Genomic DNA, 55413 nt, shown 5'->3' with positions numbered 1-55413 from the left:
ATCTCACCCAACCACCGGAGGTCAACAGATGACCGTCGTCACCATCGTCGCCGCCGTGCTGTTGACAGCCGCGGCCGTGATCACCAGCTACCGCGTACTTGCCGGACCGAACACCCTGGACCGGGTGGTCGGCATCGACTCACTGATGGCGATCGCCGCGTCCGGACTCGCGGTCTGGGCGGCCTACAGCGACGACACCACCGTGCTCCCCGCGATCGTCGCGCTGGCGCTGGTCGGGTTCCTCGGCTCGGCGGCCGTCGCTCGATTCCGGGTCAGGGACGACCAATGACGCGCGGCGAGGACGACCGATGACACTGTGGCACTGGGTTTCCGCCGTCCTGATCCTGTCCGGGGCCGTGCTCGCACTGACCGCGGCGATCGCGATCGTGCGCTTCCCCGACACCCTCACGCGCATGCACGCCGCCACCAAACCGCAGGTGATCGGGCTGATCCTGGTGCTGGAGGGTGCGGCGATCCCACTGCGCGGCCAGGGCAACGTCTGGCTACTCGTCCTCGTCGGCTTGTTCACCCTGCTCACCGCACCGGTCATCGCCCACCTGATCGGCCGCACCGCGTATCGCGAACAGCGCCACCGCGACGGCTTGTTCCAGGTCAACGAGCTCGGCGACGATATCGACGCGCCCTGACTGCTCCGGGTACACCAGGACGCCTGCGCCTGCCGCATGGATGAGGTCGAGTGCCCCCGAGCACGTCGTAGCCGAGCTCTCCGGCGAGCGCTTACCGTGCCGCGCCCCGGCCACGCCGGGGAATCACGCGATGGACGGCGCGGTGAGCGCCTGATCCTTCGCCGCGACTCCGGGACGCCGGGCGAACCAGGTCGCGTGGAAGGCAGCGGCCATCGCCGCGAGCAGCGCAAGCACGACTGTGCCTGCCAATACCGGGTATTCGGCCATCGGGACCGCGAGGTAGCGGTAGGCGATCAGCAGCGTCGCCAGGATTGCCGCGCCGAAGGCGACCACCCGGATCCGGAACAGACCCCAGCCGCGTTCGGGTTCACGCAGCACCGACTCCACGGTCAGACAGAGCATCGCGCCCGCGACCAGGTCGACGCCGTAGTGGTAGCCGAAGCCGAGTGTCGCGGTCAGGGTGGCGAGCAGCCAGAACGTGCCGCCCCAGCGCAGCCAGAGCGGGGCGCGGTCGCCGTTGGTGTCGCGGCGGGTGTGCAGGAACACCGACAGCGCCCACGCCGTGTGCATGGACGGCATGCAATTGCGCGGGGTCGCGGCATCGAACGGCAGTGGCGCGGGACTGTGGTCGATCGGCGGCAGCATGCCCGGCCAGAAATTGCCGACCTGCAGCCCGTGACCGTCCGACCCGAACGCGAACATCGGGCCGACCACCGGGAAGATCACATAAATGACCGGACCGAGCAGGCCGAGCACCAGAAACGTCCGCACCAGATAGTGGCTCGGCCACTGACCGGTGGGGACCACCCGGCGCAGCTGCCACACCGCGACGACGATCGCCGCGACCGGCAGTTCGATGTACACCCAGTGGAGCACCGCGTAGACCTCGGGGCCGAGCGCGTCGACCACCCGGCCCATCACCCACGACGGGTCGCCGAGGGCATGGTCGGCGAGCATGACGTATTCGTCGAGCACCGTCGGCCGGGTGATCACCGTGACATGCAGCCACACATCGCCGACCTTGGTCGCCAGCATGAGCAAGGCGCCCAACGCCGCGGCATGCAGCGCATTGCGCCGCTCGATGCCGCGCCAGCGCAGCCACGCGAGCACGGCCAGCCCGGTGAGCACGATCACCGGCCCGTTGCCGACGGTCACCGGATCGCCCGCGAGCAGCCGCCCGCCCGCACCCACCAGGTCGATGGCGACGGCCGCGCCGAGCGCGATGATTCGACGCCGCATCGATATACCGACGAGGGCGAGCACCAGCCCGGCCCACGGCACGGACATGGACTTGGGCGTGCCGACATAGTCGTGCCACACGCTTTCCAGCGGACCCTCGAAGCCCTGCGCCATGGCCACGATCTGCAGGGCGATCAGCAGGATCGGCACGGCGGCGACACCGGCCGCCACCCACACCCGGGCCTGCGGCACGCGCACCCGCGCAGCCGCACTTCCCACTCTGGAACCCGGATCTTCGACAAGCACTCGACCATAGTAAACGGGGGATGAACGCCACCCCACTGGCCGACTGAACGTCAGTCGACCGAAACGGCGGGCATACCTACTTGTCCAGCTCCTTGACCAGCGAGTCGACCACCGCGATCAGATCGCCCTGGGCAGCGGCGGCGACTTTGCGCTGCCGCTGATATGACGCGCCGCGCTCCGGAATCTCGGCGACCAATCGCAGCTCGTCCGCACATCCGAGCCGCTTGGCGGTCGGCTCCAACCGGTTCAGCAGATCCATCAGATCATCGGTGACCAACCGCTCGTTGCTGGCGGCATCCACGATGACGATCGCGTCGAGGCCGTAGCGGGCGGCCCGCCACTTGTTCTCCTGCGCATGCCACGGCGGCAGCGTCGGCAGCTGTTCGCCGTTCTCGACCCGCTGATCGAGATCCACGATCAAGCAGTGGATGAACGCGGCCAGCGCCGATAGCTCCGCGCGCGTGGAGATGCCGTCGCACACGCGCACCTCGATCGTGCCCCACTTGGGCGCGGGCCTGATGTCCCAGTGCATGCCGCCGAGCTGCTCGAACACCCCGGTCTTCATCTGGTCGTACACGAAATGCTCGAACTCCGTCCAGTTTTCGAACTGGAACGGCAACCCGGCGGTGGGCAGCTGCTGGAACATCAGCGTCCGATTGCTCGCGTATCCGGTGTCCGAACCGGCCCACATCGGCGAGGACGCGGACAGCGCGAGCAGATGCGGATACGACAGCAGCATCGAGTTCAGGATCGGAAAGACCTTGTCGCGGTGGGAGACCCCGACGTGCACGTGCACGCCCCAGATCATCATCTGGCGGCCCCACCACTGGGTGCGCTCGATCAGCTCGTCGTAGTGCGCCGAACGGGTGAGCTGCTGCGCCGACCACTGGGCGAACGGATGGGTGCCCGCGCAGAACAGATCGACGCCGAGCGGGTCGGCGGCGCGGCGCACGGCTTCCATGGTGCCGCTCAGATCGTCGACGGCCTCACCGACGGTGTTGTGCACCCCGGTGACCAACTCGACGGTGTTGCGCAGCAACTCCTTGGTGACCTGTGGTGTGCCGTCGTGCGCACGCAGGTCGCCCACCGAATCGAACACTGCCGCAGCCGTATTCGACAGGTCCCGAGTGACCTTGTCGACCAGCGCGATCTCCCATTCGACGCCGATCGTCGGCCGGGGCGAACCTTGGAAGGGAACCCGCTCGATTCCTGCCCCGGCCATATATCAAACCTTGCTACTGGATGACACCGCAAGCGACACGGCCACCCGCGTCGCCGGTTGCCAGAGTGGTGTCGTCCGGGCCGGCAACGCCGTCGGCCCGAACATAACGGTTGGGGATGTTGCCGAAGTTGTCGGCGTCGGCGTGGATGATCAGGGCCTTGCCCTTGATCTCTTCCAGGGTCACCGCATCGGTGGTCGTGACCAGCTTCGCCATGCCGTCTTCGCGGACCTCGAGTGAGGTCAGGTCGCCGCTGGCCGGGTGCGCGTTGGCGCTGCCGACCTGCAGGTGGCCGCCCGCCGAGAGGAAGGCGCCCGCCGGGCCGCCGGTGGGCGCGACCGAGTTGGCCTCGCACTTGCCGACCTGGTGGATGTGCAGCCCGTGGAATCCCGGCTTCAGGCCGTGGCCCTCGACCGTGACCTGCAAGTGTTTGCCGTCCTTGACGATGTTCGCGGTGCCGACGGAGGCGCCCGCGGTGTCCTTCAGCTCGACCTTCACGCCGCTGTTGGCGTCGGCGTTGCCGTGCTCGGTACCGGATTCGGCGGCCGGGGCGGACGCACCGGTCCACACCGGAGGCGTCGTTCCCTTGACGTCACTCGACTCCTGACTGTTGGAACAGGCAGCGAGGCCGAAGACCGCGACCGCAAGCACCGGGGTCACAGTCCGCCAGGACGGGCGACGAGTTGTGGACGGGGCCATCGGGGAACTCCTTTACGAGTACCGAGTTTACGAGTAAAGCTGGGTGGACACGTTCGTTACCGGACAAGATGATGCCACGCCCGCCGTGTCGCGGGAGTGACCGGGCCGTGTCGCGGCGGGCCTCGGACCTCAGTTGCCGGTGACGACGACGGTCACGCCCGAACCCGAATCGCCGGCTCCGGTGCCGCGCGGCACGGCGGTGGCGCCGATCTGCGTGGCGATCGCCGCGGCCGCTTCTCGCTCGCCCGGCGTATTTCCGTAGAACACAGTCGTTTTCGCGACATTCTCACCGGGATAGTTGCCGACTTCGGCGACGTTCCAGCCACTGGCACTGAGTTCGCTCGCGGTGCGCGCGGCCAATCCGGGGATGAGGCTGTTGTTCAGAACCCGCACCGGCACCGCCCGGCTCTGGGCGGGTGTGGTGGTCGGTGGCGTCGTCGTGGTCGGCGTCACGGTGGTCGTGGCGGCCGCGGTGGTGGTCGCGGCCGCGGTGGTGGTCGCGGCCGCGGTGGTGGTCGCGGCCGCGGTGGTCGTGGCCGAGGTGCGAACGACGACCGACGTCGCCTGAACCTGTGACGCGGGCGATACGGCCTCCGACTCGCTTGCGCCCGAGGTGTCGGTGTCGGAACTCGACAGCGACATCGCACCGAGGCCTGCGAAAACAATGGCCAGCGCGATCAACACCATCGCCAGCGCGCGCAACGGCGGTCCCCCGGGGGTGGGATTCGGGTAGCTCACCTGCTCGACCCTAGTCTTAATTCACAGCAACGGGTCATACCTGGAAGCCGAGCCGCCGTGCGGCCCTGGCCTTCTGCCTGCTCGCCCGCAGCCTGCGCAGGCGCTTCACCAGCATCGGGTCGGCGGCGAGCGCCTCCTGACGGTCCACGACCGCGTTCAGAACCTGGTAGTACCTGGTCGGCGACATACCGAACAGTTCGCGGATGGCCTCTTCCTTGGCGCCCGCGTACTTCCACCACTTGCGTTCGAAGTCCAGAATGTCGCGCTCACGACGGCTCAAACCGTCGCTGTCACTATCATCGGCCTGTGTCGAGACCTCAACTGTGACATCGTCGCTCGCAGAAGGGCTGTCCTGGATCGCGGAAAGATTCCGCGCCGCTGCGCCGTCCATCTCGCTCCCTCGCCGAGTAACCACCAGACGAAAAATGATGCTTGTACGTCGCGGATCATTCAACCACGGGCCGATGGGAATGCCGCATCTTCGTCGCGGCGTGTTCGCTACTCCCCGGTAACGCGTGTCACCGGGGTGTTCCCACCCTCACGGCGCACCGCCGGGCCGCCCCCGCAATAATTGCCCCATGGCAATCCTCCCCATCGTGATCGTCGGCGACCCCGTTCTGCACAACCCGACCGAACGGGTCACCCAGACACCGGAGGAGCTCGCGGAGCTGATCGCGGACATGTACGAGACCCTGGACGCCGCCAACGGCGTCGGCTTGGCGGCCAACCAGGTGGGCGTGCCGCTGCGGCTGTTCATCTACGACTGCCCGGACATCGGCGCCGACGGCAAGGCGACCCGGCGCAAGGGCGCGGTGATCAACCCGGTGCTGGAGACCTCGGAGATTCCCGAGGTCATGCCCGACCCCGATGACGACGAAGAGGGCTGCCTCTCGGTGCCCGGTGAGCAGTTCCCCACCGGTCGGGCCGAGTGGGCCAGGGTCACCGGCATCGATGAGCACGGTGAACCCGTCGACATCGAGGGCAAAGGCTTCTTCGCCCGCATGCTGCAACACGAGGTCGGTCATCTCGACGGGTTCCTGTACGTCGATGTGCTGATCGGACGCAACGCCCGCGCGGCGAAGAAGGCGATCAAGCGAAACGGCTGGGGCGCGCCCGGGTTGAGCTGGATTCCCGGCACCGTGCCCGATCCGTTCGGACACGATGACTGACCCTGCGCTGCCCGATATTCCGCTCGGCAGACGTGTGGTGCTTCGCTATCAGCTGCCTGCCGGTTATCCACAATCGCTGACCGATGTGATCGGCGAGCTCGTCTCACTGGATCCGCCGACGGTGCGCGCCGCGGACGGACGGGTCGTCGCGGTGGCGCCGGACCGGGTCGTCGCACTGAAAGCGTTGGGGCCGCGACCTATTCGCACCAAGGAGATCCGGGCGCTGGAGGCTGCCGCGGCCAACGGGTGGCCAGGGATCGAGCACGCCTGGATCGATGGCTGGCTGGTGCGCGCCGGGCGCGGATACACCGGTCGCGCCAATTCGGCGGTGCCGCTGGGTAGTTCCGCGGGACCAGCGGAGCTGGGCGCGGAAACGCTGCACCGCATCGGCGAGTGGTTCACCGCGCACGGGCTGCCGTTGCTACTGCAACTGCCCGATCGCCTCGCTCCCGTGCCGCCGGGTTGGCGCACCTGGAGCGAGACCGTGGTGCTCGGCATCGATATCGACACTGTCGTACTGCCGCAGGGGCCTTCGATGGTCCGAGTGGCGCCCGCACCCGACCCGGCCTGGCTGGACGTGCACCGATTCAAGGGCGAAGACCCTGCGGCACAGGGTGTTTCGCGGCCGGTGCCGGAGCTCGACGTGCTGACCGCGGTGCAGGACGGCGAGGTCGGGTTCGCGTCACTTGGCCTGCCGCAACCGATCGCGATCGGCCGCGGCGCGCTCACCACCGCGCCGGACGGGCGGCGCTGGGTGGGGCTGACCTGTGTGGCGGTAGCCGCGCCGCATCGCAGGCACGGGCTCGGTTCGCTGGTGTGCGCCGAGCTCATCCGCTGGGGACACACTCGTGGCGCCACCCATGCCTACATACAGGTCGAAGCCGACAACGTCGGGGCCATGGCGTTGTACCACGATATGGGCTTCGTCGAGCACCACGCGTACCGATACGCCGCGCCGCAGGGCACTCGCTGAACCGAGCGGCCTGCGGTAGAACGGTCCTACAACCCACTGTGTAAGGAAGGCATCCGTGCGTCTCGCGACCTGGAACGTCAATTCGATCCGCTCCCGCCTCGATCGGGTCGCGGACTTCCTCGACCGCCAGGACATCGACGTGCTCGCGATGCAGGAAACCAAGTGCCGCGACGACCAGTTCCCGTTCGAGCGCTTCGACGAACTCGGCTACGAGGTGGCCCACCTCGGCGTGAACCAGTGGAACGGTGTCGCGATCGCCTCCCGGGTCGGCCTGGAGAACGTGGAACTCGCCTTCCCGGAGCAGCCCGGCTTCGACAAGGACGCGGGCGAATCGCTGATCAGCACCCCGGTGGTGGAATCGCGCGCGCTCGGCGCGACCTGCGGCGGCGTGCGCGTCTGGAGCCTGTACGTCCCCAACGGCCGCACCCTGACCGACCCGCACTACACCTACAAGCTGGAATGGCTCGCCGCCCTGCGTGAGAACGGCGCGAAGTGGCTCGCCGACGACCCCGAGGCCCAGATCGCCCTGGTCGGCGACTGGAATATCGCCCCGACCGACGATGACGTCTGGTCGGTCGACTACTTCGCCGGCAAGACCCACATCTCCCAGCCCGAACGCGACGCCTTCACCGCCATCGTCGACACCGGCTTCGCCGACGTCATGCGCCCCTTCGCCCCCGGCCCCGGCGTCTACACCTACTGGGACTACACCCAGCTGCGCTTCCCCCGCAAAGAGGGCATGCGCATCGATTTCATCCTCGCCTCCCCCACCCTGGCGGCCCGCACCAAGGATGCCGTAGTCGACCGCGAGGAACGAAAAGGCAAGGGCGCCAGCGACCACGCGCCCGTCATCGCCGAGTTCACCGACTAAGGACTCGATCACGTGGTGTGCTCGATCGCTGGACGCTGGATGCGGGCACGCCAGATCGGTGTGAGCCTGATGAGCCCGGTCAAGCTCTAGGCGCTGAATAACCGAGTAGGCGATACCTCACTCGTAGTGGGTGCGGCACGCGATGATGATGGCCGCGTCGCCCTCGATGACATATACGACTCTGTGTTCGGAAGTGATTCTGCGCGACCAGTAGCCGGAGAGGTTCTGCCGCAACGGTTCCGGCTTACCGATACCTTCGTAACCGTTGCGACAGATGTCGTCGATGAGTTTGTTGATCCGCCTCAGAGTGGCCCGATCCTGCGTCTGCCACCACGTATAATCGGCCCAAGCGCTCGGGGTGAAGGTGATCTTCACTTGCCGTCCTCGGCACCGATCAGTTTCCCGCTCCCGGGTTTCCGAGCCGCTTTCGCCTTTACCGCCTTCGGCGTCGCAGATTTTCGCGGCACAGGCTTCGCTGTTGCAGACTTCGGTGCCGCGAGGGACGGCTCATCGTCCTCGACGAGGTCATGCGGACTCGCCTGGCCGCTGCGATGCTCAGCAATCGAGCGCTCCAAGTGCCGTGCGTTGGCAGGGTTGCCGAGCAAGTATGCGGTCTCTTTCAGCGCCTCGTATTCGCGCAGCGAGATGACAACGGCGGCCTCATGTCCGGCCCGTGTGATGACGACTTCTTCTAGGTCTTCGGTTGCGGAATCGAGAACGGCGGCGAGGTTGGCACGTGCCTCGCTGATAGTCATGGGGCGCATACTGTCGATTGTACAAGATCACGTACAATATCGACAGAGCCGACTGCCCCGCAGCTGGCAGCGGCCGTGGACCCGACCATGCGGGCGTAGCGTTCGCGTGCTTCTCGCAGGGATACTGTCACGGGTTTCGCGGAGTACCCCCAAGCCGAATGCTCACCATAGAAACCTCCGGTCATCAGGCCCCAGGAATGAACATCCGCGACGATGGCAGTGCGGCCCGAACTCCTGACTACGGGTTCATTTCATAGACCCCAGCGTGTGCCCGAGCCTGGCCAAGTACCTGCTCGAACCGCGCCCGATCGGCGACGGGACGACGGACCAGGTCGAGCGCCCGTGTCTGCTGGGCCTTGGTCGCGGCCGGCTTGGTGTGCAGGGTCAGTGCGTTCTTGGAGAATTCGCGCACGAAACCGTCGAAGATCTGGTCCAGCACGTCGGCACCGGTGGCTTCGATCTCGGCCTGCTCCAGGATCAGTTGCGCGTAGGGCACCGCGGTGAACAGTTCGCCGAGCGCGAAGAGGAAGTCGACGTCGCGCTGCTGCGCGGCGGTCGGCGCGGCGGCGGCCAGCAGGGTCTGGAAGGCGAGGGCTTGCTCGAGGAAGACCGCGACATTCGGTATGTGCGTGAACTTTTCGAAGACCGGACGCCAGTCGCGGAACCGGATGCGGCCGAGGCCGCTGCTCGGCCCCTGCCGGAACAGGAACTGGTCGTCGGCCGCTTCCCGCCGCGTCGGCACCGTCGGGTAGCTCGCGCCTGCCAGCTCCGCGCGCAGCTTCGGCACCGCCGCACCCGCGTGCGGCGCGAGCCGCCGGCTCGACCAGCTCAACGCCGTGGAGACCGCGCGCACCGTGCCCTTGGGCGCCACACTCGCACCGGGCAGTAAGCGCAGCGCGGCGAGCCCGGCATCGGCGGGATGGAACATGTAGTTGGCCATGAACTTCAGCGACAACGCCATGTTCACGTGCACCGTACCCTCGAGACGCGGCAGCCCGAAGAGGCCGAGCATCGCCATCGGGAAGTACATGTCGTTCTCGAAACCGCGGGCGGCGATCACGTCCGCGAGGTCCTCGACGATCCGCTGGCCCTGGCGGGTGACGGTCATCTTCTCGATCGCGTTGAACAGCAGGTAGCGGCGGTCCTCCGGCGAGGCGCTGCGCAGGTAGTCGATGGCCCGCTCGCTGTAGAGCTTCATGCCGATCAGTCGCGCGTACGAGTCGGTCAGCAGCGACTGCACCTGCGGGAACTCGGTTACCCGGTGGCCGAACAGTATTCGGTTCTCCGCATGCGTAATCGCCTCGTAGTAGGCGTGTTCGCACGCACCGACCGCGCCGAAGCCGAGGTTGAACTTGCCGACGTTCACGGTGTTCATCGCGGCATGGAAGGCATCCTCACCGCGGTGCAGGATGTCCTGCTCGGCGACCGGATACTGCTCCAGATCGAAGGCGGCGACATACATCTGACTGTCGACGACATTGCGGCGCAGCTTGTAGTTCTTGTGCTTGCTGTCGGCGACGAAGAACAGGTACCCCTCGTAATCTTCCTGCGTCGGCTTGCTTTCCAGCGCCTTGGCGCTGTCGATGATCGGCTTGTCGGCGCGGCGGCCGAACACCGACACCATGGCCGCCAGATTGCCGTTGCCGATGTAATGCTTGCTGCCGGTGGCGGTGTACCCGCCGCCGGGTTCGGGCTCGAGCACCATGTCGGTGGAGTAGACGTCGGCGCCGTGATCCTTCTCGGAGAGGCCGAAAGCGAAGATCTCGCCGGAATCCAGCAGTGCGGCGGCCTTCTGCTTGGCGGCTTTGTTGTCGCTCTGCCAGATCGGGCCGAGCCCGAGGATGGTGACCTGCCAGACATACCAGTAGGACATGCCGTAGAAGCCGAGGATCTTGCTCAACATCGCGATCCGGCCGGTGTCCCAGCGCTTGTTCGGATCACCGTTCGCCTCGGCGGCGGGCGTGAGGAAGGTGGCGAACACCCGCTCGCGCTTCACGAAGTCGAGGAAGTCGGAGTACCAGATCCGGTCCCGATCATCGCTCTTGAGCACCGCCTTACCGCGGGATTCGAACCAATCGACCGTGGCGCGCAACAGCCTGCGGGTCTCCGCGTCGAACTCGGCGAACTCGCTGGTCTTCGGGTTGAACAGGGTTGTTGTCATCGATGACTCCTCGGCGTGGTCGGCGATTTCATTCGCGACTGTAGCATTATTGTTCGTCAACGTAGGAACCTGATTTTACGCGTAAGACCAGCCAGAACCGTGGCAATCGCACTGATATCGTTGCTCTTCATGGGTAGCGAGTCGGCCGTGCAGCCACGGCAGCGGGCACAGCATTTGGGCCCCGAGCGCCGCCGCCCCCAGGTGCTGGACACCGCACTGGCGATCGCCGTGGAGAACGGCATCGCGGCGGTCACCATGGCCGCCATCGCCGAGCGCATGCATGTGACCAGGCCCGTGGTCTACGCGTGCTTCGCCGATCGCGTCGAGCTGATCGAGGCCCTCATCCAGCGCGAGGAGAGCTATCTGGTCGGCGGACTGCTCGAGGTGCTGCCCGCGCGCGATGTCGACGCGGGCGAGACCGTGTTCATCGAGGGTTTCCGCGCGCTGCTGGAGCAGGCGGCCGATCGTCCCGATGCGTGGCGGCTGCTGTACGGCAATCCCGATCCCGCCGTTGCGGATTCGTTCGGGCGTGGCCGCAAGCTCGCGGTCGAGCGCTGCACCACCCTGTTGCGCCCCACCCTGCGCGCATGGGGCACCGAGGACGCCGATCGGAAGCTGCCCGCCCTGGTAGAGCTGTGGGTGTCGGCGGGCGAGGGCGCGGTGCGCACCTTGCTCGCGGGCGAGGGCGGCTGGGATCCGCAGAGCCTCGGCGCCTTCGTGGGCGCCGCGGTGTATCGCGCGCTGCGCGACGCCTGACCGCATCGCCGCCCGATCCCGGCAGCACACCCGGGCCCGCGCCGGCCATTGCGCAGCTCAACAATTGTTCAGCAGGTTAGCCGCATCGCTAGGCGAAATGCTCGGCAACGGCAATGGTGACCCGACAGAATGCGTACCCATCGGGCCGCTTTTGCCACCATTGGGCAACACCGCTCACTACCATGGGTAGCAAATATCCGACCAGCGGCCGGAGGTGCGGTCATGGCGTTTTATCGGCAGGTGGGATCGGTGCCGCCGAAGCGGCACACCCAGCACCGGGACGAGAGTGGGCGACTCTTCTACGAGGAGCTGATGGGCGAGGAGGGCTTCTCCGGCGACTCGTCACTGCTCTATCACCGCGGCCTGCCGCCCGCGATCGTCGACTCCACGGTGTGGGAACTGCCCGACCAGTCCACGACACCGAACCATCCACTGCGCCATCGACATCTACGTCTGCACGACCTGTTCCCCGGTGACACCCCCGCCGAGACCGATCCCGTCACCGGTCGGCGGCTGTTGCTCGGCAATGCCGATGTCCGGATCTCCTACGTGGTCGCCAAGGGCGGCTCGCCGCTGTACCGCAATGCCATCGGCGACGAGCTGGTGTACGTGGAATCCGGCGCCGCGGTGCTGGAGACGGTCTTCGGCGCTATCGCCGCACGACAGGGCGATCAAGTGCTCATTCCGAGGGCGACAACCCACCGTTGGCTGCCCAGCGGGCCCGATCCGCTGCGCGCGTACGTGATCGAGGCGTCCGGTCACATCACACCGCCGAAGCGCTATTTGTCGAAATTCGGCCAGCTGCTGGAACATTCGCCGTACTGCGAGCGCGATCTGCACGGACCGACCGAGCCGTTGACCGAGACAGGCGCCGATATCGAGGTCCTGGTGAAGCACCGGCCGGGCGGCCGCGTCGTCGGCACCAGAATGATCTACGCGACGCACCCGTTCGACGTGGTCGGCTGGGACGGCTGCCTCTACCCGATCACCTTCAACATCGCCGACTTCGAACCGATCACCGGACGCGTGCACCAGCCGCCACCGGCTCATCAGGCGTTCGAGGGCATCAACTTCGTGGTGTGCAATTTCGTGCCGCGCAAGGTCGACTACCACCCGCTGTCGATCCCGGTGCCGTACTACCACTCGAATGTCGACTCCGATGAGATCATGTTCTACTGCGGCGGAAACTACGAGGCGCGCAAGGGTTCCGGCATCGGCCAGGGCTCGGTGTCGGTGCATCCCGGCGGTTACGCGCACGGCCCGCAGCCCGGCGCCTATGAGCGCAGCATCGGCATCGACTTCTTCGACGAATTGGCCGTCATGGTCGACACCTTCCGGCCGCTGGAACTCGGCGAGGGCGCGCTGGCGTGTGAAGATCCCGGCTACGCCTGGACCTGGTCGAATCGGGGTCCACAGCAGTGAAGAAGCGCATCGAGGTCCGCCCCGGCTCGCCCTACGGACCCGAGAACCTGCCCTACTGCGTGTTCGCGCCCGCCCATGGCGACTATCGCGTCGGCGCTCGACTGGCCGATTCGGTCATCGATCTCGCCGTAACACTCGATGATCCGGTCTTCGCGCAGCCGAGTCTCAATGCGTTCATGGCGCAGGGCCCGCGGTACTGGCACACGGCGCGCGACCGGCTCCGCACACTGGTCGAGGGCAAAATCCTCGCCGAGGCAGCGCATCCGCTGGCCGAGGTGACCTTGGCGCTGCCGGTACAGATCGGCGACTACGTCGACTTCTACGCCAGCATCGACCACGCCACGAATCTCGGCCGCCTTTTCCGCCCGGATTCCGAACCGCTACTGCCCAATTGGCGGCACCTGCCGGTCGGGTACCACGGCCGGTCCGGCACCGTCGTCGTGTCCGGCACCGACCTCACCCGCCCCTGCGGTCAGCGTCGAATCGATTCGGGCACACCCGATTTCGGCCCGACCCGACGGCTGGATATCGAGGCCGAGCTCGGCTTCCTCGTCGGGGTCGGCTCTGAGCTGGGCTCGCCGATCGGCGCGGACGAGTTCGCCGAGCACGTCTTCGGTGTCGCGCTGGTCAACGACTGGTCCGCGCGTGACATCCAGGCCTGGGAGTATCAACCGCTCGGTCCGTTCCTCGGCAAATCGTTCGCCACCTCGCTGTCGGCGTGGGTGACCCCGCTGGCGGCGCTGGAGTCCGCGCGCATCCCACTGCCGGAGCAGACCCCGCGGCCGCTGCCCTACCTGCGTGACGAACAACCGTGGGGACTCGATATCGACCTGGCGGTGAGCTGGAACGGCGAGGTGGTCTCGCATCCGCCTTATTCCCGCATGTATTGGTCCCCGGCGCAGATGCTGGCCCATCTCACGGCGAACGGCGCCGCCACCCGCACCGGCGACCTCTACGCGTCGGGCACCATTTCCGGACCAGCACAGCAACAGCGCGGCTCGTTCATCGAATTGTCCTGGGGTGGTACAGAACCGGTGCCGGTCAATGGGCAACTGCGCACCTTCCTCGAAGACGGCGACGAGGTGGTCATCACCGCGACCGCCCCCGGCCCAGCGGACACGCGCCTCGGACTCGGCGAGGTCCGGGGCCGCATCCTGCCCGCCGCGCAGCGTTGACCCCCTGGAATCGAGGGCTACGGCGCGGCAATTCCGGTCGGTAGCGTTCGGGTCGGAGGAGGCATCCGCCGGGGTAGATAGAAGAGAAGGACCTGATGAAGCGTTCCATTGCCGCAGTCGTCGTCGCGGCGGCTGTGCTCATTCCCGGCCAACTGGTCTCCGCGGCCTCGGCCTCCGCCGCGAGTGCGCCCACCGTGGTAGCGGATTCCGGATCCGGCGGATGCACCTCCAGCCAGCCCCCGACGTGCAGTTCGCCGCTGGTTGGCGTGATCATCGGCTTGCTCGGCGCGCTGGCCACCGGTTCGGCGAACGGCGGGACCACGTAGGCGAATTCGCCATCGTGCCGACCGGCGCCCACCCCCGCTCACGGACGGGGTGGGCGCCGGCCGATTTCGTCCGGAGCTGATCGATCGCGAAATATCCACGGCCGCAGTGCATCCCGGCATCATCCGACCTAACCGACGGACGTCCGCCCCGCGTCCACCGCGTTGAGGAAGCGGGTGAGGTCGACGATCAGGGTGTCGACCTCATCGGGTGCACCTCCGTCGTCGTGGTGGTGCAGCCAGTCTGTGACCAGCTCGAACATGCCGCCGATGGTGGCGAGCGCCAGCGCGAGCCGACGGTGTTCGTCGACGGCGTCCGCGGCGGGCTCCGTCGACCACTGGTTGTCGAGGAAGGCCGCGGCCCAGCGCCGATTGATCCGCCGCTGCTTTTCCACGGCTGTCGATATGCCGCCCGACTCACCGAAGGTCACCCGGGCCAGCCGCGGATCATCGGCGATCGCATGCACGAACGCGGCGATGACAGCGGCGGCGCGCTGCGGCCAGTCCAGTCCGGCGGCCGCGGCCGCGCCCTCGATGACCCGTTGCTGGATCTGCTCGGTGAGCTTCACGAGCAGTGCGACATAGCAGGCTTCCTTGCTGTCGAAATGATCGTAGAAACCCTTTGTTCCGACATAGGCGTGCTGGCAGATCTGCTCGATCGATGTCCCCGAAAAGCTCTGCTCGGCAAACAGTTCGGTGGCGGCGTCGAGCAACTGATTGCGTCGCTGCGCGCTGCGCTGTTCGGCATCGAGGCCACGAATCCGACGCCGCACCGATTCCGGTTCGGGCCGCGCGGCAGACATGCTGCGGGTCATCTCTCGACCATAGCCGGAGCAATTTCAACAAGAGTTCTTGTTGGTAACCAGAGTTCATGTTGTAATCACTGGCACGTTGATGAGGGAAGGACTGACGTGTCAGTGATCAATGGAGATCGGACCGACAGCAGAAGCCGGACCGCGGCACGCGTCGTGGCGACGGCAGTGACGATGGCCGTCGTGCTGACAAGCGCACTACTGGCCGGAGGCCTTGCTGCCACCCCGGCTGCTGCGGCACCGCCACTGCCGCAACATGATTCGTTCTATCAGCCGACCGAGGGATTCGAATCGCGGGAACCGGGCGCGATCCTGCGTGCACGGGAGGTGAGGTTGGCCGTACTGACCCTGCTGCCGCTGAATGTGCGCTCGTGGCAGCTGCTGTACCGCACCACCGACCTGTTCGGGAAGCCCACCGCGGCCGTCACGACGGTGGTGCTGCCCGCGGGCGCCGATCCGAACCGGACCCGGCCGCTGGTCTCGCTGCAGTTCTACTACGACAGTGCAAGCCCCGACTGCGCGCCGTCGTTCGTGCTGCAACAGGGCAGCGGACTCGCAGGCGCCGAGGGCATCCATTCGCAGAGTGAGCTGATCGCGCTGGCAGCGCTGATCAGCCAGGGCTGGGCGATCTCGATTCCGGACTACGAGGGCCTCGACGGCCATCTCGCGGTGGCCGAAGAACCCGGATACATGACACTCGACGGCATCCGCGCGGCCGAACGATTCGAACCGCTCGGCCTGGACGGCGTGAACACACCGGTGGCCATGTGGGGTTACTCGGGCGGCGGCATGGGTAGCGGGTGGGCGGCCGAAATGCAGCCGTCCTACGCGCCGGAACTGAACGTCAAGGGCGTCGCGCTCGGTGCGCCGACCTCCGATGTGGTTTCGCTGCTGCACGTCAACGGGTCGATGTTCTCGAGCCTCATCGGCATCGGTATCTCCTCGCTGCGCAAGGCGTACCCGAGCTTCAAGGAAGCCGCCGACCGGTACCTGACCCCCGAAGGACGGGCGCTGATGGACCGGACCGAGCGTCAGTGCCTGCCACGCAACGCACTGACCATGATGTTCATCGACTACCAGCGGCTGCTGACAATTCCGATCGCGGATTTCCTCGCGGTTCCGGAAATCAAGGAGGTCTTCGACGCGACGGTGCTCGGCCGCAATATCCCCACCGCGCCGATATTCCTCTACCAGGGCGTCTTCGACGAGGCGGTCCCGTGGTGGACCAATGACCGGCTGGCCCGGCAGTACTGCGCGGGCGGCGCGTCGGTCGTCTACACCCGCGATCATCTCAGCGAGCATCTGACGCTGCCGTCGCTCGGCATGGGGCAGACCTTCAACTGGCTGAAGTCGCGGCTCGCGCCGAACGCCCCCGAGCAGGTCGGCTGCCGCACCGACAACGTCGTGTCCATGCTGGCCGACACCAATGCGCTGCTGTCCCAGATCGAGATCAATCTCAACGCCACCTTCGGCGCCCTCGGGTTCCCCATCGGCCCGCGCGAGCGCTGATCGGCACCTCGCGGCTGCTCGTCTCCGACCGGATACCGGACCGGTCGGGGGCGAGCTTCGCCGTCTGTCCACGATGAGTTCTTGTCCCCCGTACCGTCTGCATTAATGCACGCAACTTCACTCGGGAGGATCGTCATGCAGAAAATCGTCACCAACCTCTGGTACGACACCGAGGCCGAGCAAGCAGCCGAGTTCTACTGTTCACTGTTCGAAGACTCGAAGGTCACCAACGTCGTGCCCTACACCGAGGCGGGTCCGCGCGAGGCGGGTACGACCATGCTCGTCGACTTCGAGCTCAACGGTCAGAAGTTCACCGCCATCAACGGCGGCGGCGACTACCACTACACCCACGCCATGTCGCTGCTGGTCAATTGCGACAGCCAAGCAGAGGTCGACCGCCTCTGGACCGCCCTGCTCGCCGACGGCGGCCACGAAATCGAATGCGGTTGGCTCAACGACAAATACGGCGTCCCCTGGCAGATCTGGCCTTCGGAAGCCGACCAACTGCTGACCGGCTCCGACCCCGCCGCGATCAACCGCGCGGTAGCCGCCATGCTCGGCATGAAAAAGATCGACCTCCAGGCAATGCGCGACGCCTACAACACCCCCGCCACCTAATGGCGCTGTCGGACGCAGTCCGTCGATAGCCGCGCCGGGCCGAGCGGAGGCAAGGCAGCCGCCTAGCCCAGCCTCGGCAGGCGAACAAGATCGACAGGACCTGGTCGTGCGATGCCGCGATGATGTCGGAGTTGATCTCGAGTGGACTCAGTCGATGCGCCAGGCGCCGACCTGGCGATAGGCGGAGTTGTAGATGTCGGAGGCGTCGCCTTCGACCAGTTGGTAATGCTTCATGTTTCCGCCCCAGTAGCGCAGGATGCGGCCTAGCTCCACGGCGAGGTCGGCAGGTGCCGGCACGCCGTCGGGCAGGGCATCCAGGTCCACTTCCAGGGTGAATTTCACGCTGTCGAATCTACCGGTGCCGCAGTGGTCGGTGGCGGCCGTGGCTGGATGTTCGTCCGATCATTGCGCGCGGCAACGAGGGGTGCGGGTATGGTCGGCCGGGAAAAATTCACATCGCCAACGGGGGCTCGCACCAGCGGGCTGAGAGGACAGCTAGCCCATTCGGGCGGCAGGGCTGTCGACCGTATGAACCTGACCGGGTAATGCCGGCGTAGGGAGGAATTCCATGACGACGACACCTGTCGAGACCGTGACAACGGGTCCTATCGAGGGCAGCGTCAAGCACTACCACGAGGTCGATGACCTGCGCATTCCGGTGCGTCGCATCAACCTGACCAACGGCGAGCATTTCGACGTCTACGACACCTCGGGCCCGTACACCGATGACGCCGCCACCATCGACGTCGAGGCCGGCCTACCGAAGTTGCGCGACGGCTGGACCAAGCCGGAGGTCGCCGGCCCGCCCACCCAGCTCGCGTGGGCGCGCCAGGGCATCATCACCCCGGAAATGCGGTTCATCGCGGCCCGCGAGGGCGTGGCGCCCGAGCTGGTGCGCGACGAGGTGGCCGCGGGCCGCGCGGTGATCCCCGCCAATCACAAGCATCCGGAGCTGGAGCCGACGATCATCGGCAAGAAGTTCCTGGTGAAGATCAACGCGAATATCGGCAACTCGGCCGTATCCTCTTCCATCGCAGAGGAAGTCGAGAAGATGGTGTGGGCCACTCGCTGGGGCGCCGACACCATCATGGACCTGTCCACCGGCAAGAACATCCACGAGACGCGCGAGTGGATCCTGCGCAATTCCCCCGTCCCGGTCGGCACCGTCCCGATCTACCAGGCGCTGGAAAAGGTGAACGGCGATCCGACAGCGCTCACCTGGGAGATCTACCGCGACACCGTGATCGAGCAGTGCGAGCAGGGCGTCGACTACATGACCGTGCACGCGGGCGTGCTGCTGCGCTACGTGCCGCTGACCGCCAAGCGGGTCACCGGCATCGTCTCGCGCGGCGGTTCCATCATGGCCGCCTGGTGTCTGGCCCATCACCAGGAATCGTTCCTGTACACCAACTTCGCCGAGCTCTGCGAGATCCTGGCGAAGTACGACGTCACCTTCTCCCTCGGCGACGGTCTGCGGCCCGGCTCCATCGCCGACGCGAACGACGAGGCCCAGTTCGCCGAGTTGCGCACCCTCGGCGAGCTGACGAAGATCGCGAAATCCTTTGGCGTGCAGGTGATGATCGAGGGCCCCGGCCACGTGCCGATGCACAAGATCGTGGAGAACGTGAAGCTCGAAGAGGAGCTGTGCGAGGAAGCGCCGTTCTACACCCTCGGCCCGCTCGCCACCGACATCGCGCCCGCCTACGACCACATCACCTCGGCCATCGGCGCCGCGATCATCGCGCAGGCCGGCACCGCGATGCTCTGCTACGTGACGCCCAAGGAGCACCTCGGCCTGCCCAACCGCGACGACGTCAAGGTCGGCGTGATCACCTACAAGATCGCCGCCCACGCCGCCGACCTCGCCAAGGGCCACCCGCACGCCCAGGACCGGGACAACGAATTGTCCAAGGCCCGTTTCGAATTCCGCTGGCGCGACCAGTTCGCCCTCTCGCTGGATCCGGATACCGCCCGCGAGTACCACGACGAAACCCTGCCCGCCGAGCCTGCCAAGACCGCACACTTCTGCTCGATGTGCGGCCCGAAGTTCTGCTCGATGCGGATCTCGGCGGATGTCAGGGAGTACGCGGCACGTCAGGGGCTCGACGAAGCCACGGCGTTGGAGGCAGGCATGGCGGAGAAGTCCGCGGAGTTCGCCGACGCGGGCGGCAAGGTCTACTTGCCTGTGGTCTCCTAGCCCGATTCACCGCACCCGCCGGGTTCGCCTTCGGACCCGGCGGGTCGCGTGGATTCCCCGCAGCCATAGCGTTCTACTGGAACGTGCCGAGGGCCGTGGCGTACTGGGCTGGATTCCGAAGCGAATCGGCCTCCGCTCCGGTCATGCCATGACGCGGACCAATCACTCGATCGCCGACGGCCCGAGCCACGAACCGAGGTGAGCTGTGCGGATACTCGTGACAGGAGCGAACGGCTACCTCGGCGCAGCCGTCGCGGAAGCATTGCGCGATGGCGGATATGACGTCGTCGGACTTATCCACAGCGACCGTTCACGGGTACCGGACGGCCTGCCCGTCCGGTCCGCCGAGCTACTCGACCCGGGCTCGCTACGTGCGGCAGTGCGGGGCATGGATGTGGTGTGCCACCTCGCCGGGCTCACCCGCGTTCGTGAGTCTTTCACTGATCCCGATCGGTATTTCGATGTCAATGCCGCAGGGACAGTGGCACTGCTGCGGGCCATGGAGTCGGAGGGTGTCGGCGCCATGGTTTTCGCGTCCACCGCCGCGATCTACGGCGCACCCGAACAGCAGCCGATGACCGAAGACCTCCCCGACAACCCACCCCATCCGTATGCCGCGAGCAAACAAGCCGCCGAACAGGCCATCGAAGCCGAATCCCGCACCGGGCGACTCGCCGCAGTGATCCTGCGGCTGTTCAATATCGCGGGCGGACCGGACCCGGACAGCACTCGAATCCTGCCGCGCATCCTCGCGGCGGCCGCCGGTGACAGCCCCGCCCTGACTCTCAACGGCGACGGCAGCACCGGTCGCGACTACGTGCATATCGCCGATGCCGCAAGGGCTTTCGGCGCGGCGATCGCAACGATGCCGAGCCATGGAATGTGCGCGCGCTACAACATCGGCAGCGGAGTCGGCACCAGCGTGCGGCAATTGATCGACGTCGTCTCGCAGGTGACGGGGCGCGACATCCCGATCGAGCACCGCCCTGCGGTTGCGGAACCACAACGACTCGTCAGCGACAGTGGCCGGGCGCGTCTTGAACTCGGCTGGACTGCAACAACTTCCGATATCGAAAGCATTGTCCGCGAGGCGTGGTCGTGCCGCCCGACAACAAACGAACGGCCGGAGTGAGATTCCACTCCGACCGTCTCGAATCGAATCAGGACGCGGTCTCGGGCTGCGCCTCGGCGGTAGTTCCCACCCGCACGGCCGGTTCGGGCGCTTTGCCGCGCAGCGGGACCTCCTCGATGAACCACGAGACAATGAATCCCAAGGCGCAGATAACGGTTGCGGCCAGGAATACGTAGCCGGTGCCTGCAGCGAACGCCTCGAGGTAACCGTTACCGTCGGCGGGCACATGCCCATGCAAGGCCCTGGCGAACAGCGAGCCGAAGGCGGCCACACCGAGAGAGCCGCCGAGGGTGCGGAACAGGGTGGTTGCTCCGGAAGCGGCGCCGATGTGCTTCATATCCACGCTGTTCTGGGCGATCGCGGTGGAAAGCTGCATCGCGAAACCGAGTCCGGTCCCGATCAATGCCATCGCGAAACCCGTTGCCAGACGCCCTGTTCCGGCATCCACCATGATCAGCAGCGCGGTCCCCGCGGTGAGAAATCCGCCGCCGAGGATGAAGTAGATCTTGTATCTACCGGTGGCGCTCATCCGCTTGCCGACGATCTGGGAAACGATCAGCAGCGGAATCATCATCGGCAGCAACAACAGTCCGGAATTCGCGGCAGAAGCACCTTGGACCGTCTGCTGGAACAGCGGCAGGTAGAGGATCGCTCCGAACATCACCACACCGCCGACCAGTGCCGTCAGCGCGGAGACGACGAGATTGCGGCTGCGGAAGATCTCCAATGGAATCACCGGATCGAAGGCTTTCCGCTCGATGGCGAGAAAGGCACTCACCGCCGCGACGGCCAGCGCGACCAGTCCGAGGATCGGCACCGAGAGCCAGGAGTACTCGACGCCACCCCACGTCGCGACCAGCACAAGGGCGGCGATAGCGGTCGCGAGGGCGACAATGCCCGCGTAGTCGATGGTGACCTTCTTGCGAGCGACAGGTAGGTCGAGCATCCAGAACGACCAGGCGAAGGCCAGTATGCCGAGTGGAATGTTGAGGTAGAACGCCCAGCGCCAGTCGAGGCCGTCGGTGATCACGCCACCGAGCAGTGGTCCGCCGATGGTGCCGATCGCCATGGTCGTCGCGGTCATGCCCTGGTATTTGCCGCGTTCGCGCGGCGGCACCAGCGCGCCGATGAGTGCCAATGCGCTGACGGCGATACCGCCCGCACCGAGGCCCTGTAGTGCACGGAACCCGATCAGCGCGGGCATCGACCAGGCCGCGCCCGCGAGCACCGACCCGACGATGAACACCCCGATGGCCGTCAGGAACACCGGCTTGCGGCTGAACAGGTCGCCGAGCTTCGCCCACACGGGTGTCGATATCGCCGACAGCAGTGCATAGGCGGTCACCACCCAGGCGACCTGGCTCAGGCCGCCCAGCTCACCGACGATCGTCGGCATCGCGGTGCCGACGATCGCGTTGTCGAGCATCGCCAACAGCATCGCGAGCATCACCCCGGCCAGGACCAGCCGGATCGACCGCTGCGGCGCGGTCTGCGTCTCGGTTCTTATTGCGGACATGGCCGCTCACCTCCTCGATTTCGAACAGCGTCAGAAAACCATATCGACTACAAAAGTACAACTGCTCCGACTTTGAAGTCGATAGCTAATCGGAGTAGAGTCGTCGACATGACCGCGACGACAGGGCGCCGCGAGCGCAAGAAGGCCCAGACCCGGCAGACGCTCGCGGACGCCGCGACGCGACTGTTCCTGGAACGCGGCTACGACAACGTCGGCGTCCGCGACGTCGCCGAAGCGGCGGACGTCTCACTCAGCACGCTGTTCAAGCACTTCCCCGGCAAAGAGGCCCTGGTCTTCGATCTGGACGAGGAGCTGGAGGCCGCCATGGTTGCCGCGGTCCGCGACCGAGCACCGGGCCAGTCGGTGCTGCACGCCATCCGCGACTATTTGGTGCTCAACCGCACCAGATCCGGTACCGACCCCGACATCGCGGCCTTCCACGACCTGGTGAACTCGACACCTGCGCTGCGCGAGTACGCGCACCGAATGTGGCTACGGCACGAGACCGCGCTTGCCGCCGCGATCGCCGAGGCGACCGACGCACCCGAAGACGACCTCGCCGCCGCCGGGCTCGCCCATTTCGCCTTGGAGAGCACCCAAATCGCCGGTGACCGCGAGGACCCGCCGCGCGCCCTGCGCGAGCTCTTCGACCTTCTCGAACATGGCTGGGGCCGCACCCAGTAACTGCCGCAAGACGGCAGCGCTCGGCACACGCACGCGGCGGCCGACCAGAATCGTCGGCATCTGCCCCCGCGCGCGTAAACGTATGCGCTGGAACGAAATACGCCGATCAGCTGCCCGTACTCCGGTATCGAGATACGTGCGGATCGGCAATCAGCGACGGCAGCGCGACATTCAGAATCGTGACGTCCATCGCCACCAGCAACAGGCTCGCGCACACGGCGAACATCAGCCACCACTCGGAGCTGATCGCGTAGCCCCTCCGCAGACATCGCGCTCCTTCGCTCGCCCGAACGAACCTCGGCCGGCATCTACGGCCCGCTAGCAAACAGGAAGCTACCGAGCTGGGCGCGACCTTCTGAATCTTCTGCTTGCTTTTGAATCTAGCTGTGCTAGATTCTATATCGCAGCTAGAACGAGAGAACGGAAAGTCGCCATGCTCACCACGGTCATCCAGCTCGTCGCCATCGTCGCGGTCCTCGCCAACGCGATCGTCTACGGCACCGACACCCTCGCCGCTATGGTCATGCGGTCGGTCCACGCCGAACTGGACGACCGCACCATGACCATCAACGCGGGATGGGGTCACTACTACGCCGACAAGCGGATGCCGATCGTCGGCATCAGCGGCGTGGTGACCGCGGTGGCGACCAGCGTCATCGCGGCCATCGGCGGACACTTCGCGGCCGCCGTCGCAGCCGGGATCGCCGTACTGGCCCTGGTGTCGTGGCTCGGCGTCTATGTGCGGGTCGCCAAGCCGATCAATGCCGTGCAGACCACCGCCGCGCAGACCGGGATCATCCCGCCGAATGCACGTGCCCTGCAGGAGAAGTGGGATAGCGTCGTCAACGGTCGCGTGGCCCTGCAGTTCATCGCCATCGCCGCCTTGTGCGCCGCCATCGCCCTTGCGTGACAGCATCTCCGCCACACCTACGCGTGAGCCGTGCGACCCCCATCGGGTGCACGGCTCACACTCGTTCGTCGTGGCAACAGCCCAGGTGGCCGCCGGATAACACCGTTCGGACCGGAAATCGAAAGCACAACAACAGCTTCCACACCGATGGCGCAGAACCTGCCGATGAACCGTCAGCGCAGATTCTGCTCGATCAGGCGGTGGGCCGCGCGGTCGGCGCGGTCGATGTCGCCGGTGATCAGGCGGTCTTGGATGACGCCGCGCAGGCCGGAAATCAATAGCGTGGCAACGGCTTCCGGGTCTTCGATCGATGCGATGCGACGTAGCGCCTCGGTGAGCGCCGCGACGAAGGTGGCGATCGCGGCGTCGGCGTAGGCGGCGTACGGGCTGCGCGGGGCGCAGGCAGTGCCGAGCACCTGCAACAGGACGCGCACACTGGTCGCACCCGCGCCCGACAGGCTCGCCGTATAGAAGTCGCTCAGTCGCCGCCGGAGTTCCGCGGCGTCGCCGACGTCCGCGAACAGTGCCGCGATGTCGGGGCGCTGGGTGGTGAGCGCCTGGACGAGCATCTCCTCTTTGGTGTCGAAGTAGTAGATCAGCATGCGGGAGCTGGTGCCGAGCTCGGCCGCGAGTGGGCGCAGCGACAGGTCCGCCAGGCCGTGATCGGCGATGTATCGCACCACGTCGGCGAGGAGTTCGGCGCGTTTTGCTTGGTCGAGTGGGCGGGCCATGAGTTGACTGTAGCGAGTGGTACAGGTATCCATGACATCGTGACTGTAACAATCGCTTCAGAAACTACCGGCGCTGCTCGCGACTCGGTCGTGGTCACCGCCTACGCCGCGACCACATCACTCGCCGACGACGCGGACACCACCTGGTCCGAGCTGCTGGCCTGCCACAGCGGCATCGGGACGCTCGAGGAGGATTTCGTCACCGAATACGACCTGCCGGTGCGGATCGGCGGCAAGCTGAAGTCACAACCCGGCGAGCAGTTGACCCGGATCGAGCAGCGGCGGCTGTCCTATGTCGAGCAGATGGCGCTGGTGCTCGGACGCCGAGTCTGGAGCAATGCGGGTGCGCCCGCGGTGGACCGTGAACGGCTGGCCGTCGCGATCGGCACCGGCCTCGGCGGCGGCGACGCGCTCATCAACGCGGTGGACGCCATGCGCGAGGGCGGCTACCGGAAGGTATCGCCGATGTCGGTGCCGATGGTGATGCCCAACGGGCCCGCCGCCACGGTCGGCCTCGAAATCGGTGCACAGGCAGGCGTTTTCGCGCCGGTCTCGGCGTGCTCGTCGGGTTCCGAGGCGATCGCGCAGGCCTGGCGGCTGATCAGCACCGGCGAGGCCGACATCGTCGTCGCGGGCGGCGTCGAGGGCCACATCCACGCGGTGCCCATCGCGAGCTTCGCCATGATGCGCGCGATGAGCACGCGCAACGACGAACCGCAGCGCGCGTCGCGGCCGTTCGACCGGGATCGCGACGGCTTCGTCTTCGGCGAGGCCGGGGCCCTGCTGGTGCTCGAATCCGAGCGTCACGCACGAGCGCGTGGCGCGCAGATCCACGGCAGGGTGCTCGGCGCGGGAATCACCTCGGACGCCTACCACATCGTCGCATCGGACCCCGGCGGCATCGGCGCGGCGCGAGCCATGCGCAAGGCGATAAGCACAGCGGGACTGCAGGTTTCGGATATCCACCATGTCAACGCGCACGCCACGTCGACCTCGGTCGGTGACGCGTCGGAGGCCAACGCGATCGCGGCCGTTGTGCCAGACGCCTCGGTCTACGCACCGAAATCCGCACTGGGACACTCGATCGGCGCGGTCGGCGCGCTCGAATCCATCCTGACCATTCTGACCCTGCGCGACCAGATCGTCCCGCCCACACTGAATCTCGACGATCGCGACCCCGACATCGACCTCGATATCGTCGCGGGCGCACCACGCCGCCAACGGATCGACTACGCGCTCAACAACTCCTTCGGCTTCGGCGGCCACAACGTCGCCCTCGCCTTCGGCCGGGCCTAGACCTGACAGGCGCCAGCGCCGGAGTACCGTCCCGAATGGAATCGTCAACCGACAGATAACTCGCCGACCGGCAGCGCCGCCGGCCCGATGGGACGGACAACGACGTGGCCGACGCCTTCTACCTACCTGACCCGGCGGACCCCGATCGGTTCGTCTCGACCGAGCTCACCCGAGGTCCGTGGTCACCGGACGCCCAGCACGCCGGGCCGCCGTCCGCGCTGCTCGGCTACGCGATCGAACGCTGCGCACCGCGGGAGGGCTTCCAGGTCGGCAGGGTCGCGGTCGAGATTCTCGGCCCGGTTCCGCTGGCGCCGCTGACCGTCGAGGCGCGCGTCACCCGGCCCGGCCGCAGCGTCGAGCTCATCGAAGCGACGCTCTCAGCCGATCGCGGGCCGGTCATGAAGGCCAACGCCTGGCGCTTCAGACTGGCCGAGCCCGAACTGACCCTGCCCCCGCAGATCATCCCCTCCGGCATCCGTCCGGGACCCGAGCAGGCGATCCCGTCGGCGTTTCCGGCCAGCCAGCCGGTCGGCTTCCACACCGGTATCGAATACCGGTTCATCACAGGATCATTCGCCGAACCCGGACCCGCGATCTGCTGGATCCGGCTGAAATATCCGATCGTGGCGGGCACCACCGCGAGCCCACTGGAACGCACCCTGGCCGCCGCCGACTCCGGCAACGGTGTGAGCTCGGTCCTGGACTGGTCGCGCTACCTGTTCATCAACACCGACCTCACCGTCACACTGCACCGCATACCGGTAGGCGAATGGATCTGCCTCGACGCCGTCACCTACCCCCAACCACACGGTATCGGCCTGGCCGAATCCGCCCTCTTCGACGAAAAAGGCCCCCTCGGCCGCAGCACCCAAGCCCTCCTCCTCGCCAATCGCGGATAGCGTCGCAGCCATGCCACACCGTCGGGCACGCATGGCTAGGGGCGCGTGGAGATCTGCTGGACGGCCCAGCCGTTGCCGTCAGGGTCGGTGAAGAAGAGGAAGCCGACGTTGTCCAGGAGGTCGGGCATCGGGGTCGGGCTGTGGCCGAGAACTTGGACATCGCTGACCTCGACGCCGCGTTCGACCAACTCGGCGTGGGCTTTTCGGATGTCGGGGACCACCAGCTGCAAACCTTGCAGCGAGCCGGGTTCCATCGTGGGAACCGCGCCCTCGCCGATGACGATGGAGCAGCCGGAGCCCGGTGGGGTCAGCTGTACCAGCCGGACGCCCTCGCCGATTTCGGTGTCGTGGTCGACCGCGAAACCCAACTGCTCGGAGTAGAAGTCCTTGGCCCGGTCGATGTCCGATACCGGCACGATCACGACCTCGAGTGTCCAGTTCATCGCGAGTCCTTTCGCTGCTGCGGACAGGGATATTCCTACCAGTGCAGACGCGCGGTCGTCGGCGAAATCATCGGTCACGGACGCCGCTGCCAACGCCAGGCGAATTCGCCGGCCTCCGGCGGCGGACCCGGCAGCTCGCCCTCGACCGTCAGGCCCGCGATGAGCAGCCCGAGAACGCGACGGCGCAGCTCGGCGGTGCGCTTGCCGTCGGGCATCGAAATGGCGGCGCAGGCTTCCAGGACGAGGCCGAGATCCAGGCTGGTGACGTCGGGACGCAGTCGCCCGGAGGCGTGAGCGCGGCGCACCAGCTCCTCAGCAACCTCCCCCGCGTGCAGCACGTCGGGCAACATCGATTCGTCCGGCGTGAAGGTGCCCGCCAGATGCACTGTCAGCGAGTGCACGTCGGCATCGACCACCCGCTCCAGGAATCCGACGAAGCCGTGCCAGCCGTCGGAGTCCTCCAGTGCGGCATCGGCTTCCACGTTGTAGCGGCGCAGGCCCTGGTGGCACAGGGTGCGCAAGAGGTCCTCCTTGCTCGGATAGCGGCGATAGAGCGCGCTGATCCCGACCCCGGCGCGTTCGGCGACGGCGGCGATCGGGGCGTTGGGATCGGCGAGGAAAACCGCCCGCGCGGCCTCCATGATCAACCCGTCGTTGCGGGCGGCCTGGGCCTTGCGGCCCGGCAGGGCCTTCGGAGCTGGGGTTTCGGATGTTTTCGGCATGACTTCAGCGTAGCACTTGAAACGGAACGATCCGTTCTGCTACTGTCTTAAACAGAACGAAGCATTCCGTTTCACAAGGAGAAGATCATGAACGCCGTTCGCCCCTTCACCATCGACATCCCGCAGACCCAGCTCGACGACCTGGCCAACCGGCTGCAACGGGCGATCTGGCCGAACGAGCTGAGCGGCGTCGCCGACTCCTACGGCGTGCCGAACGAGCGAGTGCGCGCCCTCGCCGAGCACTGGCTGGATCATTTCGACTGGCGGGCGCTGGAGGCGAAGCTGAACTCCTACCCGCAGTTCGTCACCGAGATCGAGGGCGAGGACATCCACTTCCTGCACATCAAGTCCTCGCGGGCCGACGCGCTCCCGGTGATCCTGAGCCACGGCTGGCCGGGTTCGATCCTGGAATACCTCGACGTCATCGCCCCGCTCACCGAGCCGGAGTCCGCCGACGCCCCGGCCTTCCACCTGGTCATCCCCTCGCTGCCGGGATTCGGATTCTCCGGACCGACCCGCAGCACCGGCTGGGGTCGCGACCGCACCGCCAAGGCGTGGGTGGAGCTGATGAGCAGGCTCGGCTACGAGCGCTACGGTGCCATCGGCAACGACGGCGGCTCGATGATCTCGCCCGAGATCGGCCGCATCGATCCGGATCGCGTCGTCGGAGTTCATGTCACCCAACTGTTTTCGTTCCCGTCCGGCGACCCGGCGGAATTCGAGGGCCTGTCCGAGGACGACATGGCCGCGCTGGGGCACCTGCAGTGGTTCCACGAGAACAAGATGGCCTTCAACACCCTGCACAGCCAGCAGCCGCAGACCCTGGCCTTCGCGCTGAGCGATTCGCCGGTGGGCCTGCTCGGCTGGAATGCGCAGCTGTTCGGCGAGAGCCTCGACGACGACTTCGTGATCGGCAATGTGGCCATCTACTGGCTGACCGGCACCGCGGGCTCGTCGATTCGCTTCTACTACGAGGACGCCCACGTCGGGCAGCAGCCTGCCGCGCCCACCGAGACGCCGACCGGGCTCGCGATGTTCAAGGGCGACTTCCAGTCGATCCGCCGCTTCGCCGAGCGTGACCACCGCAAGATCGTCAGCTGGAACTCCTATGACGTCGGCTCCGTCACCGGCGGCCCCAACGACGCGGCAGGGCACTACGCCGCACACGAAGCGCCCGACGTCTTGGTCGGCGATATCCGGAGCTTCTTCGCCCAGCTCAGCTGAGTATTCTTCGCCACTCGACGGCCCGTGCCCGGTGTTCCGGCGCACGGGCCGTGGTGCGTCCCGCAGGCCCGAGACAGTCTCTTATGTCATCGAGACGCGCGGCCATGGTTCACCGGACTCGGCGCTGATGTACTGGATTCATCAACAGCTCAACAGCTTTCGAGAACAAGGAGAACACCGTGAAAATCGCAGTCTTCGGAGCGACAAGCACCGTCGGTCGCCAGGTCGTCGAGCAGGCCCTCGCGCAGGGTCACGAGGTGACGGCCTTCACCCGCAGCGCGGCCGGAGTCGAGCAGCGGCACGAGCGCTTGCACATCATCGAGGGCGACGTGCTCGACACAGCGTCGGTGGAGCGGGCCGTCGTGGGCCAGGACGCGGTGCTGATCTCACTCGGTGCGGGGCGCAAGGGCGTCATCCGGGCCGAGGGCACGCGTGCGGTCATCGAAGCGATGAACCGGACCGGAGTGAAGCGGCTGATCGCACAGACCACCCTCGGCGTCGGCGACAGCCGCGGCAATCTGAACTTCCTGTGGAAGTACGTCATGTTCGGCATGCTGCTGCGCCAGGCATACGCCGATCACGTGCAGCAGGAGGCGTACGTCCGCGCCAGCGACCTGGACTGGACCATCGTGCGCCCGAGCGCCTTCACCGACGGCCCGCGCACCGGCAGCTACCGCCGCGGATTCCCGGCCGACGAGACCGGACTCGCGCTGAAGATCGCCCGCGCCGATATCGCGGACTTCATGCTCGAGCAGCTGACCGACACGTCCTACCTCCGGCAGACTCCCGGCATCTCGAACTGAGGCAAGAGCCATGCCGCGCCGTTGGACCGGCTCATATCACCGGCCCGCCCGACCGCGACCCACGCGCCGACCAGGGGTGTGTGGGTCACGGCCGTGGAATACCTCGGCGTCACAGTTACTTGAAATGAGTGTGACCGATCACAAAATCTTCGAGCTCGGCGACTTCGCCTTTGCCGGTGGCACCGTGCCCAATGCCCGGCTGGCGTACCAGACCTACGGCGAGCTCGCGGACGACAAGTCGAACGCCATTCTCTTCCCGACCTGGTTCGCGGGGACCCACATCCACAACGAGTGGTTGATCGGCCCGGGCAAGGCGCTGGACACCACCCGCTACTTCGTGATCGCGCCGAATCTGTTCGGCAACGGGCTTTCCAGCTCGCCGAGCAATACCCCAGCGCCATACGACCGCGCGCGGTTCCCGAACGTCACCATTCTCGACAATGTCACCGCCCAGCACCGCTTGATCACCGAGCATTTCGGCATCACCCGACTGCCCCTTGTGATCGGCGCCTCGATGGGCGCGGCGCAGACCTACCAGTGGGCGGTCAGCTACCCGGACATGGTGGAACGCATGGCGTCGATCACCGGCTCGTCACACACCAGCCCGCACAACAAGGTCTTCCTCGACGGCCTGCGATACGCCCTGACCGCCGATGCGGCCTTCGCCGACGGCGACTACCCGGAACCGCCGCGCATCGGCCTGCGCGCGTTCGCCCGCGTGCTCGCGGGGTGGGCGTTGTCGCAGGCGTTCTATTGGGAGCGGGTCTACGAGAAAGTCGGCTTCGCCACCCTCGACGACTTCCTCACCAACCTGTGGGAGCCGATCTTCGCGACGGCGGACGCCAACGATCTACTCGCCCAGATCTGGACCTGGAAGCACGCCGACATCGGTCTGACACCGGGTTTCGACGGCGACACCGAGGCGGCATTGGCCGCCATCACGGCGAAGGCCGTGGCCCTGCCCGCCCTGAAGGATCTGTACTTCCCTCCGGAGGACGAGGCGTGGGCCGTCGGTCACATGCGGGACGCGAAACTCATTGTGGTACCCGGTATCTGGGGCCATCTCACCGGCGGCGGGAGCGATCCGGAGGGAGCGGCATTCATCGATAACGCGCTGCGGGAACTGCTGGCGCGCTGACGGCCGTCACTACTGATCAACCACGACGCGGAGCGCGGCGCTATCCGATGGTCCGTTCGAGCATGAGGTGCACGCATACCTGGTTTTCGTCCGCTGCGCCGACGGCGCAATGGCGGCACTCATCGCTCATGCGTGCTCGTGCAGCTCGCCCCAAGCGGGGAACGGATCGGGGTAGTCGGCCCATTCCCGTTGTCCCGCAGCGAGTTCGACGTCGGTGAGCAATGCGGCGTCCAGCATGTCGCGAACCCGGTCGCGGTCGAGCTTTACGCCGATGAAGACGATCTCTTGTCCCGGCGGCACCTCCAGCGAAGTCCACCGGGCGGCCGGTTCGAATACCAGGTTCGGGCCCGCCTGCGACCAGACCGCCGCCAACCCCGCCCGGCTGGCGATCCAGCAGAAACCCTTGCTGCGCAACAGGCCTCGCATCTGATCGAGCGCATCGCAGAGCCGGGACGGATGGAAGGGGCGGTCGGCGGTGTAGGTCAGGCTGCGGATGCCGTATTCCTCGGTCTCCGGGATGTGTCCGCCCGCGAGTTCGTCCTCCCAACCCGCGGCCTCGGCGGCGACGACCGGGTTGTAGCGTCCGGTGCCGAGCACCTCGGCCAAGTCCACGATGCCCTGCTGCGTGCGCAGCACCTCGGCACGCGGATTCAGCCTGCGCACAGTGGCTTCCACCGCCCCGGCGACGGCGTCGCTCACCAGATCGGTCTTGTTGACGAGCACGACGTCGGCGAATTCCACCTGATCCACCAGCAAGTCGGCGATGGTGCGCCCATCCCCTTCCGCCGCTTGCAGATTGCGCTCGGCAAGAGCCTGCCCGCGGGCCACCTCGGTGAGGAAGGTCGATGCGTCGACCACCGTCACCATGGTGTCCAGCCGCGCGATATCGCCGAGGGTGAAGCCGTCCTCGAATTCCCAGTCGAAGGTGGCGGCCACCGGCATGGGCTCGGAGATGCCGGTGGATTCGATGACCAGCTGATCGAACCGGCCGTCCCGCGCCAGGCGGCCGACCGCTTCGATCAGGTCCTCGCGCAGCGTGCAGCAGATGCAGCCATTGGTGAGCTCGACCAGCTTCTCTTCGGTCCGGTCCAGGTGCCCCTGGCCTGCGACGAGCGCGGCGTCGATATTCACCTCGCTCATGTCGTTGACGATGACCGCGACGCGGCGGCCGTCCCGGTTGGCCAGGATGTGGTTGAGCAGCGTGGTCTTGCCCGCGCCGAGGAAGCCGGACAGCACGGTGACGGGCAGCAGGTCGGTGGTCGATGAAGTGGTCACCCATTAATGATAATGGTTTTCATTTACGTCAGGGATTCCGGGGCGGCTTCCCGGCATGGCAGGTCGTAGGGTCTTGGGTGTGAAATTGCTGCCTCTTCCCGCCGAGGGACAGACCCCGGTCCGCGCGCTCACCATCGCGGGCACCGACTCGGGTGGTGGTGCCGGGATCCAGGCCGACTCGCGCACCATGGCGCTGTGCGGGGTGCACGCGTGCGTCGCGGTGGCGGCGGTGACGGTGCAGAACTCGGTGGGCGTCAGCGGCTTTCACGAGATTCCGCCGCAGATCGTGGCCGATCAGGTGCGCACCGTGGTGGGCGATATCGGGATCGGCGCGGCCAAGACCGGGATGCTGGCCTCGACCGCCATCATCGAGGCCGTCGCGGGGGTCTGTCACGAGGTCGGCATCGGACGCGACGGAACGATTCCGCTGGTGGTCGACCCCGTCGCGGCGTCTATGCACGGCGATCCGCTGCTGCACGAGGAGGCGCTGGACGCGGTGCGGCACACGCTGATTCCCCTCGCGACCGTGGTGACACCGAACCTGGACGAGGTCAGGCTGATCACCGGCATCGAGGTCACCGACGACCCGAGCGCCCGCCGCGCCGCCGAAGCGCTGCACACGCTCGGCGCACAGTGGGCGATCGTCAAGGGCGGGCATCTGCGCTCGTCCGAATTCAGCACCGATCTGCTGTTCGACGGCGAGCGATTCCTGGAGTTCACCGCACCGCGCATCAGCACCGGCAACGACCACGGCGGCGGCGACACCCTGGCCGCCGCGATCGCCTGCGCCCTCGCCAACGGCTATTCGGTCCCCGACGCGGTGGCCTTCGCCAAGGAGTGGACCTATCGCTGCCTCGCCGCGTCCTACGACCTCGGCGCCGGGCATGGGCCGGTGTCGCCGCTGTGGCGATTGAGCCACTCGTAGGCCGCGCTCAGGGCGACTGAGTCGCGCTCAGAGCCACGCCGAACGGACGACACGGAAGCCGACGTCGTCGGGCCGAAAGCTCGGATGACTGCGACGGCGCACCGAGGCGCGGCAGCTCCAGTGCTCGTCGAACCACCCGCCGCCGCGCAGCACCCGATAGGCGCCGTACACCTCGGCGTCGTAGACGTCCCAGCACCAATCCCACACGTTGCCGAGCATGTCGTACAGGCCGAACGCATTGGGCCGCTTGCCGCCCACCTCGTGCATACGGCCCTCGGAATTGCCTCGGTACCAAGCGATCTCATCGAGTTCGCCATAACGCGGACCGGTCGTCCCGGCGCGGCACGCATGCTCCCACTCGGCTTCGGTCGGCAACCGGTACCCGTCGGCGGAAGCGATCCACTCGATACCGCCGCCATCGGCACTGGCACCGACTGCGGCTTGGGCACCATCATCGGCACCGGCATCGGCATCAGCATCACTATCGGCACCGGCATCAGCATCAGCATCAGCATCAGCATCAGCATCACTATCGGCACCGGCATCGGCATCGGCATCGGCATCGGCATCGGCATCGGCATCGATGCGATACGCCGGTGACAACCCCTCGCTTCGGGACAGCGCGTTGCAGAATCGGACCGCGTCCCACCACGAGACAGTCTCGACCGGCATGCGGTCGCCGTGCGCGGCGCTCGGGCGTTGACCGGTGACGTGCGCGTACTGCGATTGAGTGACCGGAAACCGCGACATCGAATACGGCCGCACCTCGACCGACCAGCTGCGCTGCGTCCGCCGATCCGACAGCGTCACCCGCCCGGCGGGGATGGCGACCATCCTGTTTTCCGTATTCACACCCACGGGGAGGTGATCCTATCCTCGCGGGCCTGCGCGCATCGTCGGCCACAATCCGTGACGGCAGGTCCCGGCCGGATTCCTCGGACCACCCGCCGGACTTGGTTTTCGTCAGCGGCGGTCGGCATCGTTCTGTGCAGGCCGAACGAAGCGGACGACAGGTCGTGGCTGCCGGCTCCGACGGCCGTTTCTTGTCGGTGGGCTGGTTCATACTGAGGATCGCAAACACAGTTGGCCTCAATGGCGCGGCACAACAGGAACAGCGTGGTTCACGTGGATGCGGCGGCCGGCCGTTATCGCGCTCGCGGCCGGCGGCACCGGTGGCTCTCTACGGCCTATACACTCGAAAATGCTTGGTGCAAAGGAAGGTCGGCGTCGATCACGATCCCGTTGAGACGGGCGTTCGCCTCGGCGAGGGCCGAGATGATCTCGGCCAGGTAGGCGACGAACTTCTCGATCGGCATCGCGTTCGCCTGCACGCGGTTCGCGCCGAGCCACCAGTCGGTGGCCGAGGCGACCGCGCCGAAAATCGAGTAGTTGACCAGCTCCACGCTGGCCACCTCGACAGACTTGTCCCCCAGCATTCCGGCGAACAGCTCGGCGGCGCGCTTGGCCGATTGGCGAGCGGACTGCAACGCGCGCTCGGATTCGTCGGCCTGCTGGGTGAAGTGGCTGTGCAGCATGAAGCGGAAGACGTTCGGATGCTCGGTCACCACGAGCACGTATTCGGCCGCGCCGCGGCGAACCAATTCACGGGCCGAGTCGTGGGTCAGGTCGATGCTGGAAACAATCCGTTCCCACAGCATGTCGCGCACCCGGTCGACAATGGCGTTGTAGAGGTCGGTTTTGTCCTCGAAATGCCGGTACAGCTTGGGTTTCGCCGCGCCCGCCTCCTTGGCGATATCACCCATGCTGACTTCGGGGCCGAACTTGTCCAGCGCGCGGAATGCCGCGTCCACGAATTCGTCACGCACCTTCTTGCGATGCTCGCGCCACCGCTCGGTGCGAGCATCGACGCGCTTGGGCGGCGCTTCGTCTGTATCCCGGCCGCGTTGCGTCACGAAATCGACCGTACCAACCTTCGGCCACGCTGCTGGACAGTCTGCTCGCCGATGGCTACGACGCGCCGTACTCCTGCCGTGCGGGCGAATGCGGCGCATGCGCCTGCACGGTGCGCGCGGGCGAGGTCAGCATGCTGCGCGACGAAACTCTCGTCGACGCCGACCTCGCCCTCGGCCTCACCCTCGCTTGCCGGTCGGTGCCGCTGACCGACCACGTCGAGATCGACTTCGACTAACCGGCCGAGGACGCTCCCGCGCTCAGCGCTTCTTGGGCAGGAAGGTGGACTCGGTGCTCGCATCACCGGCCGACTTGGCCTTCTTCTCCGCTCGCTTTTCCTTGAGAGACTTGCCGGACTTCTTCGTCATGCCACTGCGCGGAGATTTATCGGACATCGTGGTCCTTTGATTGGAGACCTGAACGGTCCCGGCCCCCCGACCGTACGCTACGGCGGGAGGCTCGAAGGCTGCCTTTCCGCTGGAGGGCGGATTCTCAGCCCAGCTGTTCGGTGAGGAAGTCTTCCCAAGTGCGCTTGCCGATTCGAGCGTTGTCGAGATTGAGATTGACGCCGGCACGGTAAGCCTTGCCCGCCTTGCCCGGCACCCGGATCGGCAGGAACGGGCGGCGCTTGCCGACGGCCGTCAAGTAGCCGCGGATCAGCTCGGGCAGCGTGTACACCGTGGGGCCGGCCAGATCCGTCACCAGACCGGCCGGGGCGCCGTTCGCCAGCTCGACCAGGCGGGCCGCCACCTCACGCGAATCGACCGGCTGCCACCGGATCGCGCTGGGAGCCGGGACGATCGGCATCTTCGCCATCGCCTGCACCGTCTTCAGCGCCAGGTCGTGGAACTGGGCGGCGCGCAGGATCGTGTACGGCAGGCCGGACTCGATGATGGCGCGCTCCGCGCCGAGCTTGGCCTTGAAATACCCGAGCGGGATGGTGTCCGCGCCGATGACCGAGATGTGTACGAAGTGCCGCACGCCCGCGGCCGCGGCGGCGTTCACCAGGTTCTGTGTGGCGATGTCATCGCCCTTGGGGCCGCCCGCAAGGTGCACGATGGTGTCGACACCGGCCACCGCCGTATCGATGCCTTCGCCTTTCAGGAGGTCACCGGTTACGTATTCGATGCCCTCGGCGGCCTCGCGGGTGCTGCGGCTCAGCAGCCGAATCCGATAGCAGGCTTCCCGCAGCAGCGGCGTGACGTGGCCGCCGAGGGTGCCGGTGCCGCCGGTGAGCAGGATGGTCGAGGTCATTGGTCTCTCCGATCATGGCGGACTGGGAGTCATCCCCAATCGCTTCGCTGGTATTCGGTGGTTCTGCCTAGATGACTGAGCGGGCGGCCGGAATGTGACATCGGTCCACAGTGCGCCGCGTCACCATCGCCACGAGTTGCCGAAACAGCAAAGAAAGTGGCCCGCAAAGTACGGCACGGCCATCATTCGATGACGGTGGACAACCACCGGCCTGCGACCCCCGACAGGAGCACGACCCATGACCGAGACCTCTGAATCGAGCGCCACCCAGCAGTACTGGGAGGAGTTCTATCGAGACCGCGACCAGGTCTGGTCCGGGAATCCCAACCCGCTGCTGGTGCGTGAAGTTGCCGACCTGACACCGGGAAGTGCGCTCGACCTCGGCTGCGGCGAAGGCGGCGACGCCATCTGGCTGGCCGGACACGGATGGCGGGTCACCGCGGTCGATGTGTCCGCGACCGCCCTGCGGCGCGCCGCGGGGCACGCACAGGACGCGGGTATCGGTGACCGGATCAGCTGGGCCGAACACGATCTGGCGCAGTCGTTTCCGGGCGGGTCGTTCGATCTGGTGTCCGCGCAGTTCTTCCACTCGCCGGTCGCCCAGGCCGATGAGCGCACCGACGTGCTGCGCAGGGCCGCGGCGGCGGTGTCGCCCGGTGGGGTATTGCTGATCGCCGGTCACGCCGGGTGGCCGTCGTTCGTGCACGAGCACGACGCGCCCTTCGACGTGCACTTCCCGACGATCCCGGAGGTCATCGACGGACTCGGCCTCGACCCGGCCGCCTGGCAGGTCGAGACGACCGACGAGGTCCAGCGCGAGGTGACCTGGCCGGATGGTCAGAGCGGGCACCGGGTCGACACTGTCGTGCGCATTCGACGCCTCCGGTAGGACCCGGGTACCCAGCAACCTCACAGCTGGGGCCCAGCTCCACACCAGCGCGGGTGTCGAAGGTGGTCGACATGACCGAAACCGCGACCGCCGTACACCGGGCGGAGCCGACCGAAGCGGTGATCACCCCCGTGCTGGATGTGGTGATCCCCGTCTACAACGAGGAGACCGACCTCGGGGTATGCGTGCGTCGGCTGCACGAGTACCTGCGGGCCGGGTTTCCGTTCCCGGCGCGCATCACCATTGCCGATAATGCGAGCACCGACGACACCATGCAGGTCGCGCGGCTGCTCGCCGACGAGCTCGACGACGTGCGAGTAGTGCATCTGGACGCCAAAGGGCGGGGCAGAGCGCTGCGGACGGTGTGGGAGCAGTCCGACGCCCAGGTGGTCGCCTACATGGACGTCGACCTGTCCACCGACCTCAATGCCCTGCTCCCCCTGGTCGCTCCACTGATCACCGGGCATTCCGATCTCGCGATCGGCACCCGATTGAGCGCGTCCTCGCGCGTGGTGCGCGGCCCCAAGCGCGAGATCATTTCCCGCTGCTACAACCTGCTGCTGAAAGCCTCACTGCAGGCGCACTTCTCGGATGCGCAGTGCGGATTCAAGGCGATGCGCGCCGAGGTCGCGCGCAGACTGCTGCCGCTGGTACGCGACGGTGAGTGGTTCTTCGACACCGAACTGCTCGTGCTGGCGGAGCGGGCCGGGCTGCGCATTCACGAAGTGCCCGTCGACTGGATCGATGACCCCGACAGCCGCGTCGACATCGTGGACACGGCGCGCAAAGATCTGCTCGGCATCGCCCGACTCGGTCGGGCGCTCGCCACCGGCGCGCTGCCGCTGGAGGAGTTGCGCCGGGCGATCGGGCGCGAGCCGCTGGTGGCGGGCGTGCCGCTCGGCATGGTCGGGCAGTTGGTGCGCTTCGCCATTGTCGGGGTGTTGAGCACCTTCGCTTACCTGCTGCTCTACGTTGTCCTGCAATCGTTCATCGGCGCGCAGCCCGCCAACTTCCTGGCGCTGTTGATCACCGCGGTCGGCAATACCGCCGCCAACCGTGCCTTCACCTTCGGGGTGCGCGGGTCTCGCGGGGCGGTGTCGCACCAGTTCCAGGGTTTGGTGATCTTCGGCATCGGCCTGGCGTTGACCAGCGGATCGCTGTTCACGCTGCATCATTGGGCCCCGGACGCGCCGGTCCATCTCGAGCTGTTCGTGCTGGTGACGGCCAATCTGATCGCCACACTGACTCGATTCGTCGGGCTGCGCTGGGTTTTCCGGAACCCTGCCGATCGACCGGCGCTGGACACCGCGGCATCCGGTGGAGAAGGAGGTCTCCGATGACCACACTGATCGCCGCGCCGACCGCGACGGTTCCCGAACCGACCGGCAAGCGCGACATCCGGTGGGAGTACCCGGCATTGGCCGTGCTGCTGATCGGCACCACTGTCGCCTATCTGTGCAACCTCAGTTCGAGCGGCTGGGCCAACTCGTTCTATTCCGCTGCGGTGCAGGCCGGTTCGGTGTCGTGGGAGGCGTTCTTCTTCGGCTCCTCGGATGCCGCGAACTCGATCACTGTCGACAAACCGCCCGCCTCGCTGTGGTTGATGGAACTGTCGGTGCGTGCGTTCGGCCTCAACAGCTGGAGCATTCTTGTTCCGGAAGTACTGCTCGGCGTCGCTTCGGTGGCGCTGCTGTGGGCGACGGTCCGCAGGCCGTTCGGCCCGGCCGCCGGACTGCTCGCCGGACTGACGCTCGCGGTGACTCCCGTCGCGGCGCTGATGTTCCGGTTCAACAATCCGGATGCGCTGCTGGTGTTCTTGATGGTCGCGGCGGCATGGGCGATGACCCGTGCCGTGGCGGACGGGCGCACCCGCTGGTTGGCGCTCACCGGCGTGCTGATCGGATTCGGGTTCCTCACCAAGCAATTGCAGGTGCTGCTCGTAGTCCCCGCGCTGGCGCTGACCTATCTGATCGCAGGTCCACCGAAGCTCGGCAAGCGGATCTGGCAGCTGCTCGCCGCGGGCGCGGCGATGATCGCCGGAGCAGGCTGGTGGCTGCTGATCGTGGAACTCTGGCCTGCCTCGTCGCGGCCATGGATCGGCGGCTCGCACAATAATTCGATCCTCGACCTGACCTTCGGTTACAACGGCCTCGGCCGATTGAACGGCAATGAGCGCGGCAGCGTCGGTCCCGGCGGTGAACTGCCCTCGGGCGGCAACGGAATGTGGGGCAGCACCGGGATCACCCGCATGTTCGAACCCGCCCAGGGTGGTCAGATCGCCTGGCTCATCCCGGCCGCACTCGTTGCTCTGGTCGCCGGAATTCTGCTGCGCGGCAGGGCTGCTCGCACCGATCAGCAGCGCGCGGCGCTCGTCCTCTGGGGTGGTTGGCTGCTGATGACCGGGCTGGTCTTCAGCTTCATGGCGGGGATTTTCCACCAGTACTAAGTTACACTCCTGACATGAGCTATTCACTGGTTGGCCTGCGAGCCGTCGTCGCTGCGCGTGTGTCCCATGTCCAGGGCCCGGAGAAGACGAGCCACCACAGTCAGAAGGATCGGGGCATTGCCTACGCCGCAGGTCAGGAGTGGGAGGTGGTCGGCACCGTCGAAGACCTGGACGTCTCGGCCATCAAGCTCAGCCCCTGGCAGCGACCAGACCTGAGGCAGTGGCTCACCGACCGCAAAGACCAGTTCGATGCGTTGATCTTCTCCAAAACCGACCGCGTATTCCGTCGAGCCGATGACTCCCTCGCGCTGACAAAATGGGCTAAGGAGCACCGCAAGATCCTGGTCCTGATCGATGACGGCATTCGGATCGATTTCTACACGCCCGAGGATCAGCAGGACCCTATGGCCGCAATGAACGCGCGCGTCTTTTTATTCATGGCGAGTTTTTTCGCGGAGCTGGAGGGGCAGCGATTCGTCCAGCGCGCACATGATCGCATCGGGAAACTGCGCGCGACCGACCGCTGGGGCTATGGCGTCCCCCCGTTCGGCTTCATGGTGGTCGAGCACCCGAGCGGCCAAGGCGGCAAAGCGCTTGCTCATGACCCAGAAGCTCAGGCGGTCTTGCACCGAACCGCCGATCGCCTTTTCGCTGGCGACTCATTGACCAGGATGACCTACGAACTTTCCAGCAATCCGGAGACGCCATCCCCCCGAGATTGGCTGCGCATCAGGTCCGGGAAGCCGACGAGGGGTGAAGCTTGGTCCACCCAGAGACTCAAGGCGATCCTGACCTCCCCGGCGACCCAGGGCGTCAAGATGATCCTTGGCAGACCGCTACTCGATGCCGAAGGGGTGCCGGTCACGGTCGGTCCACCCTCGTTCGATCCAGACACGTGGGCGCGCATACAGAATGAAGTGGAGCAGCGATGCCAAGGGCCCCACGAGCGTCGACACAGCCTCAATCCCGTGCTTGGCGTGGGGGTGTGCGGGAACTGTGAGAGCAATCTGGCGCAGAGCACGAAGACCACGAGAAAAGGTGTTGAGCACAGATACTTCAGGTGCTCCAAAAAGCCTGCGTGTCCACTGGTTTCCGTAGTTGCCGACGAAGCGGAGCATGAGCTTGAGCAGGCATTTCTCGACATCTACAGCACTCGGAAGATCGTCGAGCGTGTTTGGCGGGCTGGCAGCGATCACTCTCATGAGCTGGAGCAGGCAGAGCAGACAATCGCATCTCTGCGCGAAGACCGAGAGCTGGGCCTGTACACCACGCCGGATGACGAAAAAAGATACCGCTCGCAAATGTTGGCGCTGATCAAAAGACGAGATCTGCTCGCCGAACTGCCGGTCGTGAAGTCGGGTTGGGTGCAAGTCGAGACCGAGAAGACCTATGGCGAAATATGGCCCGCTGCGACCATGGAAGAGCGCCGCCAAATGCTGATCGACGCCAACGTAAAACTCGTGGTCAACGGGCCGAAAGACTACCGAGTCGTGTCCAACCTGATCGAGAGTTTTATTTAACCGTGCATTTGCAACGCGAATAGTCTTATGCTAACGCCGTGCGGTTCGTATGTAAGTTCGGCGGCACCAAATAGATTTCCCGCTACCTGGGGATAATGAAAACCGGCTGGACACCTTCCTTCTCCTGGGGTGTCCAGCCGGTTTTGTTCGGGTGCGAGCAGGTGTACAACATTCCCGAACGTTCAAAAATAGTGAACGGCGGCGTCCATTGAACATCGATTGAGCCGTCAGCAAGATCCCGAGGGGTGCGCCTCGGTGTAACAAATAACGCACCGCATTGGCGTAGCTCAATAGGAAGAGCAGCGGTCTCCAAAGCCGCCGGTTGCAGGTTCGAGTCCTGCCGCCTTTGCCAACGATCTGTAGCTCAGAAGGAAGAGCGTCCGGTTGAAGCCCGGAATGCGGAGGTTCGAATCCTTTCAGATCGGCGTTAACTGCACGAGCACATGGAGTGCACAGAGACTGTAAATCTCTCGCCTACGGGCACAGGTGGTTCGATTCCATCCGTGCGGACAACCACCCCGCTCCTTTCCGGTAGGGCGGGGTTTTTTAGCGCCCCGAGCGCCCAAGGTAACCGTCCCCCCGCATTGAATATTTTCGAGTGGCCGTATCAGGCTCGGCGGGTTGAGCGAGGTTCGAGGGCGCTCGGGGTTTTTCGTTCACAAAAGAAGAAGGTTCTCCCCGATGTCGCTCACATTCAAGGCACTGGCTGTTGCTGCTGCCACTATTGCCATTACTGCACTTTCCAACCTCGCGTCCCCCGAAGCCCGCGCTGACGACATGTGTGACGACGTGTACAGCATTGTTGTCGGCGGAGCCAAGATCAGTGCGGCGGGTACTTGGCAGTCCTCGGAAGATCTGATCGGTGATTTCCCGGTTGGCTATGACATTTTGTACCCGACTCAGGGCCTCGCGAACTTGGATGCGGCTGTACAGCGTCGCAAGGCGGAATGCCCTGGTGGCCACATCACAATCATGGGGCACTCGGAAGGTGCGGCGATCGTCCACGCGTGGGTTACACGGAACAAGTACATCGACGGCGTCAACGCGGTCCTGCTTTCCGATCCCAAGCGTGCTGCCGGACCCGGCTCTGCTGGCCTTTCTTCGGTTCCCGGTAATCAGTTGGTCGGGTATCCGTTGTCCGGCGTAGATGCCGATTTCGGGACGGTTCCGGTGCTCACGATTTGCCAGCACGACGACATTGTCTGCAACGCCGAAGCCGGGTGGAACGGCTACCTCTATGGCGGTGCCCATGGCCGATACAACTTCGATGCCCGGTACTACGGAACCGACTGGCAAGGCGTCATCTTCCTGTGAGGTTCGGCCATGGCGGAAATCAACAACGCCCGGTGGCGAAATCTTTGCAAGCGAATGAAACAAACGCTTCCCCCGGTGTGCTGGCTGTGCGGTGAACCTATCGACCTGTCGCTGTCTGGGCGGCATCCGATGGGCTGGTCGTTGGATCACAAGATTCCCCGGGCCGAGGCACCGCATCTGATGTACGAGCTTTCGAATCTCACCCCAGCGCACATGATCCACAACGCAATCCGGGGTGGTCGTGGGCCCTCAGCGGTGAAGTACTCGAGAAATTGGGGGTGACATGGCAGACGAATTCCGGAAACCGCCGGGCGACAAACTCGACTATCAAATCGACTGGGACGACTGGCTTTCCCTGATCTCGGACACGATCAACGCGTCGACATGGACGGCAGATCCAACAACGGGCATCACCATCAGTGGCCCTCCGGCTCCATCGTTCACCCCGGTGAGCGCCAAGGTTTGGATTTCGGGGGGCACCTTGAACCAGAACTACACGATCTACAACACGATCACCACCGTAGGCGGGCGCATCAGGACTCGCTATATCACCCTTTTTATCAGGGATAAATCCTAAGAGGACTCTCAATGCAGACCGATAATGTCACGTGGAAGATGCGTGCCCGTGTTCTCAAGTACGAGCCTGAGACTATCGCCAATCTCACCGATCGTTTCGGGCACGAGCCGAGCGGTTCAGAGCTGCGCGCTCTTGAGTCGCTCGGCCTTTTGGCTCCGGATGACATCGTAGACGTGATCGGCAATGCCCTGGTCAATGTCGGCAAGCAGCGCCTCAGCGATCTGATCACCGGGACCGGCCAGGCTTTCACGACTTCGCGGGGCGTGACTGGTGTCGGGAACAGCACCACAGCGGTTGGCGGTTCAGATGTCGCGCTGTTGGGTGCGAGTCAGCTGTACAAGGCCCTGGATGGCGCACCGACAAGCGTGACCGGCGTTATCACCGCGTCGACGACGTTTACCGGATCTGATGCCAATTTCGCGTGGGAAGAGTGGTGCTGGGCAATTGCTACGGCGGCCCCGGTGACCAACGCCAGCTTTGCGACGGCGACCACTTCTGGAGTCATGGTGAACCGGAAAGTCCAGTCTTTGGGCACGAAAGTCTCCGGCGCGGTCTGGACTTTGCAGGCAACGGCGACGATCTCGTAGTCTACGTGGCCGTTAGGGACCGCAAAGCCTATTCCCGGGAACGAAATCGAAGACGTCGGCTAACCGTCCTGGCTCATTATGGCGGACGTTGTTCGTGCTGCGACGAAGCCAGGATGGAATTCCTGTCAATAGACCACAAAGACGGCGACGGCAATAAGCACAGGGCAGAGGTAGGAAAAGGGTCGAACATGGTCGAATGGATTATTCGCAACGGATATCCGTCGATGTTTCAGATCCTGTGCCACAACTGCAATCAAGCGCGTGGCAGTTATGGCTACTGCCCTCATGAGGGGTGAGAGATATGCCCTTGCAATGGACGCGCTCCGTTGACAACTTCCCATCCACGCTGAGCGGTCAGTGGGTTCGGCGTAACGGCGGCACAAATCCACTGACCAGCGGCGGAATGATCACCACGAATTCCACGTCAGGCTTTTTCCCGGCAGAGTTCATTGCCCGTCCAAGCTCTGGCGCGGATCAGTACATCGCGGTCACGATTGCGCAGCTACATCCAGGCACTTCTGGCGGCAGTCCATCATGCGTGGTGCTGCGATCGCCGAACAATGCTACGACCGGCACCGTGCCAGTTCTTTTTATCAAGAATGCTCAACTCGGCATTTTTACCATGACGTCGTGGGCTGCGGCCGGAATTGTCACTCAAAGCGCGTATGCAAATGCCAATGGCGGCTCAAATATGGCGGTTGGCGGACGCATCGAATTCTGGGTAACCAACAATGTCTACACCACCGCCTATAACGGCAACGTCATCAACACCTGGGACGACTCAGGCACTTTGACTGCCAACCAGACCGGGCGCTACGGAGCCGTGATTATGCAGCGCGCCTCCGACGGATCAGCGACGGGCCAAATGGGCTTTGACGATTGCCAATTCGGGGACTTCGCCCCAACAAACGTGCCTATGCCGATGCAGGCCATTAACCGGCCGAATACTTACTGACAGGAGCATGCTATGGCGCGCAGGCGTTACAAGGTTTACAACGCAGCCACCGCAGCACTAACAGCCGCCCCCGCTGCGGTAACTACCGGCACTTCGCTTAAAACGATGCTGCAAATCAAGCCAACCACCAATATTGCGGTCATCGCATGGGGTTACTCTTTCGACGTTGTGCCGACAGCGCTGGTCAAGGTCGAGCTGATCACTACGGGCACGGTTGCTGCGACAGTGACGGCATTTGCGGCGGGCGATGTCGTGAAATATGACGATGCCGGTACGGCTGCCTCCGCAATTTCGTTGGGTACCAGCGCATCGGGCTTTACCTCCACGGCAGAGGGCACGATCACCGCGACCAGGGAAATCTTCTTCCGGAACGAATTTGGCCAGAGTTACGAAAGCCAAGAGCCCCTTGATCGCGAGGGTGGAGTGATCGCAAATGACATCCTGCGCATTCGTGCCACCACAGCGGTCGCGATCGGGATGACGTGCTGGGTCCTTTACGAGGAGTAAGGCCGGTCGCGGTAAAGGGAAGGTGACCCATGGCCCGTATCGGTAGAAGTCGCCCCGCATCCAACTACCGGCCGAACCGGCCCTCCTTCGTTGGCGCTAAACCGGTGCCAGCCTCGGACACTGTCGCGCTTGTCGACACCGCCGCAGTTGTGGCTACCGTGCCAGGCTCAGAGAGTGTCGCAGTAGCTGACCTGGCCGTCCTGGTTGTTGCGGGATCTGACAGCATCGCGTTTGCCGACACGGCTGGCGTTGGACCAAATGCCACCGAGACCGCGTCGTTTACCGAGTCCGCCATGGTCATCATTCGGGCTACGGAGTCCATCGACCTTGCGGACACGGCGTTCGTCATCAACACGGTCTCGGTGTCCGAAGATATCGGCGTTGTTGATGACGCACTGGTCCGTTTCGCGGTGTCGGACACTATCGGCCTTGCTGATGACGCGGCATTCTCGACCTCCACCCTGAAGACCGCTAGTGACGACATCTCGTATTCCGAGACAGCACTACAGATTTCACTTGTCTCTGTTACCGAATCGGTCGCATTCGCTGAGTCTGCGAAGGTCATTGTTCAGGCATCGGAAGTTGTCCTGTTCTACGACTCCGAATTCGCTTTTGGCGATGGCCTGGTCCTCCAAGGTGACCGCATAGTCCGTGTCGATCCGGAGCGGCGCGTATACCGGGTTCTGGCAGAGGACCGGGTTATGCGTGTCGACGCCGAAAGCAGGGTTTACAAGGTGGGGGCTGATGGCTGAGAACGACAAAGAAGAGCAGTTCGAAGAGCCGCAGTCCATCGCAGAAGTCTTCGCTCGGGGCGACACAGAGGAATCCTTGATCGCGCTGCGCGACTTCATTGCCCGCGAGCTCGACGGAAACCGTTGCAAGACATGTCATATGAGCCAGCTCCGCACCGGAGATCAGGCAGCGCTTTTGTTGAGAGCTCAGAAGATCATAGAAGATATCGAGATCCTCCAGAGGGCAAAGGCACCAGCTAATCCGCACTTGCCGAAGGGGGTAGCAAATCTTGCCTCCATACGCGCCAAGCGATCAGTTGATCGGCCATCAGACACCGAGAATCCTGGCAGTTCCGGGCTCGGCGTTAAGAGTTCCCCACGGAGATCCGGACCTGGACGTAGAGAGTCTGGGCGATGAAGCCATTGAGCTTGCCGAACTCACGGGCCTGACTCTCGATCAGTGGCAGCGCCTCTGCATTCGTCAGATGGCCGCGATCCGAGAAGACACCTATAGCAATCCGTACACCGGACAAGTCGAAAACAAATGGGCCGCTTCGGAATTCGGGCTCATGGTAAGCCGCCAAAACGGGAAAGGCAGTATTCTCGAGGCCAGGGAACTCGCCGGACTCTTCCTGTGGGGCGAACGCCTGATCATCCACTCCGCGCACCTGTTCCCGACTGCGATCGAAGCATTCAACCGAATCTTGATGCTGATCCAGAACACGCCGGACCTGGACCGCGAAGTCAAGCGAGTAGTCAACAGCCACGGCGAAGAAGGCATCCACCTGAAGTCGGGTCAGCGCCTCCTGTTCAAAGCGCGCAGCTCAGGCAACGTTCGAGGTTTCACGGGCGACACCATTGTCTTTGACGAAGCCATGAAGAAGCTGGGTTCGAGCGAGATCAAGGCGTTGATGCCTTCGGTGTCTGCCCGGCCCAATCCCCAGCTCATCTATACCGGTAGCGCGGGCAATCATGAGTCCGAGCATTTCGGCCGTATGCGTAACCGCGCGCTCGCTCACCTGGCCGGGGAAAAGCTGGAACAAAGGCTGGCCTGGATCGAGTGGTCTGCGAACTCTTGCAACCTCTTCTGTCGCCCCGATTGCGACGAGCATGACCGGCCTGGCGATCCCGAGACCTGGGCAATAGCCAACCCTGCTATGGGGATTCGCCTGGACGAGGCGTGGATTCGCGATGTCGAGTACCAGTCGATGACCCGGGATGACTTCGCCATGGAACGCCTCGGTGTCGGGGATTGGCCCTCGGACGGTAACGGGTGGCGCGTCATTCCCCGTGAAAAGTGGAGCGACCAAGGCAATGAATCGAGTCAGCTTGTCGGCAAATTCGCCCTTGCTGTGGATTCTGCTCCCGATGCTTCGTGGACAGCGATTTCCGCTGCGGGCATCAACTCTGACGACGAATTCCACATCGAGATCACGGGCCTCGCTGAGCAGGTCGATTACCGCCCCGGCATCAAATGGGTGGCCGATCGCGTCGAAGCTATTTACAAGCTCTACAAGGTCCCGTTCGTTGTTATATCGCGAGATTCTCCGGCGGGAACTTTGATCGAAGAGTTGGAATCCAGGGGAATCAAAGTGGTCGTCCCGAGCAGCCGTGACTATGCGCTGGCGTGCGGTGACTTGAAATCCGGCATTGCCCCGGTTGGCGGCGAAACACCGAATGTCACGCACACCGTACAGACCCCACTCACAACAGCGGTCGCAGCGGCGGACAAGAAGCCCATGCAGGACCTGTGGGTTTTCTCCAAATCGCTTTCCAATGCCGATATCACCCCACTTGTTTGCGTCACTTTGGCGCTCTGGGGATACAAGCAGCACATTTACAGAAAGCGGGCAAAGCCTTTCGTGGTCTTTGCTTGACCCGAGGTTTTGCACATGAAGCTCGCGTTTCTGAAGCGAGACGTATTGGCCATGGCGGGCATCGGGCTCGGACTGGTCGTTGCTGGCGCTTTCATGCTCGCTGGCCCGTGGGCACTGATCGTTTCTGGCGGGCTAATCGTCGCCGCGTCGTCGTTTATTGATTTCTGAGGGGTGACGAATTGAAGCTTTGGTCACTCTTCAGGCCGGGGAAGAACGCTGGAACCGCCCGCGATGGCGACATGGAGATTTCCATCGATACCTGGGCGAGCTACCACAAGTATGGGAGCAACACCTTTGGCCTTGGCGGTGGCGGGCCCTATTCGAAGTCCGAAGAGATCGATAATGACTTTGTCGGCTACGTCAATGGCGCGTACAAGGCGTCCGGTGTAGTTTTCGCTGCCTGCCTCGCGCGCATGATGATTTTCTCCGAGGCGCGTTTCGTATTCCAGAAAGTCAAGAATGCGAAGCCTGGCGATGTCATCGATACACCAGCGCTGGACCTGCTCGACACTCCATGGCCGAACGGCACCACCGGCGAAATGCTGGCCAGGGCTATTCAGGACATCGACTTGTGCGGCAACCACTACATGCTGCGCCAGCACGAAATCGGAAAAGGCCCGAGACTCCGAAGATTGCGCCCCGACTGGGTAACCATCGTCTTGAGCAAGGAACCTTCCGAGGCTTTGGATTGCGACGTACTCGGCTACATCTACAAGCCGGGCAATACGGACGTCAAAGCCAAGTGGGAAGTCTTCCCGATCGATGGCAGTAACGGAGTCGTAGCTCACTGGTCCCCCATCCCCGATCCGGACGCGCTGTACCGAGGCATGTCCTGGATGACGCCGGTTATTCGGGAGATCCAGAGCGACAAAGCGATCAGCAAGCACAAGCTGAAGTTTTTCGAGAAGGGCGCAACCCCTAATATCGCTGTCTCTCTTCATGAATCCGTGAGCGTTGAAGAATTCAAGGAATTCAAAGAGGTCATGGATGCCCAGTACAACGGGCTCGATAACGCATACAAAACCATGTATCTCGGTGGCGGTGCAGACGTAACTTCGGTTGGCGCAAATATTCAGCAGCTCGATTTCGCCACGGTGACCGGTATCGGTGAATCGCGTATCGCAGCAGCGGCTCGGGTGCATCCCACTCTTCTCGGTATTACTCCGGGTCTTGGCGGGTCCAGCCTGAACGAGGGAAATTTCGACGCCGCCAAAGATGCATTCGCGAGCGGGACTATGCGGCCCCTATGGAGGTCGTTGTGCGCCGCCTATTCGGTGCTGGTCACGCCCCCTGATGGTTATCGACTCTGGTACAGCGACAAAGACATTTCGTTCCTGCGCGAAGACCGGCAAAAGGTCGCGATGCGCCAACAAACCGACGCGACCACGATTTCTCGCTACGTCATGCAGGGATTCAAACCCGAGAGTGCCGTCGCTGCGGTTTTGGAAGACGATCTGTCGCTTCTCGATCACACGGGCCTCTATTCGGTGCAACTGCTCCCGCCCGAAATTTCCTTCGCCGATGTCAATGCGGCCAAGAAGGAAAAAGAGGGCGACGACCAAGAGAAATCGACCGACAAGCCGAGCAAAGCGAATAACCAGCCCACTGGCAGCAAAAGAAAACCGGTCGGCCGACCCCCGAAGGAATCAAAGGACGCCTGGCTGGACGCGGTCGAGCGCGGTGAACCTTGGGAAGACGAATTATGAACATAGTTACCAGGAGCGTTAGTTTCCGCGCCGCCGACAAGGATGAAAGCGGCGATGGGCACACGCTCAGCGGATACGCGGCTGTTTTCAACCAAGACACCACGATCAACTCGTGGGAGGGCCGTTTCACCGAGCGTATCGCTCCGGGCGCGTTCAGGAAGACTCTGCGCGAGAACAAGCCGATTTTGCAGTTCAACCACGGCAGAGACGTTCGCACCGGTGCGGTTCCGATCGGCGTATTCACCGAACTCGCAGAAGACGATCACGGTCTCGCTGTTGAGGCCCGGCTTTTCGAGAATCAACTAGTAGAGCCGATTCGTCAGGCCATTGAGGGCGGCGCTGTAACTGGAATGTCCTTCTCGTTCCAAGTCGTCCGCGATGAATGGCGTGACCAGAACGGCAAAGTTCTTCGTGGCGAAGCGCTCCGCAAAGTGCTATGGGATGGCGCGGACGGACTTTCCCGGACCATCAAAGAGGTCAAGCTCTTTGAGGCCGGTCCGGTTGTTACTCCGGCTTACTCCGGAACTTCGGTTGGTGTTCGCAGCGCCGACGAGCTTTCTGATGCCGAGCGTCAGTCGATTGCCGATGAATATGCACGCTCGATGGTCGTTGCCGATGAGCCGTTGGTTGACTCCGAGGCAATTCGCGAGTGGCTCCGCATGGAAACGGAGTGGCGCGCAGATGTAGCCGTCTGGCTCCGCGAAGAGGCCGAATACCACGCAATTGTCCGCTGGCTAGAAGCGGAAACAAACCACCGGGCAAACGACGCCGCCGAATCAGGCACCTCAGAGAACCCGGATAACCCCGATCGTGACGCCGTCAAAGACACAGACACCTTGCGTCGGGAGCCCGAAAAGAAAGTCACGGAGCAAAAGAAGGCTCCCAAGATCGTTAGGACTAGGGCAGTGACCCTTAATGAATTGAAAGAAGCCCTGGCTATCGCTGAGGCGCGCACCGAAGAGCTCCAGGACGAGTTTCGCGATGCCGAAATGCCTGAGGCTGAAGAGCGCGAGTATGACCAGGCCAAGAAGGACGTCGACACCTACCGCGCCCGCATCGAGAAGGTGGAGAAGCGCCTCAAGGAGATGACGAGCCACACTCCTGCCGAGCGCGGAACCCCGGGCTTCATCGCGAGCACTGACGCGGCGGACCTGCACGATCTTGACGCTATCCGTGGTTCGGCGACCTCCCTTGCCGACGCCAAGGTCAAGATGCGTGACGCGGCCCAGCGGATTGCCGAGCGGTCCAAGTTCGCGGTTAGCCAGCGTTCCGAGGCCAAGGATCACGCGATCCACCTCCTGGACCAGGATCACACAGGCGATTTGGCTGCGCGGTTTATCAGCATGGGCTCTGACACTTATGAGCGCGCCTGGAGCAAGTACGCGGCCGGTCACACCATCGGCGGGCTCAGCTTTGAGGAGCAGCGCGCTTTGCAGTTGGGCTCGGATGCCGATGGCGGTTTTGCCGTGCCTGTGCAACTCGATCCGACTGTGATCCATACCAGCGCTGGCGTGGTCAACCCGGTTCGCCAGCTGGCAACCACCAAGACCATTACCGGTAAGGAATACCAGGGCGTTACCAGCGCGGGCACCACGGTCTCCCGTTCGCTGGAAGGTGCCGAGTTCGCCGAGAACAGCTGGACCTTGGCTCAGCCGACCATTCGCACCGAGCGTGTGACCGGTTACACGACCTTCACTTTTGAAGCCGAAGCGTGGAACGCAATTCGCGAGGAAATCGTTTTCGCACTGCGCGATGCAAAGGACAGGGAAGAGGCGGAGTCCTTCACCAATGGCAACGGCACCTCGCCCAATGCTAGCGGCATCGTCTCGACCCACATTGCCCCGAACCTGGTGACTGCTACCGGCACTGCGGCTTTCGCTGCGGGGGATCTGTACAAGCTCAAGGAAGCTCTCGATCCTCGTTACCGCGCCAATGCTGTCTGGATGCTGGACGAGGCGATTCTGCACTTGATTCGTCAGTGGGCGACAAATGATGGCCCGAACCTGATTCAGCACATCGACGGCCCCAACCCGGATCGTCTGTTGGGCTTCCCGATTCACGAGAACTTCAATATGACGGGCGTTCTGACCACCGGTTCGAAGATTGTGCAGTTCGGCGATCTGAGCAATTACTACATCGTTGACCGTGTCGGCATGTCCATCGAGGTCAACTCCATGGTGCTCGGTTCGAATCGTCGTCCGACCGGCCAGAGGGGCATTGCCGCTTACTGGATGAACAACGCCAAGTGGTGGGTGCCTGCGGGTGCGAAGACTCTGGTCACCGGCTAATACGAATATAGCGAACCGCCCAAACCTTTAACGAGCTTCGGCTTTGTCAAAGGTTTGGGCGGCTTTGTTCGAGGAGATTCATGAGTGCCCGCACTTTTGTTGCCAAGGAGTCCTTTTGGTACCACGGCGACGACAACGAACTCCATCTTGTCCACGAGGGTGATCGGTTTCCTGAAGGGGATTCGGCACTGTCGGGACGCTTGGAGTATTTCAAGGACGAGACCCCGATCGAGGTTCCCGTAGAGGTTCCCGTAGAGGTTCCCGTAGAGGTTCCCGTAGAGGTTCCCGTAGAGGTTCCCGCTGCTCCGGTCAAGCGTTCTCCGGGGCGTCCTCGCAGTAAGGGGTGACTCGTGGGTGCCATGGGTGATCCCTATGTGACTCGGGCGCAGCTGAAACAGCATCTCGGCATCAAAGATTCGGACGCCTCGAAGGATGACCTGCTCGATATCGCCTTAGACAGCGCTTCTCGCGAGATCGAGAACCATTGCGAGCGCCAATTCAACCAGGTCGGTACAGCTTCCGCGCGTGTGTACCCCGTCATCGGGCGCGATCTGGTCCTAGTTGACGACATCTACACGATGGACGGCTTCGAGATCCGGATTGGCGAGGTCGGCTCGGGTTTCGGCTCGGCGCTGTCTTCGGATCTCTTCGAGGTGCGGCCCATTAATGGTGTCGTCAATGGTGTTCCGGGCTGGGCGTTTTCGAGGATCAAGCTTAGCTGCTACGCGCCGTACACCTATTCGACTTCTCGGGTAGAGGTCACTGCGAAGTGGGGATGGCAAGCGGTTCCGGCTCCGGTCAAAGAGGCGTGCCTGCTCATTGCCGCAAAGAACTGGAAGCTCCAGGATGCCCCGCTCGGTGTTGCCGGTTTCAAGGATTTCGGCACCGCCAAGGTCGAGAACGATCCGATCGCCGTGACAAAGCTCTGCCCATACACGCTGGGGCGCGGAAAGAGGTGACTGGTGGCCTACACCCTCACTGAAATACGTACCGCGCTCGCCTCAACTATCGAAACCCACACCAGTGCCAGCGTTTATACCTACGCAGAGGTGCAGGCCAAGGGTAATTATCCGGCGGTCATCATCGAGCCTCACGCAACGGATTTCGAGCGGGCCATGAATCGCGGTGTAGACGAATGGGATTTCAACATCTTCGTTTTGGTCCGTAGTGCCGATGATGCCAGCGCCCAGCAAGAACTCGATGGATTCGTCACAGGCGAGGGCGACGACAGCATTCGCCAGGTCCTTTTCGAACACCGGGAACTTGGCCTAGACGACAGCGTCGACGCTCATGTCTATTCGATGCGCGGCTATGGGGGCGGATTCGAATGGGGCGGAACCAAGCACATGGGCGCAATTCTCAAAGCCCGCGTTTTTGTAAGTAACTAATCTACGAAAGGCTGGGCCGCTAAATGGCTGCACTCAGCACCTTTTCCCTTACCAACGCGGGCACTGCACCAACTTTCGCAGCCGCGACCACTTCCGATACGGCCCAGGTCGGCAATGGCGGAAACGTCTTTGTTGTCTACAAGAACACCGACGCAAGCCCGAAGACCGTCACTGTCACGGTTGCTGGAAGTACCGATTATGGACAGCCCAACCCGGACCCGCAATACACAGTGGCGGCCACTACGGGTGAGGTCTGGATTCCGATGCGCAAGGAATACAACGACGGCACCGGTCGTGCTGCTCTGACTTTGAGCAATGCCACTGGTGTCACTGTCGCCGTTGTCAAGGTGAGCGCCTAATGCCCCTAGCAAATCCACCCTCGGAGGAAGCGGTGGCGGCTCATGCAGAACATCGTGCAGATCAAGTCACGTCCCGTCATTTCCGTGTGGTTGGTCCGAAAAAGATCAATGGGGCGAGTGAGGGCGAAGAAGTCTGGCTCGATGTCACTCCAGCCCAGGCACGCCACCTGATCGCGGCAGGTCATGTCGCACCAATGCCGTCCGCGCCTCTCGAGACTGTTACGCCGGTAAACGATGCCGATCCCACGGGTCCGAAGAAGCGGCGCAATCCAGCAACCAATCCTGACCCCACTTCCTGAAAGACCCTGAACAATGTCAAAGTTTGTTTTGCTCGACACCGTGACGGAAATCAATGGTGTCGACCTTTCTGATCACATCAATAGCGTTGAAGTCGCCCTGAAGATGGCCGATCTCGACTCCACCAATTTCAGCGGTGGCGGTAAAGAGCACACGCCCGGCCTGCGCGACGACGAAATTGCCGTGAATTTCCAGCAGGACTTCGCGGTCGGTGAGGTCAACGCAACCCTGGCTCCGCTGTTCTTCGACAGGACGGAATTCACCGTAACCGTGAAGCCGCGCAACGCCTCGATTTCGGCGACCAACCCGGGCTTCCAGGCGACCTGCGTCTTGCTCGAGTACACGCCACTGTCTGGCAAGGTTGGCGATTTGTCTGAGATCAAGGTGAAGTTTGCGACTCAGCACACCGGCGTCACCATGCTGACCAGCTGATCCAATGGAACTGGAGTTCGAGATTTCGGGTGATCGCGCCTTTCTGGAGGTAGCAAAAGCGTTCACCCGAATCGATCGCAGCATTCCGAGAGACGCGCTCAAAGCGATCAAGGATGAGGCGCGACTCCTGTCCAAAGAAGCCTCAGCCAAGGCGCTAGCTGAACCGGCATTGGGCACCAAGCACACCGGCCTCCGGAAAAGGGTGGCTAAAGGCGTCAAGGTGCAGTCGCTCGCGAATGGGTCTGCCACGGATTTCGAAGGCGCACCCACCGAGGGCAATAGCGGTTGGCAGGGTTATCGCATCGCCACGTCCATGCCCGAAGAAGATGAGGCCATCATCCCTCGCGGTTTCGACCATCGAAGGGGTTGGCGTCACCCACTCTTTGGAAACAAGAAGAAGTGGTACCGGAACTACGGTGCATTCTCTTGGTTCCTGGAAACGATGCAGAAATCCAAGAGCGATCTCGATCCCAAGATGGAAAAGATCCTCGAGGATGCTGCCGACCATGTCGATAAATCTGCGCATCTTGGTTGACACAAGCGGAACGGTGAGGACTTTGCGGGCCCCTCACCGTTCCTTTCTTTTTGCCCGCAACTATCCCGCACCTCTTTGAAAGGGTCCGCAAAACCATGTCTCTTCTGTCCAGGGAATCCATCCTTACCGCCGACGACCGTAATCACGAAGATGTCGAGGTCCCCGAGTGGGGTGGCACTGTTCGTGTTCGCGCCATGTCGGGTTTCGAGCGCGACAAGTTCGAGACCGGCATGATCGAGCGTCGTGGTGGCAAGCAGGTCGAGAACTTCACCAACTTGCGCGCTCGACTGGTCGCTCTCGTACTTATCGACGAGGACGGCAAGCGTCTCTTTTCTGACAAGGACGTTCACCAGCTCGGTACCAAGTCGGCGGCTGCTCTCGATCGCGTGTACACGACGGCTCAGAAGCTCAATGGCATTTCGAATGCTGATGTCGAGGAGCTGACCGAGGTTTTCGACGAAACCCCCGACGAGAATTCTATTTCCGACTGACTCTCGCCCTCGGGGGTATGACGGTCGAAGAGATGCTTCACCGAGTCTCGTCCAGGGAATTGACCGAGTGGATTGCCTACGAGCAGAAGAATGGTCCGCTCGGGCATCAATATTCGGACGA

At 64.2% G+C, this 55413-nt stretch carries 61 protein-coding genes, 1 tRNA gene, 2 pseudogenes and 1 riboswitch (2 of these 65 only partly in view); of the genes and pseudogenes, 45 read left to right on the top strand and 19 right to left on the bottom strand.

From position 1 onward, the window contains the following. The 3 genes in view from ACFU4Z_RS05965 to mnhG are tightly spaced (at most 19 nt apart) and all read left to right on the top strand, a layout consistent with a single transcriptional unit that may run on beyond the window. Positions 1-32, top strand: partial view of a Na+/H+ antiporter subunit E gene (locus tag ACFU4Z_RS05965; protein WP_379060114.1) — the final stretch only. 529 nt of this gene lie to the left of the window's left edge; only the last 32 of its 561 coding nucleotides appear in the window; its start codon lies off the left edge, out of view; its stop codon occupies positions 30-32. Further along, the gene (locus ACFU4Z_RS05960; protein ID WP_379060112.1) at positions 29-289 is read left to right on the top strand and encodes a monovalent cation/H+ antiporter complex subunit F; all 261 of its coding nucleotides are present in this window, start codon (positions 29-31) and stop codon (positions 287-289) included. Before ACFU4Z_RS05965 ends, ACFU4Z_RS05960 begins: the two co-directional genes overlap by 4 nt. Before the next feature lie 19 nt (positions 290-308). Beyond that, complete coding sequence (mnhG, locus tag ACFU4Z_RS05955) at positions 309-647, top strand: monovalent cation/H(+) antiporter subunit G (protein WP_379060111.1); 339 nt, start codon at positions 309-311, stop codon at positions 645-647. A gap of 123 nt (positions 648-770) precedes the next feature. Here the strand turns inward: mnhG and ACFU4Z_RS05950 are convergent, their stop codons facing one another. The 5 genes from ACFU4Z_RS05950 to ACFU4Z_RS05930 all read right to left on the bottom strand — a co-directional run bounded on the left by ACFU4Z_RS05950 (position 771) and on the right by ACFU4Z_RS05930 (position 5180). Then, entirely contained in the window at positions 771-2063 is a 1293-nt protein-coding gene (locus tag ACFU4Z_RS05950; protein ID WP_379060355.1) for a DUF5933 domain-containing protein, read from the bottom strand. Between the two features lie 145 nt (positions 2064-2208). Then, a complete protein-coding gene (locus tag ACFU4Z_RS05945) occupies positions 2209-3354 on the bottom strand; it encodes a glutamate--cysteine ligase (protein ID WP_379060110.1) in 1146 nt (381 codons plus the stop codon). A gap of 13 nt (positions 3355-3367) precedes the next feature. Beyond that, positions 3368-4051, bottom strand: a complete 684-nt coding sequence (locus ACFU4Z_RS05940; RefSeq protein WP_379060108.1) for a superoxide dismutase family protein — start codon at positions 4049-4051, stop codon at positions 3368-3370. A 129-nt stretch (positions 4052-4180) separates the two neighbouring features. Then, entirely contained in the window at positions 4181-4789 is a 609-nt protein-coding gene (locus ACFU4Z_RS05935; protein WP_379060107.1) for a LytR C-terminal domain-containing protein, read from the bottom strand. A 34-nt stretch (positions 4790-4823) separates the two neighbouring features. Next, positions 4824-5180 (bottom strand): DUF3263 domain-containing protein, encoded by a 357-nt coding sequence (locus ACFU4Z_RS05930; protein ID WP_379060105.1) that lies wholly within the window; start codon positions 5178-5180, stop codon positions 4824-4826. Between the two features lie 187 nt (positions 5181-5367). Here ACFU4Z_RS05930 and ACFU4Z_RS05925 point away from each other — a divergent pair, with 187 nt between their 5' ends. Genes ACFU4Z_RS05925 through ACFU4Z_RS05915 form a run of 3 tightly spaced genes read left to right on the top strand, consistent with a single transcriptional unit; the run spans position 5368 to position 7802 of the window. Next, positions 5368-5958 carry a peptide deformylase gene (locus ACFU4Z_RS05925; protein ID WP_379060104.1) on the top strand — a complete coding sequence of 197 codons (591 nt, stop codon included), beginning with the start codon at positions 5368-5370 and terminating at the stop codon, positions 5956-5958. Beyond that, positions 5951-6931 carry a GNAT family N-acetyltransferase gene (locus ACFU4Z_RS05920; RefSeq protein ID WP_379060103.1) on the top strand — a complete coding sequence of 327 codons (981 nt, stop codon included), beginning with the start codon at positions 5951-5953 and terminating at the stop codon, positions 6929-6931. The genes ACFU4Z_RS05925 and ACFU4Z_RS05920 overlap by 8 nt, the downstream gene beginning before the upstream one ends. 55 nt (positions 6932-6986) lie before the next feature. Beyond that, positions 6987-7802, top strand: a complete 816-nt coding sequence (locus tag ACFU4Z_RS05915) for an exodeoxyribonuclease III (RefSeq protein WP_379060101.1) — start codon at positions 6987-6989, stop codon at positions 7800-7802. Positions 7803-7919: 117 nt separating this feature from the next. Here ACFU4Z_RS05915 and ACFU4Z_RS05910 read toward each other — a convergent pair whose 3' ends face one another. From ACFU4Z_RS05910 to ACFU4Z_RS05900, 3 genes are all read right to left on the bottom strand, one after another. Continuing rightward, positions 7920-8177 (bottom strand): Txe/YoeB family addiction module toxin, encoded by a 258-nt coding sequence (locus ACFU4Z_RS05910; RefSeq protein WP_379060099.1) that lies wholly within the window; start codon positions 8175-8177, stop codon positions 7920-7922. Next, the gene (locus ACFU4Z_RS05905; protein ID WP_379060097.1) at positions 8174-8557 is read right to left on the bottom strand and encodes a type II toxin-antitoxin system Phd/YefM family antitoxin; all 384 of its coding nucleotides are present in this window, start codon (positions 8555-8557) and stop codon (positions 8174-8176) included. The genes ACFU4Z_RS05910 and ACFU4Z_RS05905 overlap by 4 nt, the downstream gene beginning before the upstream one ends. 238 nt (positions 8558-8795) lie before the next feature. Next, the gene (locus ACFU4Z_RS05900) at positions 8796-10718 is read right to left on the bottom strand and encodes an acyl-CoA dehydrogenase family protein (RefSeq protein WP_379060095.1); all 1923 of its coding nucleotides are present in this window, start codon (positions 10716-10718) and stop codon (positions 8796-8798) included. Between the two features lie 129 nt (positions 10719-10847). Between ACFU4Z_RS05900 and ACFU4Z_RS05895 the strand changes: the two genes are divergently transcribed. The 4 genes from ACFU4Z_RS05895 (at position 10848) to ACFU4Z_RS05880 (ending at position 14397) form a co-directional block, all read left to right on the top strand. Beyond that, on the top strand, positions 10848-11474 hold the full coding sequence (locus ACFU4Z_RS05895) for a TetR/AcrR family transcriptional regulator (RefSeq protein WP_379060094.1): 627 nt from the start codon (positions 10848-10850) through the stop codon (positions 11472-11474). Between the two features lie 222 nt (positions 11475-11696). Then, entirely contained in the window at positions 11697-12896 is a 1200-nt protein-coding gene (locus ACFU4Z_RS05890; protein WP_379060092.1) for a homogentisate 1,2-dioxygenase, read from the top strand. Further along, positions 12893-14071: a fumarylacetoacetase gene (gene fahA / locus ACFU4Z_RS05885; RefSeq protein WP_379060090.1), complete on the top strand. Its 1179-nt coding sequence runs from the start codon at positions 12893-12895 to the stop codon at positions 14069-14071. Before ACFU4Z_RS05890 ends, fahA begins: the two co-directional genes overlap by 4 nt. A gap of 95 nt (positions 14072-14166) precedes the next feature. Then, entirely contained in the window at positions 14167-14397 is a 231-nt protein-coding gene (locus tag ACFU4Z_RS05880) for a hypothetical protein (protein ID WP_379060089.1), read from the top strand. 128 nt (positions 14398-14525) lie between these two features. Here ACFU4Z_RS05880 and ACFU4Z_RS05875 read toward each other — a convergent pair whose 3' ends face one another. After that, positions 14526-15209 (bottom strand): TetR/AcrR family transcriptional regulator, encoded by a 684-nt coding sequence (locus ACFU4Z_RS05875; protein ID WP_379060088.1) that lies wholly within the window; start codon positions 15207-15209, stop codon positions 14526-14528. A gap of 96 nt (positions 15210-15305) precedes the next feature. Here ACFU4Z_RS05875 and ACFU4Z_RS05870 point away from each other — a divergent pair, with 96 nt between their 5' ends. Together ACFU4Z_RS05870 and ACFU4Z_RS05865 are read left to right on the top strand one after the other, a co-directional pair. Then, positions 15306-16715 carry a lipase family protein gene (locus tag ACFU4Z_RS05870; protein WP_379060086.1) on the top strand — a complete coding sequence of 470 codons (1410 nt, stop codon included), beginning with the start codon at positions 15306-15308 and terminating at the stop codon, positions 16713-16715. Between the two features lie 135 nt (positions 16716-16850). Next, positions 16851-17333, top strand: a complete 483-nt coding sequence (locus tag ACFU4Z_RS05865) for a VOC family protein (RefSeq protein ID WP_379060084.1) — start codon at positions 16851-16853, stop codon at positions 17331-17333. A 147-nt stretch (positions 17334-17480) separates the two neighbouring features. Here ACFU4Z_RS05865 and ACFU4Z_RS05860 read toward each other — a convergent pair whose 3' ends face one another. Continuing rightward, positions 17481-17675: a hypothetical protein gene (locus ACFU4Z_RS05860; RefSeq protein WP_379060082.1), complete on the bottom strand. Its 195-nt coding sequence runs from the start codon at positions 17673-17675 to the stop codon at positions 17481-17483. 110 nt (positions 17676-17785) lie between these two features. Beyond that, positions 17786-17910, top strand: a riboswitch (TPP riboswitch). Here ACFU4Z_RS05860 and thiC point away from each other — a divergent pair. Both thiC and ACFU4Z_RS05850 read left to right on the top strand, forming a co-directional pair. Then, on the top strand, positions 17902-19530 hold the full coding sequence (gene thiC, locus ACFU4Z_RS05855; RefSeq protein WP_379060080.1) for a phosphomethylpyrimidine synthase ThiC: 1629 nt from the start codon (positions 17902-17904) through the stop codon (positions 19528-19530). It overlaps the preceding riboswitch by 9 nt. Before the next feature lie 217 nt (positions 19531-19747). Then, positions 19748-20662 carry an NAD-dependent epimerase/dehydratase family protein gene (locus ACFU4Z_RS05850; protein ID WP_379060079.1) on the top strand — a complete coding sequence of 305 codons (915 nt, stop codon included), beginning with the start codon at positions 19748-19750 and terminating at the stop codon, positions 20660-20662. Positions 20663-20690: 28 nt separating this feature from the next. Here the strand turns inward: ACFU4Z_RS05850 and ACFU4Z_RS05845 are convergent, their stop codons facing one another. Further along, complete coding sequence (locus tag ACFU4Z_RS05845) at positions 20691-22178, bottom strand: MDR family MFS transporter (RefSeq protein WP_379060077.1); 1488 nt, start codon at positions 22176-22178, stop codon at positions 20691-20693. A gap of 108 nt (positions 22179-22286) precedes the next feature. Between ACFU4Z_RS05845 and ACFU4Z_RS05840 the strand changes: the two genes are divergently transcribed. Beyond that, a complete protein-coding gene (locus tag ACFU4Z_RS05840) occupies positions 22287-22862 on the top strand; it encodes a TetR/AcrR family transcriptional regulator (RefSeq protein WP_379060075.1) in 576 nt (191 codons plus the stop codon). Between the two features lie 433 nt (positions 22863-23295). Further along, the gene (locus ACFU4Z_RS05835) at positions 23296-23772 is read left to right on the top strand and encodes a DUF1772 domain-containing protein (protein WP_379060074.1); all 477 of its coding nucleotides are present in this window, start codon (positions 23296-23298) and stop codon (positions 23770-23772) included. A 173-nt stretch (positions 23773-23945) separates the two neighbouring features. Here the strand turns inward: ACFU4Z_RS05835 and ACFU4Z_RS05830 are convergent, their stop codons facing one another. Continuing rightward, a complete protein-coding gene (locus ACFU4Z_RS05830; protein ID WP_379060072.1) occupies positions 23946-24503 on the bottom strand; it encodes a TetR family transcriptional regulator in 558 nt (185 codons plus the stop codon). Between the two features lie 39 nt (positions 24504-24542). Here ACFU4Z_RS05830 and ACFU4Z_RS05825 point away from each other — a divergent pair, with 39 nt between their 5' ends. Beyond that, the gene (locus ACFU4Z_RS05825) at positions 24543-25799 is read left to right on the top strand and encodes a KasA/KasB family beta-ketoacyl-ACP synthase (RefSeq protein WP_379060070.1); all 1257 of its coding nucleotides are present in this window, start codon (positions 24543-24545) and stop codon (positions 25797-25799) included. Positions 25800-25903: 104 nt separating this feature from the next. Further along, a complete protein-coding gene (locus ACFU4Z_RS05820) occupies positions 25904-26698 on the top strand; it encodes a thioesterase family protein (RefSeq protein ID WP_379060069.1) in 795 nt (264 codons plus the stop codon). Between the two features lie 35 nt (positions 26699-26733). Here the strand turns inward: ACFU4Z_RS05820 and ACFU4Z_RS05815 are convergent, their stop codons facing one another. Both ACFU4Z_RS05815 and ACFU4Z_RS05810 read right to left on the bottom strand, forming a co-directional pair. Then, entirely contained in the window at positions 26734-27141 is a 408-nt protein-coding gene (locus ACFU4Z_RS05815) for a VOC family protein (RefSeq protein ID WP_379060068.1), read from the bottom strand. 74 nt (positions 27142-27215) lie between these two features. Further along, complete coding sequence (locus tag ACFU4Z_RS05810) at positions 27216-27863, bottom strand: TetR/AcrR family transcriptional regulator (protein ID WP_379060066.1); 648 nt, start codon at positions 27861-27863, stop codon at positions 27216-27218. An 87-nt stretch (positions 27864-27950) separates the two neighbouring features. Here ACFU4Z_RS05810 and ACFU4Z_RS05805 point away from each other — a divergent pair, with 87 nt between their 5' ends. The 3 genes from ACFU4Z_RS05805 to ACFU4Z_RS05795 all read left to right on the top strand — a co-directional run bounded on the left by ACFU4Z_RS05805 (position 27951) and on the right by ACFU4Z_RS05795 (position 31028). Then, positions 27951-29087: an epoxide hydrolase family protein gene (locus ACFU4Z_RS05805; RefSeq protein WP_379060064.1), complete on the top strand. Its 1137-nt coding sequence runs from the start codon at positions 27951-27953 to the stop codon at positions 29085-29087. A gap of 179 nt (positions 29088-29266) precedes the next feature. Next, positions 29267-29890 (top strand): NAD(P)-dependent oxidoreductase, encoded by a 624-nt coding sequence (locus ACFU4Z_RS05800; RefSeq protein ID WP_379060062.1) that lies wholly within the window; start codon positions 29267-29269, stop codon positions 29888-29890. A gap of 124 nt (positions 29891-30014) precedes the next feature. Continuing rightward, positions 30015-31028, top strand: coding sequence for an alpha/beta fold hydrolase (locus ACFU4Z_RS05795; protein ID WP_379060060.1), 1014 nt, complete (start codon positions 30015-30017; stop codon positions 31026-31028). A gap of 126 nt (positions 31029-31154) precedes the next feature. On the opposite strand, the gene ACFU4Z_RS05790 is transcribed toward ACFU4Z_RS05795, so the two are convergent. Then, a complete protein-coding gene (locus tag ACFU4Z_RS05790) occupies positions 31155-32303 on the bottom strand; it encodes a GTP-binding protein (protein ID WP_379060058.1) in 1149 nt (382 codons plus the stop codon). 79 nt (positions 32304-32382) lie between these two features. Here ACFU4Z_RS05790 and thiD point away from each other — a divergent pair, with 79 nt between their 5' ends. Beyond that, positions 32383-33228 (top strand): bifunctional hydroxymethylpyrimidine kinase/phosphomethylpyrimidine kinase, encoded by an 846-nt coding sequence (thiD, locus tag ACFU4Z_RS05785; RefSeq protein WP_379060056.1) that lies wholly within the window; start codon positions 32383-32385, stop codon positions 33226-33228. Between the two features lie 27 nt (positions 33229-33255). On the opposite strand, the gene ACFU4Z_RS05780 is transcribed toward thiD, so the two are convergent. Then, the gene (locus ACFU4Z_RS05780) at positions 33256-34062 is read right to left on the bottom strand and encodes a formylglycine-generating enzyme family protein (RefSeq protein WP_379060055.1); all 807 of its coding nucleotides are present in this window, start codon (positions 34060-34062) and stop codon (positions 33256-33258) included. A gap of 353 nt (positions 34063-34415) precedes the next feature. Continuing rightward, positions 34416-35141 (bottom strand): TetR family transcriptional regulator, encoded by a 726-nt coding sequence (locus tag ACFU4Z_RS05775; protein ID WP_379060054.1) that lies wholly within the window; start codon positions 35139-35141, stop codon positions 34416-34418. A 29-nt stretch (positions 35142-35170) separates the two neighbouring features. Between ACFU4Z_RS05775 and ACFU4Z_RS05770 the strand changes: the two are divergent. After that, positions 35171-35377 (top strand): annotated as a pseudogene (locus ACFU4Z_RS05770) (2Fe-2S iron-sulfur cluster-binding protein); the annotation flags it as partial. Between the two features lie 22 nt (positions 35378-35399). Here the strand turns inward: ACFU4Z_RS05770 and ACFU4Z_RS05765 are convergent. Together ACFU4Z_RS05765 and ACFU4Z_RS05760 are read right to left on the bottom strand one after the other, a co-directional pair. Then, positions 35400-35534: a hypothetical protein gene (locus ACFU4Z_RS05765; RefSeq protein WP_379060052.1), complete on the bottom strand. Its 135-nt coding sequence runs from the start codon at positions 35532-35534 to the stop codon at positions 35400-35402. 97 nt (positions 35535-35631) lie between these two features. Next, positions 35632-36393 (bottom strand): SDR family oxidoreductase, encoded by a 762-nt coding sequence (locus tag ACFU4Z_RS05760; protein ID WP_379060050.1) that lies wholly within the window; start codon positions 36391-36393, stop codon positions 35632-35634. Positions 36394-36631: 238 nt separating this feature from the next. On the opposite strand from ACFU4Z_RS05760, the gene ACFU4Z_RS05755 reads away from it, so the two are divergent. The 22 genes and pseudogenes from ACFU4Z_RS05755 to ACFU4Z_RS05650 all read left to right on the top strand — a co-directional run. Continuing rightward, entirely contained in the window at positions 36632-37282 is a 651-nt protein-coding gene (locus ACFU4Z_RS05755; RefSeq protein WP_379060048.1) for an SAM-dependent methyltransferase, read from the top strand. A gap of 71 nt (positions 37283-37353) precedes the next feature. Then, complete coding sequence (locus tag ACFU4Z_RS05750; RefSeq protein WP_379060047.1) at positions 37354-38622, top strand: glycosyltransferase; 1269 nt, start codon at positions 37354-37356, stop codon at positions 38620-38622. Then, a pseudogene (locus ACFU4Z_RS05745) lies at positions 38619-39725 on the top strand (glycosyltransferase family 39 protein); the annotation flags it as partial. The gene ACFU4Z_RS05750 and the pseudogene ACFU4Z_RS05745, both read left to right, overlap by 4 nt. Positions 39726-39742: 17 nt before the next feature. After that, positions 39743-41248, top strand: a complete 1506-nt coding sequence (locus ACFU4Z_RS05740; RefSeq protein ID WP_379060046.1) for a recombinase family protein — start codon at positions 39743-39745, stop codon at positions 41246-41248. A 353-nt stretch (positions 41249-41601) separates the two neighbouring features. Next, positions 41602-41673: transfer RNA gene (locus ACFU4Z_RS05735), tRNA-Phe, on the top strand. Between the two features lie 256 nt (positions 41674-41929). Further along, positions 41930-42562, top strand: a complete 633-nt coding sequence (locus ACFU4Z_RS05730) for a cutinase family protein (RefSeq protein WP_379060045.1) — start codon at positions 41930-41932, stop codon at positions 42560-42562. A gap of 283 nt (positions 42563-42845) precedes the next feature. After that, a complete protein-coding gene (locus ACFU4Z_RS05725) occupies positions 42846-43139 on the top strand; it encodes a hypothetical protein (protein ID WP_379060043.1) in 294 nt (97 codons plus the stop codon). Positions 43140-43150: 11 nt separating this feature from the next. Beyond that, positions 43151-43726 carry a hypothetical protein gene (locus ACFU4Z_RS05720; protein ID WP_379060041.1) on the top strand — a complete coding sequence of 192 codons (576 nt, stop codon included), beginning with the start codon at positions 43151-43153 and terminating at the stop codon, positions 43724-43726. A 301-nt stretch (positions 43727-44027) separates the two neighbouring features. Continuing rightward, on the top strand, positions 44028-44681 hold the full coding sequence (locus ACFU4Z_RS05715; protein WP_379060040.1) for a hypothetical protein: 654 nt from the start codon (positions 44028-44030) through the stop codon (positions 44679-44681). A gap of 12 nt (positions 44682-44693) precedes the next feature. Next, positions 44694-45188, top strand: a complete 495-nt coding sequence (locus ACFU4Z_RS05710; RefSeq protein ID WP_379060039.1) for a hypothetical protein — start codon at positions 44694-44696, stop codon at positions 45186-45188. Between the two features lie 29 nt (positions 45189-45217). Next, a complete protein-coding gene (locus ACFU4Z_RS05705; RefSeq protein WP_379060038.1) occupies positions 45218-45940 on the top strand; it encodes a hypothetical protein in 723 nt (240 codons plus the stop codon). Positions 45941-46236: 296 nt separating this feature from the next. Next, complete coding sequence (locus ACFU4Z_RS05700) at positions 46237-47796, top strand: hypothetical protein (protein WP_379060036.1); 1560 nt, start codon at positions 46237-46239, stop codon at positions 47794-47796. A gap of 15 nt (positions 47797-47811) precedes the next feature. Beyond that, positions 47812-47964 carry a hypothetical protein gene (locus tag ACFU4Z_RS05695; RefSeq protein ID WP_379060034.1) on the top strand — a complete coding sequence of 51 codons (153 nt, stop codon included), beginning with the start codon at positions 47812-47814 and terminating at the stop codon, positions 47962-47964. Positions 47965-48035: 71 nt separating this feature from the next. Next, positions 48036-49502 carry a phage portal protein gene (locus tag ACFU4Z_RS05690; RefSeq protein ID WP_379060032.1) on the top strand — a complete coding sequence of 489 codons (1467 nt, stop codon included), beginning with the start codon at positions 48036-48038 and terminating at the stop codon, positions 49500-49502. Continuing rightward, positions 49499-51790: a phage major capsid protein gene (locus ACFU4Z_RS05685; RefSeq protein ID WP_379060031.1), complete on the top strand. Its 2292-nt coding sequence runs from the start codon at positions 49499-49501 to the stop codon at positions 51788-51790. Before ACFU4Z_RS05690 ends, ACFU4Z_RS05685 begins: the two co-directional genes overlap by 4 nt. Positions 51791-52149: 359 nt before the next feature. Further along, complete coding sequence (locus tag ACFU4Z_RS05680; protein ID WP_379060354.1) at positions 52150-52749, top strand: head-tail connector protein; 600 nt, start codon at positions 52150-52152, stop codon at positions 52747-52749. Positions 52750-52752: 3 nt separating this feature from the next. After that, positions 52753-53178, top strand: coding sequence for a hypothetical protein (locus tag ACFU4Z_RS05675; RefSeq protein WP_379060029.1), 426 nt, complete (start codon positions 52753-52755; stop codon positions 53176-53178). 23 nt (positions 53179-53201) lie between these two features. Then, positions 53202-53537, top strand: coding sequence for a hypothetical protein (locus ACFU4Z_RS05670; protein WP_379060027.1), 336 nt, complete (start codon positions 53202-53204; stop codon positions 53535-53537). Between the two features lie 312 nt (positions 53538-53849). Then, entirely contained in the window at positions 53850-54266 is a 417-nt protein-coding gene (locus ACFU4Z_RS05665) for a hypothetical protein (protein WP_379060026.1), read from the top strand. A 4-nt stretch (positions 54267-54270) separates the two neighbouring features. Continuing rightward, positions 54271-54801, top strand: coding sequence for a hypothetical protein (locus tag ACFU4Z_RS05660; protein WP_379060025.1), 531 nt, complete (start codon positions 54271-54273; stop codon positions 54799-54801). Positions 54802-54851: 50 nt separating this feature from the next. After that, positions 54852-55292, top strand: coding sequence for a hypothetical protein (locus ACFU4Z_RS05655; RefSeq protein WP_379060023.1), 441 nt, complete (start codon positions 54852-54854; stop codon positions 55290-55292). A gap of 17 nt (positions 55293-55309) precedes the next feature. Then, on the top strand, positions 55310-55413 hold the 5' portion of the coding sequence (locus ACFU4Z_RS05650; RefSeq protein WP_379060021.1) for a hypothetical protein. It continues 175 nt past the right edge of the window; the window shows 104 of its 279 coding nt (coding positions 1-104); it begins with the start codon at positions 55310-55312; the stop codon falls past the right edge of the window.

Source organism: Nocardia sp. NPDC057440, assembly GCF_042802915.1.
Taxonomy (GTDB): domain Bacteria; phylum Actinomycetota; class Actinomycetes; order Mycobacteriales; family Mycobacteriaceae; genus Nocardia.
The sequence above is the reverse complement of the archived record's forward strand: the minus strand, read 5'-3'. Positions and strand labels throughout refer to the sequence as shown.

Coding starts and splice junctions, on each gene's coding strand:
- ACFU4Z_RS05835 (WP_379060074.1), top strand. CDS start 23,296: ATGCTCACCACGGTCATCCAGCTCGTCGCCATCGTCGCGGTCCTCGCC.
- ACFU4Z_RS05750 (WP_379060047.1), top strand. CDS start 37,354: ATGACCGAAACCGCGACCGCCGTACACCGGGCGGAGCCGACCGAAGCG.
- ACFU4Z_RS05845 (WP_379060077.1), bottom strand. CDS start 22,178: ATGTCCGCAATAAGAACCGAGACGCAGACCGCGCCGCAGCGGTCGATC.
- ACFU4Z_RS05715 (WP_379060040.1), top strand. CDS start 44,028: ATGCCCTTGCAATGGACGCGCTCCGTTGACAACTTCCCATCCACGCTG.
- ACFU4Z_RS05720 (WP_379060041.1), top strand. CDS start 43,151: ATGCAGACCGATAATGTCACGTGGAAGATGCGTGCCCGTGTTCTCAAG.
- ACFU4Z_RS05945 (WP_379060110.1), bottom strand. CDS start 3,354: ATGGCCGGGGCAGGAATCGAGCGGGTTCCCTTCCAAGGTTCGCCCCGG.
- ACFU4Z_RS05865 (WP_379060084.1), top strand. CDS start 16,851: ATGCAGAAAATCGTCACCAACCTCTGGTACGACACCGAGGCCGAGCAA.
- ACFU4Z_RS05905 (WP_379060097.1), bottom strand. CDS start 8,557: ATGACTATCAGCGAGGCACGTGCCAACCTCGCCGCCGTTCTCGATTCC.
- ACFU4Z_RS05730 (WP_379060045.1), top strand. CDS start 41,930: ATGTCGCTCACATTCAAGGCACTGGCTGTTGCTGCTGCCACTATTGCC.
- ACFU4Z_RS05900 (WP_379060095.1), bottom strand. CDS start 10,718: ATGACAACAACCCTGTTCAACCCGAAGACCAGCGAGTTCGCCGAGTTC.
- ACFU4Z_RS05665 (WP_379060026.1), top strand. CDS start 53,850: ATGTCAAAGTTTGTTTTGCTCGACACCGTGACGGAAATCAATGGTGTC.
- ACFU4Z_RS05805 (WP_379060064.1), top strand. CDS start 27,951: ATGAACGCCGTTCGCCCCTTCACCATCGACATCCCGCAGACCCAGCTC.
- ACFU4Z_RS05930 (WP_379060105.1), bottom strand. CDS start 5,180: ATGGACGGCGCAGCGGCGCGGAATCTTTCCGCGATCCAGGACAGCCCT.
- ACFU4Z_RS05880 (WP_379060089.1), top strand. CDS start 14,167: ATGAAGCGTTCCATTGCCGCAGTCGTCGTCGCGGCGGCTGTGCTCATT.
- ACFU4Z_RS05660 (WP_379060025.1), top strand. CDS start 54,271: ATGGAACTGGAGTTCGAGATTTCGGGTGATCGCGCCTTTCTGGAGGTA.
- ACFU4Z_RS05760 (WP_379060050.1), bottom strand. CDS start 36,393: ATGACCTCGACCATCCTGCTCACCGGCGGCACCGGCACCCTCGGCGGC.
- ACFU4Z_RS05960 (WP_379060112.1), top strand. CDS start 29: ATGACCGTCGTCACCATCGTCGCCGCCGTGCTGTTGACAGCCGCGGCC.
- ACFU4Z_RS05795 (WP_379060060.1), top strand. CDS start 30,015: ATGAGTGTGACCGATCACAAAATCTTCGAGCTCGGCGACTTCGCCTTT.
- ACFU4Z_RS05725 (WP_379060043.1), top strand. CDS start 42,846: ATGGCAGACGAATTCCGGAAACCGCCGGGCGACAAACTCGACTATCAA.
- ACFU4Z_RS05815 (WP_379060068.1), bottom strand. CDS start 27,141: ATGAACTGGACACTCGAGGTCGTGATCGTGCCGGTATCGGACATCGAC.
- ACFU4Z_RS05840 (WP_379060075.1), top strand. CDS start 22,287: ATGACCGCGACGACAGGGCGCCGCGAGCGCAAGAAGGCCCAGACCCGG.
- ACFU4Z_RS05755 (WP_379060048.1), top strand. CDS start 36,632: ATGACCGAGACCTCTGAATCGAGCGCCACCCAGCAGTACTGGGAGGAG.
- ACFU4Z_RS05670 (WP_379060027.1), top strand. CDS start 53,202: ATGGCTGCACTCAGCACCTTTTCCCTTACCAACGCGGGCACTGCACCA.
- ACFU4Z_RS05765 (WP_379060052.1), bottom strand. CDS start 35,534: ATGTCCGATAAATCTCCGCGCAGTGGCATGACGAAGAAGTCCGGCAAG.
- ACFU4Z_RS05690 (WP_379060032.1), top strand. CDS start 48,036: ATGGAGATTTCCATCGATACCTGGGCGAGCTACCACAAGTATGGGAGC.
- ACFU4Z_RS05890 (WP_379060092.1), top strand. CDS start 11,697: ATGGCGTTTTATCGGCAGGTGGGATCGGTGCCGCCGAAGCGGCACACC.
- ACFU4Z_RS05810 (WP_379060066.1), bottom strand. CDS start 27,863: ATGCCGAAAACATCCGAAACCCCAGCTCCGAAGGCCCTGCCGGGCCGC.
- ACFU4Z_RS05685 (WP_379060031.1), top strand. CDS start 49,499: ATGAACATAGTTACCAGGAGCGTTAGTTTCCGCGCCGCCGACAAGGAT.
- ACFU4Z_RS05695 (WP_379060034.1), top strand. CDS start 47,812: ATGAAGCTCGCGTTTCTGAAGCGAGACGTATTGGCCATGGCGGGCATC.
- ACFU4Z_RS05875 (WP_379060088.1), bottom strand. CDS start 15,209: ATGACCCGCAGCATGTCTGCCGCGCGGCCCGAACCGGAATCGGTGCGG.
- ACFU4Z_RS05705 (WP_379060038.1), top strand. CDS start 45,218: ATGGCCCGTATCGGTAGAAGTCGCCCCGCATCCAACTACCGGCCGAAC.
- thiC (WP_379060080.1), top strand. CDS start 17,902: ATGACGACGACACCTGTCGAGACCGTGACAACGGGTCCTATCGAGGGC.
- ACFU4Z_RS05710 (WP_379060039.1), top strand. CDS start 44,694: ATGGCGCGCAGGCGTTACAAGGTTTACAACGCAGCCACCGCAGCACTA.
- ACFU4Z_RS05740 (WP_379060046.1), top strand. CDS start 39,743: ATGAGCTATTCACTGGTTGGCCTGCGAGCCGTCGTCGCTGCGCGTGTG.
- ACFU4Z_RS05680 (WP_379060354.1), top strand. CDS start 52,150: ATGGGTGATCCCTATGTGACTCGGGCGCAGCTGAAACAGCATCTCGGC.
- ACFU4Z_RS05830 (WP_379060072.1), bottom strand. CDS start 24,503: ATGGCCCGCCCACTCGACCAAGCAAAACGCGCCGAACTCCTCGCCGAC.
- ACFU4Z_RS05920 (WP_379060103.1), top strand. CDS start 5,951: ATGACTGACCCTGCGCTGCCCGATATTCCGCTCGGCAGACGTGTGGTG.
- ACFU4Z_RS05780 (WP_379060055.1), bottom strand. CDS start 34,062: ATGGTCGCCATCCCCGCCGGGCGGGTGACGCTGTCGGATCGGCGGACG.
- mnhG (WP_379060111.1), top strand. CDS start 309: ATGACACTGTGGCACTGGGTTTCCGCCGTCCTGATCCTGTCCGGGGCC.
- ACFU4Z_RS05940 (WP_379060108.1), bottom strand. CDS start 4,051: ATGGCCCCGTCCACAACTCGTCGCCCGTCCTGGCGGACTGTGACCCCG.
- ACFU4Z_RS05895 (WP_379060094.1), top strand. CDS start 10,848: ATGGGTAGCGAGTCGGCCGTGCAGCCACGGCAGCGGGCACAGCATTTG.
- ACFU4Z_RS05925 (WP_379060104.1), top strand. CDS start 5,368: ATGGCAATCCTCCCCATCGTGATCGTCGGCGACCCCGTTCTGCACAAC.